The organism is Leifsonia sp. CL147 (assembly GCF_900114565.1).
Classification (GTDB): Bacteria; Actinomycetota; Actinomycetes; order Actinomycetales; family Microbacteriaceae; genus Leifsonia.
On record NZ_FOTM01000005.1, the window covers coordinates 165,928 to 223,598 of the forward strand.

The following is a 57,671-nucleotide window of genomic DNA, read 5'->3' on the forward strand; positions in this document are numbered from 1 at the left end:
GAAGCGGGCGAGCTGCCGAAGCGGGCGAGCTGCCGAAGTGCTCGTTGTTGCAGGCGACACGCCGCCCGGGGGTGCAACTACGAGCACCTCGGCGGAGATGGCGGGAGGCGCAGGGCGCGGGAGGCGCAGGGCGCGGGAGGCGCAGGGCGCGGGAGACACGGGAGACACGGGACGCGGGAGGCACGGGGCGCGGGAGACACGGGCGCGGGAGGCGCGCAGGCGGAACGCCTCAGGCGGGGACGAGGCGTCCGGACTCGAGGCGGAGCACCCGGTCGACGAGGTCGGCGGCCACGTCGGTGTGCGAGATCAGCAGCACGGTACGGCCGTCCGTCGCGGCCGTCTCGAGGATGTCGCGCACGATCGCGTCGGCGGCGGCTGCGTCCACGTTCGCGGTCGGCTCGTCGACGACGAGCACGGGGAAGTCCGCCAGCAGTGCGCGCGCGAGCGCGATCCGCTGCGCCTGCCCGCCGGACACCAGCGCGCCGCGCTCGCCGACCGGCGCCGACAGGCCGCCGCGCTCGACGGCCCACTCCCGGAGTCCCACGCGGCCGAGCACATCGAGCAGCTCGTCGTCCGACGCGGTTTCCCTCGCGAAGAGCAGGTTCTGCCGGAGGTCCGAGTCGAAGAGGTACGGACGCTGCTCCACCAGTCCGACCCGCTCCCGCACCGCATCCTGCTTCAACTCGCGCACCGACTCGTCCCCGAGAAGGTAGTCGCCGGTGTGCTCCAGCAGCCGGGTGAGGACGTGGGCGAGCGCCGTCTTTCCCGCACCGGTCGGCCCGGTCAGCACGACGCGCTCACCGGGACGCAACCGCAGCGTGATGTCGTGCAGCACCGGGAACGGCTCTCCCGGCCAGCGAGCCGAGACACCGTCGAGGCGTACGTCGGGAACTCCCCGGAGGGCGGGAGTGGATGCGGCACCCGGCGCATCCACGGGGATCCCCTCCGGCAGGGTCGCCGGAACGGCCGAGGCGATCCGCTCGGCGCTCGATCGCACGCGTGTCCACGCGACGAAAGCCAGCGGAACCGTCCCGAACACCTCGAAGACAGCCAGTGGGAGCAGCGCGATCACGGTCAGCGTCGGCGCATCCACCTCGCTGGATCCGAATGCCGGGATCCCAGCGGCCAGCCCGAGGAAGACGGCCGCTCCCGCGAGCAGCGAGACCGCGCCCGCGGTGAGCCCGACTCCGGTGGCGCGGGCCCGAAGGGCTGCCGTGAGCCGGTCGCTCGCCTGTCGCACGCGCTCCTGCGCCGCTGCCAGGGCACCGAAAGCGGTCAGGACGTCCAGCTCGCTCACCACGGAGTGCACCGCGTCGTACAGCGCGGACCGCAGTGGTGCGATGCGCCGTTCGGCGGCGCCCGCGGCCCAGGCGTTCACCCGGGCTCCGGCGAGGACCGCCACCGTCAGCGTCAGCAGGAGGATCACTCCGGCGGCCGGCAGCAGCACGAACGCGACGACGACGCTCCCCAGAGCGACGACGCCCGCGCTGACCAGCGGCTGGATGACCCGCAACGGGAGGTCCTGCAACCCGTCGACGTCGTCGGCGAGCCGCGCCAGCAGGTCGCCGGACCGGACGCCGCGCAGACCATCCGGCGCGAGCGGCTCGAGGCGGGCGTAGAGGCGCGAGCGGACCGTCCCGAGCTGGCGGAACGCCGCGTCATGTCCGGCCAGCCGCTCCACGTAGCGGAAGAACGCACGACCCAGGGCGAAAGCGCGGACGCCGACCACGGCCGCCGAGAGGTACATCATGGCGGGCTGCTCGGACGCGCGCGTGATCAGCCACGCCGACACGCCGAGCAGCGCGACAGCGCTTCCGCCGCTCAACGCGCCGAGGGCGATGGCCGCCCACAGTCCCTTCGCCTGCGGGATCGCCAGACGCAGGATGCGGCGGACCTCTGCCCGATCGTCGGCCGGCTGCACGGTCCCCGCCGGTCCGACGCCACGCATCGCCTCAACCGACACGGGCGACCTCCCGTCGGTCCGCCAGGATCGCATCCGACGTCTCTGCGGCTGCGGCCGGGAGCGTGAGGACGACGTCCGCCCACTCCGCCACGGCCGTCCGGTGGCTGACCACCAGCACCGCCACCCCTTCGGCCGCGACGCTGCGGAGCGATTCCAGCAGCCTCCGCTCGGTCGCCGCATCCAGCGCCGAGGTGGGCTCGTCCAGGATGAGCACCGAGCAGTGGCGGGACCGCAGCCGGTACAGCGCCCGTGCGACTGCCACGCGTTGCGCCTGCCCGCCCGACAGCCCCGATCCCCCAGGCCCAACCGACCCCTTCGAGTCGAGCTCGCCCGCAGCCGCATCGCGCAGAGCCGCCGCGATCAGCGCCGGGTCCGGTACGGCATCGCCGAGCGCGACGTTCTCGGTGATCGTTCCCGCCACGAGGCCCGGCCGCTGCCCCGCCCAGGCTGTCGCCTCCCGTCTCCCGACCGCGTCCGCGCGACCGCCGACGTGGATGCGACCCGCCACTGGAACGAACCCGAGCACGCCGGCGACCAGGCTCGACTTCCCCGTCCCGCTGGGCGCCTGCAGCACGGCGACCTCACCGGGCCGCACCCGGGCGCTGAACCCGTCGACCACGACGCGTTCGTCGTGGGCGATGCTCACGTCCTCGAACTCCAGCCCGCGATCGGGCTCAGCGCCGGCCGTGTCCCGAACCGGCAGCCGATCGACGCCTCCCGAGGAATCGGCCGCGGCCGGAGACCCGAGCGACGCGTCGGCGCCCTCCGCAGCCTCGATCACCGAGAACGCATTCGACGCGGCCTCGACCCCTTCCGCCGCCGCGTGATAGCTCGCACCCACATTGCGCAGCGGCAGGAACGCCTCCGGCGCGAGCAGCAGCACGAACAGCCCGACGGAGAGGTCCAGCGACCCTCCGAGCAGCCGCAGGCCGATCGTGACCGCGATCACGGCGACCGACAGGCTCGCCACGAGCTCCAGCACGAACCCGGAGAGGAACGACATCCTCAGCACGCGCATGGTGTGCACGCGGTACTGCTCGCTCACCTGCTGGATGCGCGCCTGCTGCCGGTGCTGGCGCCCGAAGAGCTTCAGGGTCGAGAGCCCGGCCACCACATCCAGGAATCCGCTCGACAGCGCCGTGAGCGCCCGCCACTGCCGCTTCTGCGCAGCCTGGGTGGCCCAGCCGACGAGCACCATGAAGACCGGGATGAGCGGCAGCGTGACCACGAGGATGATGCCGCTGGTGAGGTCCCTCCAGCCGATCGTCAGCACGAGGAGCGGGGTCGCGACGGCCGTGCCGATGAGCTGCGGAAGGTACTTCGCGAAGTACGGGTCGAGCGCCTCCATGCCGTGCCCGGCGATCAGCGTGACCTCCGCCGCGTTGCGCCGGGCGACCCACCGCGGTCCCAAGCGTGCGACCGCCGCGACGAGCCGCTCCCGGAGCTGCCCGACCGCGCGCGCACCGCCCCGGGCGGACACCGCGTCCGTCGCCCAGAGCAGGACGGCCCGGACGGCCACGACGACGCCGAGCTGGGCGAACATCCCGGCCAGCGAGGCGAGGGGCGTTCCCGCGATCGCCCGGACGATCAGCTCGGTGATCAGGCCGGCGAACGCGATCGCCGCGAACGTCTGCAGCACCGCCAGGATCGCCCCGGCGGCGAGCGTGCCCCGGGTCGCCGAGGCGTAGCGGAGGAGGCGGGGATCGAGCGGTCGCATCTCAGGCCCTCAGCGCGCGCTCTGCGTCGTCGGCGCCGTCCGCGTCCGGTGCTTCCGCATCCCCCGCATCCCCCGCATCCCCCGCATCCTCCGCATCCTCCGCATCCCCCTGCGGGCTCTGCGGCCCGTGCGGTCCCTGCGGGACGTGGTCGCGCGTGACGCGCTTGCGGAAGATCCAGTACGTCCACGCCTGGTACACGAGGATGAGCGGGATGAAGACGACGCCGACCCACGTCAGGATTCCGAGCGTCATCGCGGAGCTCGACGCGTTCGCGATCGTCAGACTGTTCTGCGGGTCCGGCGACGAGGGCATGACGTCCGGGAACAGCGCAGCGAACAGCGACGCGACGGCCAGTGCGATGGTCGCCGCCATGAAGCCGAAGGACCAGCCCTCGGCTCCCCGGAGGTTGGCGATCCAGGATGCGACCAGCGCGACGGCGGCGGATACCGCGAGCACCAGGAACACCACCGAGAAGTGCGCGATCCCCGTCCACGCGAGGAAGGCAGCGGCCACCGCGATCGTCACGGCTCCCGAACGCGCGGCCAGGCGCCGTGCCCGCAGCCGGAGGTCGCCGTCCGTCTTCAGCGAGACGAAGACCACGCCGTGCGTGAAGAACAGCAGCAGCGTCGTCAGCCCGCCGAGCAGGGAGTACGCGTTGAGCAGGTCGAAGAGCGTCCCTGTGTAGTCATGATGCGCATCCAGAGCGACGCCCTGAACGATGTTGGCGAACGTGACGCCCCAGAGGAATGCGGGCACTGCCGAGCCGATCACGATCATCCGGTCGAAACGCTTCTTCCAGCGCGCGTCGTCGCGCTGGTGACGGTACTCGAACGACACGCCGCGGGCGATCAGCGCGAGCAGGATCGCCAGCAGCACCAGATAGAACCCGCTGAACAGCGTCGCGTACCAGTCCGGGAAGGCCGCGAACAGCACCGCCCCGGCCACGATGACCCACGTCTCGTTCAGGTCCCAGACGGGCCCGATGGTGGTGATCAGCACGCGGCGGTCGACGTCGTCCCGCCCGAGGAACGGCAGCGACATGCCGACGCCGAAGTCGAAGCCGTCGAGCACGAAGTAGCCGACGAAGAAGAACGCGACGATGCCGAACCAGAGAACTGCGAGATCCATTGCCCTGCTCCCCCTAGTAGACCGTCGTGACGGGGATGGGCTCGCCCGCCTCATCGAGGTGCGCACTCGCGGGTTCGGGACCCTTCTGCGCGGCGCGCTTGATGAGCCGGAACTCGACGACCGCGAGAGTCCCGTAGATCGCGGTGAAGGCGAGCAGCGAGATCAGCACGTCGAGGCCGGTCGTGCCGGGCGAGACGGCATCGGCCGTCTTCATCAGGCTGAACACGATCCACGGCTGGCGGCCCATCTCGGTGAAGATCCAGCCGACGATCATCGCCAGAAGCGACAGCGGCATCGCCCAGATCGCGAGCTTCCACTGCCAGGCGCGGGTCGGCATCCGGCCCTTCCGCGTCAGCCACAGGCCGGCCAGCGCGATCAGCACGTGCAGCATCCCGAGCCCGATCATCCAGCGGAAGGCCCAGTAGGTCACCCAGATGACCGGCGTGTAGTCGCCGGGGCCGTACAGATGCGTGTACTGCGCCTGCAGGTCGTTGATGCCCTCGACCGTGCCGTTCAGTGTGTGCGTCGACAGGAACGACAGCAGGTACGGGATGCGGATGGAGAACAGCTCGCTGACACCGTCCGGCGTGCCCAGGGTGAAGATCGAGAACGACGCGTCGGCGCCGGTCGACGTCTTGTAGAGGGCCTCCGCCGCCGCCATCTTCATCGGCTGGGTCTCGACCATTGCGAGCCCCAGCTGGTCTCCGCTGAGGACGGTGCCGATTCCGGCGCCGACCATCAGCCAGAGACCGAACCTGAGCGCCGGTCGCATCGTGTCGAGGTGCCGGTTGCGTGACAGGTGCCAGGCTGCCACGGAGATGATGAGCCCCGCCGAGACCATGAAGCAGCCGAAGATCGTGTGCGGGAACGCGGCCAGCGCGACCTTGTTCGTGAGCACCGCCCAGAGGTCGGTCAGCTCGGCCCGCCCTCTCGCGGGGTCCAGGTGGAACCCGACCGGGTTCTGCATGAACGCATTCCCGGCGAGGATGAAGTACGCCGAGAGGATGCTGCCCACGGACACCACCCAGATCGTGGCCAGATGCACGCCTTTCGGGAGGCGGTCCCAGCCGAAGATCCAGAGCCCGATGAAGGTCGCCTCGAGGAAGAACGCGAGCAGTCCCTCCAGAGCCAGGGGCGCTCCGAAGATGTCGCCGACGAACCGCGAGTAGTTGGACCAGTTCATGCCGAACTGGAACTCCTGCACGATGCCGGTGACCACTCCCATCGCGAAGTTGATCAGGAAGATCTTTCCGAAGAAGTGCGTCAGCTGCAGGTAGTGCGGCTTCGCCGTCCGGTACCAGGCCGTCTGGAAGATGGCGGTGCAGGTGACCAGCCCGATGGTCAGCGGGACGAAGAGGAAGTGGTAGATCGTGGTGAGTCCGAACTGCCAGCGCGCCAGCAGGAGGGGGTCCAGCAGCTCGTGCACGAACATTCCTTTCCGTCTTGCCGTACGAGTTTCCGTCTCTTCTACACAGTGTAGAACTAAACTTCTACGAAGTGTAGAACATTTGGAGCCGAATCGCGCTACCCTGGATCCGTGGCCAATCTCGGAGAACTCGAACGGGCGGTGATGGACGCCCTGTGGGACGGCGACGCCCCCATCACGGCGGGCGAGTTGCGCGACAGACTGACCGCTGCCCGCGCGGGGAAGGCGCCCGCGCTCACCACGATCCTCACCGTCCTCTCCCGGCTGGAGGCGAAGGGATTCGTCGCACGGGACCGCGACGCGCGCCCGCACCTGTACTCCGCAGCCCTCACGCGCGCCGGCCATGTCGCCGACCTCATGCGGGAGGTGCTCGAGTCGTCCTCCGACCGCACGGAGGCGCTCGCCTACTTCGTCGGGTCCGTGGACGAGTCCGAGGCCGAGGTGCTGCGCCGCCTGCTCGACGCGCGCAGCGTGTGAGCAGCGATCCCGGCGCGGGGCTCGCCGGAGCGATCTTCCTCGGCGCCCTCGCGGTCGCCCTCGCGTGGCCCGTCCCCCTGTTGCTCGCCCGGGCCAAGTGGCCCTCGGCCGCGCCCGTGCTCGCCGTTGCCCTCTGGCAGTCCATCGCTCTCGCCGGAGGGATCTCGATGATCGGCTCGCTGCTGCTCGCCGGGCTCCAGCCGTTCGGGGACGACCTGTGGAACCGGATCGGCCGAGCCGTCTCGTCCCTCTTCCAGGGACCGCTGCCGGCCGACGCGAGCCTGCTGAACGCGTTCCTGCTGAGCGCCGCCATCCTGCTCACTGCCCACCTGCTGCTCAACCTGGCGCTCACCTCGGTGCGCAGTCGCAATCAGCGTCATCGGCACATGGAGCTGCTGCGGCTGCTGTCCTCCCCGCTGCCCGACGCGCCCAGCACGCGGGTGATCGACCATCCTGCCCCGGCCGCCTACTGCCTCCCCGGCGCGCGCAGCGTCACCGTGCTGTCCGAAGGGATGATCGCGCTGCTCTCGCCCGCCCAGCTGGATGCGGTGGTCGCCCACGAGCGCGCGCACCTGCGGCAGAAGCATCACCTGCTGCTGGACGCGTTCCGGTCGTGGAAGCGCTCGCTCCCCTGGTTCCCCATCGCCACCCGGGCGCAGGATGCTGTGGCCCTGTTGCTCGAGATGCTCGCCGACGACACGGCGAGGCGCGCATCCGGGGATGCCGTGCTCGCTGAGGCGATCCGGCTGGTCGATGAGACGGGACCTGCCGGGGCCGCCCTCGGGGCGTCCAAGGACCGGCGGACGCCGGAGCAGCGCCGCGCCGCCCTGCTCGCCCGCGAGGAACGGCTCACCGACCGCCACCGCACGGTTGGCCCGGCGCTTCGCACGATGGTCGGGCTCGCGACCGCGCTGCTCGTCATCGTTCCGCCGGTGGTCGTGCTCGTCAGCTGACCCGGCCCGGACAGCGAAGCGGCGGCCCGGGATGCCGAGCCGCCGCTTCCTGGAACCGGGTAGTCGCCTACCCGGCCATCGTCACTTGATCGGGTGGTCCTGCAGCCACTTCTTGGCGACCGCATCCGGCTGCGTCTTGCTCGCGCCCTGGTTCTCACCGTTCATCTCGATGAGGTCGGTCGTGGTGAGCTCCTTCGAGACCTTGTTCAGGATGTCCTTGACCTTCGCCGAGGCCTTCGACGTGTTGATCAGCGGCGCGATGTTCTGTGCTGCGATCAGGTTCTTCGGGTCCTTCAGCGTGACGAAGTCGTTGTCCTTGATCGCCGGGGTCGTCGTGTAGATGTCCGCCAGCTGCACGTCCCCGTTCTTCAGCGCTGCGACCGTCAGCGGGCCGCCCGAGTCGCTGATCGGCTTCAGCGTCGCGGTCACGCCGTAGGCCGACTTGAGGCCCGGGATGCCGTAGGGCCGGGTCTGGAACTCCGGATTGGCGCCCACCGTCAGCGGCTCGGTGACCTTCTTGAGGTCATCGAGGCTGGTGACCTTCCACTTCTCGGAGAACGCCTTGGTCACGTTGTACGAGTCGGCGTCCTGCGCCTGGGACTGATCGAGCACCTCGTAACCCTTCGGCAGCGCCGTGCCGAGACCGGCGTAGACGTCGTCGCTGGAGGTCGCGGTGCTGTTCTTGTCGTAGAACTGGAGCAGGTTGCCGGTGTACTCGGGGATCAGGTCGATGGACCCGTCCTGGAGCGCCTTCAGGTAGACGTCGCGCTGGCCGATGCTCGGCTTGTAGTCGACCTTCACGCCGTTCGCCGCGAGGGCCTGGCCGTAGATCTGCATGAGGATCTCGGACTCGCCGAACGCGGCCGAGCCGACGATGACCGAGTCGCTGGAGGACGATGCCGAGCTGGTGCTGAAAGCGCCGCCCCCGGACGAGCAGGCGCTGAGGGCGAGCAGCGCCCCGGCGGCCAGGACGCCGGCCGCGAGGCGGCTCTTCTTCGATGCGAACATGATCTCTCTTCTCTTCGATCTCTCGATGTGCATGGGTTGAGGTGGAACTGCTGTGGAAAATGGGACAGGTCAGGTGGTGGGAGCGCCCTCGGGCGCGGAGGCGCGCCCGGAACGCCGGGACTCCCCCTCGGTCGTGACGCGCACCCGGCCGGCCGTGACGCCGCGCGGCACGACGAGCTTCTGGGCCAGGGCGAACAGCCCGTCGGACACCAGGGCGAGCACGATGACGATGATCGAGCCGCCGAGGATCTCCGGGTAGTTCTGGACGGCGATCCCGTCGAATAGGAACCGCCCGAGACCGCCGACGGGAAGGATCGCCGCGACCGTCCAGGTGGCGATCACCTGGAGCGCTCCCGACCGGATCCCGCCGATCACCAGCGGCAGCGCCAGGGGCAGCTCCACCTTGGTGAAGACCTGCCAGCCGGTCATGCCGATCGCGCGAGCGGCGTCGATCGGTGCACGGTCGACCGATTCCAGCCCGGAGTAGGCGCCGGCGAGGATCGGCGGAATCGCCAGGATGGTCAGCGCGATCAGCGGAGGGCCGATGGACAGGTTCGTCGTGATGAGAGCGAGATAGACGACGAGTCCGAGGGTCGGGAGCGCACGAAGGGCCCCGGACAGCCCCACGGCGAGACCCCGGAGCCGGCCGCTGTGCCCGATGGCGAAACCGATCGGCAGAGCGATCGCGCAGGCGAGCAGCAGCGTCAGCAGCGAGTACACGACGTGTTCGCCGATCCGCGCGGGGATACCGCTGGCTCCCGGCCAATTCACCGGGTCGAAGATCCAGCCGAAGGCGGCGAGGACGTCGGTCATGCGCCGGTCACCGCCCTCATCGCGGCACGGCGACTGAGCCGGCGGGCACGGCGATCGGCACTCGTCCACGGCATCAGCAGGCGTCCGAGCCCCACGAGGATCAGGTCGAACACGAGGGCCAGCAGCATGATCATCACGATGCCGACCGCGACCTCTTCCGGATAGTACCCATTGAGTCCGCGCGTGAACAGCTGCCCGAGATTCGGCACGCCGAGCAGCGCTCCGACGCTCACGAGGCTCACGGTGCTGACCGAGACCACGCGCAACCCGGCGAGCAGGACCGGACCCGCCAGCGGGAGCTCGACCGTCCAGAACCGACGCCAGGCCGAGAAGCCGACGGCGGTCGCTGACTGCAGCACGTCACCCGGTACGGACGCCAGCGCATCCGCCGTCGTCCGGACCATGAGCGCCAGCGCGTAGATGCTCAGCGCCACGACGACGTTGAGAGGCGACAGGATCTGGGTGCCGATCAGTGCGGGCATCGCGAAGAACAGCGGGAGCGACGGGATCGCGTACAGGATGCCGCCGATCGTGAGGAGCGCCGCGCGCGTCAGCCGGTAGCGGTTGGCGACCCACCCGATGGGCAGCGAGACGACGAAACCGATGACGATCGGGAGCGCGCTGAGCCACACGTGCGAGAGCGTGAGATTCCAGACCAGGCCGAAGTTCGACCACAGAAAGCTCACGGCGCGTCCTCACCCTGCGCCGGAGCACCCGCGACCGAGACGGTCGCGGCCTTTGCCTCGGAGGATCCGGCGCCACGCGGCGAGCCGGAGAGGACGCCCGCGGGGCGGCCGTCGCTGTCGACGAGCACCGATCCGGTCGGCGTCTCCTCGACGTGCAACGCCCGCCGGCCCCGATCGGCGCCGATGAACGATGCGACGAAGTCGTCGGCCGGGTCGGCCAGGATTTCGGACGGCGTGCCCTTCTGGGCGACGATGCCGCCCTTTCGGAAGATCACCACCTGGTCGCCGAGCTTGAACGCCTCGTCGATGTCGTGGGTGACGAAGACGACCGTCTTCCCCAGGTCGCGCTGCAGCCGGAGCAGCTCCTGCTGGAGGTCTTCGCGCACGATCGGGTCGACGGCACCGAACGGCTCGTCCATCAGGAGGATGTTGGGGTCGACGGCGAGACCGCGCGCCACGCCGACGCGCTGCTGCTGACCGCCGGAGAGCTGGCTCGGGTAGCGGTCGGCCAGCGACCGCTCCAAGCCCACCGTGTCCATCAGGTCGAGTGCGCGCCCCCGCGCATCCTTCTTCGACACGCCTTTCAGCAGAGGCACGGTCGCGATGTTGTCCACGACCTTGCGGTGCGGCAGGAGCCCCGAGTTCTGCATGACGTAGCCGATCGAGCGCCGCAGGGCGACGGGCTTGAGGGAGAGCACGTCCTCGCCGTCGATCTCGATCCGGCCGGAGGTCGGGTCGACCATGCGGTTGATCATCCGCAGGATGGTCGTCTTGCCGCTGCCCGAGGAGCCCACCAGCACGGTGATCCGCCGCGACGGCACGACCAGCGAGAAGTCGTCGACAGCCAGCGTCCCGTCGGGGAAGCGCTTGGTCACGTCCCGGAACTCGATCACGTCAGCGCCCATTCGTTTGAGGCGGCGGCGCTCTGGGAACGGCGCGCACGATCAAGGCTCGTGCGGCCTGTCGTCGTGGGGATCATCGATCCCAGCCAAACAGCGTCGGCCGCTTTCCGCAATGAAATCCGACGTTTTATCTGGCGCAGGGTCGGTCGCATTCCGGCCCCCTTTCCGATCCGTGGCGGGTCCGTGCTGACAACAACCTGCCACACGCCACCGACATTCCCCCCGGAACCGGATTCGCCGGGACCCGGCGCCGAGGTCAGACCTTCGGCCCGAACCGCCGCTCCAGATACTCCCGGGCGACGGTCCGCGCTTCTGCGATATACCGCTCATCGCCGTGCGGATCCTCCACGAACGCGCGGTTGATCAGGGAATCCATGATCTCGACCACGACCTGGAGGCGGAAGGCGAGGTCCTGCCCCGCCGGAAGCCCGTACTCGTCGGAGAGGATCTGCGCGAACTGGGTCGCGAATCCCGAGGTCGCCACCACCTCGTCCTCGGGAACCCCCGAGCGCTCGGCGTCGGAGAACCGGATGATGCGGAAGCCCGGCTCTGTGCGGAACATGTCGACGAAGGCGTCGATGGCGCACTCCACCGCGTTCCACCAGTGCTCCGGCGACTGGGCGTCGATGGCCTCGACCACCGAGTGGCGGTAGCGGAGCAGGGCGCGGTCGCGCAGCGCTTGGAGGAGCACGATGCGATCCGGGAAATAGCGGTACACGGTTCCGATGGATGCTCCGGCGCGCTCGGCCACCATCGCAGTGGTGAGCCGATCGAAGCCGATCTCGTCGACCACTTCGGCGGCGGCGTCGAGCAGGGCATCGATCCGGGCGGCGCTGCGCTCCTGGATCGGTTCCGTGCGCACGAGCGGCGCTCCGACGGTGTTCTGACCGGTGACCAGATCATTGATGGGCACGAGGGATGCTCCTTCTTTCTCGAACAAGGCGATGTTGCGGGTCCCCAGCCCGGCGATGGGATCACCATCGCACTAACGGAGATCATATTCGTGGAAACCTCACTTCCGCTGGGCATTGCTTTCGACGCGCCGCAGAAACGGGCCCCCAGATCTGGGGGATGCATTCGTGCGCACGTTCACTCCATGAGAAAATGAGGTCAATGCTCTCTCCCGAATCGCGCCCCGAGCCCGTCTCCGGCGACCCCGTCGCCCGGCGCGCTGCAGGGGTCGAGCCGATCATGCACCGGGCGGCACGCCTGGAGGACGCCTTCCACGAGTTCCGCGCCCGGCGGGCACGGAAGCGCGGATTCCTCGCCACGGTCGTCCCGTACACCGGCTACGGTTCGCCGAGCTGGGTGCGGATCCTCGGCCGCGTCGTGCTCGCGAAGGACCCGCGCCCGGGCAGCCGGGCGGAGCGACTCCACCGCAAACGCGAGGAGTCCGTCCGCGGCTGGCGGTCGTTCGTCAGCGTGCCGCTCGCGCAGACGACCGTGACCGTGGAGGTCGAAGGCGACCGGCACGAGGTGGTGACCGACCGGGGCGGTGTGATCGACACCGTCATCCCGGTGCAGCTCACTCCGGGCTGGCACACGATCAGGCTGTCCACCTCGGACTCGTCCCGGGTCTTCGAGGCGCCCGTGTACATCGTCGACCCCAAGGCGACGTTCGGCATCATCTCCGATGTGGACGACACCGTCATGGTCACCGCGCTTCCCCGGCCGCTCCTCGCCGCGTGGAACACGTTCGTCCTCGACGAGCACGCCCGCGTGCCGACGCCCGGCATGTCGGTACTGCTCGAGCGGCTGGCGTCCGCCCATCCCGGCGCCCCCGTCATCTACCTGTCGACCGGCGCCTGGAACGTCGCACCGACGCTGTCGCGCTTCCTCTCGCGGAACCTCTTCCCCGCCGGCCCGCTGCTGCTCACCGACTGGGGGCCGACGCACGACCGCTGGTTCCGCAGCGGGACCGAGCACAAGCGCACCAGCCTGGCCCGGCTCGCGGAGGAGTTCCCCGGCCTCCGGTGGCTGCTCATCGGCGACGACGGGCAGCACGACGAAGACCTGTACGGCGAGTTCACGATGGAGCACCCGGAGAATGTGGCGGCCGTCGCCATCCGTCAGCTCTCCAGCGGCGAGGCGGTGCTGGCCGGTGGCCGGTCGAAGGCCGACAAGCACCGCGAGCTCTCCGGGAGGCCGTGGGTGTACGCCCCGGACGGCGCGGGCCTCAGCGAGCAGCTCACCGAGCTCGAACTGTTCTAGCCGCCGCCTCTGGTGACCGCCGGATGTCGGAGGTTGCTGGCAGGCTGGTGCCATGCCCGCCAGCCGATCCGACCTGCTCCGCCTGCGGCGCCTCGCCCACGCGATCGACGGCCCTCGGGAGCCGGACGCGGCGTCCGCTGTGCGCCGGATGCTGGCGGTCCAGGGCCAGGACTTCGCCGCGGGATGCTGGGCTCTCGCCCTGCGGACGACCGGGGCGACGCACGCCGATGTCCTGGCCGACCTCGACGCGGGCCGGGTGATCCGCTCCTGGCCGATGCGCGGCACCCTGCACTTCGTCCCGCCGGAGGATCTGAGGTGGATGCTGTCGGTCACCATGGAGCGCCTCGTGGCCGGGCTCGGGCGACGCCAGGAGCAGCTCGGCCTCGCGGCCGCGGACTTCGCCCATGCCGCGGAGGTCGTCACGGCCGCGCTCGCGGGCGGCAGCAGCATCGGCCGCGCGGAGCTGATGCGGCTGTGGGAGGAGGCCGGCATCGTCACCGCCGGACAGCGCGGCTACCACCTGATCTACTACCTCGCGCAGACCGGCCTGCTGTGCTGGGGCCCGGTGGTCCGGGTCGGCAACGGCAACGCGACGCAGGCACTCGTGCTGCTCGACGAATGGGCGCCTCCTCCGCCTCCGCTGGAGCCCGACGAAGCGATCGCCCGGTTCCTCCTGCGGTATCTGCAGGGGCACGGGCCGGCGACCCTGCGAGATTTCGTCTGGTGGATCAAGGGCACGGTCTCCGCGGCGAAGACGGCACGCGCGGTGCTCTCAGACGCGCTGACCACGATGGAGGTGGACGGCGTGGAGTACATCCTGACCGCCGAACTCGCGGATCGCGCTGCGGGGATGCCCGCCTCCCGAAGCGAGAAGGATGCCGTGCACCTGCTGCCGGCGTTCGACGAGTACCTGCTCGGGTACCAGGTCCGCTCCCCCATCCTCGACGACGAGCACGCCGAGCTGATCGTCCCCGGCGGCAACGGCGTCTTCCAGCCGGTCATCGTCGCCGGTGGGCGGGTCGTCGGAACCTGGCGCCGAGACGGCTCCCGGGTGGTGCCGCAGCCGTTCGAGCCGCTGAGCGCGGCGCGGACCGCGCGCCTGGAACGATCGGCACGCGAATACGCCCGCTACGCCGGGGGGAAATCCTCACGGACGTAGCCGGGTAGCGTTGAGGGGTGGCACGCACCCGCTCGTCCAGACGTCGACTCTCCGCCGGCATCGCCATTCCCGCCACCATCCGGACGAGCACCCGCGCTCCGCTCCTCCAGGTGGTGAAGACCGCCGCGGCGATGATCCTGGCGTGGACGGTCGCCACGATCTTCGTGCACGGCGAGCTCCCGATCTTCGCCACCATCGCCGCGCTGCTCGTCGTACAGCCGAGTGTCAATCAGTCGGTGGGACGTGCGGTGGAGCGGTCGCTCGGCGTCATCGTCGGCGTCGTCATCGCATACCTGATCGGCGCGGCCTTCGGAACGAACAGCTGGATCGTGCTCCTCGCCGTCGTGGTCTCCGTGCTCCTCGCATGGGCGCTGAAGCTGACGCCGGGCACCGCCAACCAGGTGCCCATCACGGCGATGCTGGTGCTCGCGATCGGCGCGTCGGACCCGCAGTACGCGGTCGCGCGCATCGTCGAGACGGTGATCGGCGCCGCCATCGGGGTGGTGATCAATGTGGCCGTCGTGCCGCCCGTGCTCACCGCACCCGCACGCCAGGCCGTTCTCGCTCTGGGGCTCGAGATCTCGTCCACCCTGGACCGGCTGGCGAACGCCCTCATGACCGGGCACACGCGAGCGGAACTGGATGCGCTCCTCATCGAGGCGCGCCTGCTGCGGCCGATGGAGGTCAAGGCCCAGACCGCTCTGACTGCGGCGAACGAGAGCCTGTCACTGAACCCGCGGCAGCGGCGGCACCGTGCTTTCCTCGAGCACGACCAGGAGCTCTTCGAGAGCCTGCGCCCCCTGATCAACCGCACGCTCGGGATGACACGGGCGTATCACGACCACTACGACGACAGCCTCGCCGGCGAGCCGACCATCCGCGCCATCGCCGACGAGCTGCACCGCGCCGCCCACGACCTGCGGCTCCTCGCCCGCGACCCGGGCGAAGCCGTCGCCGAACCGGGCACCGAGACGGCCGGGCTGCCGGTGCTCACCGCCCCGCTGACCGTCGTGACGCCGGATCCGCGCCACTGGGTGCTCATCGGTTCCCTCGTCGAGGACCTCCGCCGCATCCACGTGGAGATCGCCGGCGACGACGCCGCCGCTGCCTGACCCGGCCGGCCGCAGCCAGCCGCTGCCTCAGGCGGTGAGCTCGGCGACCGCCTCCGCCACAGGCAGGGTGCGCCGGTCGCCCGTGCGCCGGTTCCACAGCTCGACCTCGCCCTGCGCCGCCCCGCGCCCGACCACGAGCACCCGCGGCACGCCGATCAGCTCGGCGTCGCCGAACTTCACTCCCGGTGAGACCTTGGGGCGGTCGTCGTAGAGCACGTCGAGGCGTGCGTCCTCCAGCTGCCCGACGACGTCCTCGGCGACCTCGTAGGCCAGCTCATCCCTGCCGGCCGCGACCACGTGCACGTCGAACGGAGCGACGGATTCGGGCCAGATGAGGCCCCGATCGTCGTTGTTCTCCTCGGCGATGATCGCGAGGATGCGCGTCACGCCGATACCGTACGAGCCCATGGTGACCGTGACGAGCTTGCCGTTCTCGTCGAGCACCTTCAGTCCCAGCGCCTCTGCGTACTTGCGGCCCAGCTGGAAGACGTGGCCGATCTCCATGCCGCGGGCCAGCTCGACCGGCCCGGAGCCGTCGGGGGCGGCGTCGCCGGGCTTGACGTCGGCGACCTCCACCACGCCGTCCCAGGCGAAGTCGCGCCCGGCGACCAGACCGAAGACGTGCTTGCCTTCGACGTTCGCGCCGGTGATCCATCCCGAGCCGTCCACCACCCGGGGGTCGACCACGTACCGGATGCCGGTGGCCGACTCCTCCCCGAGCACCGCGCCCAAGGGCGACCAGGGGCCGATGTAGCCCTTGACGAGCCCCGGATGGGCCGTGAAGTCCTCCTCGGTGGCCGCGTCGATCTGGGCGGGCGCGAACGCCACCTCGGCGCGCTTGAGGTCGACCTCGCGGTCTCCGGGCAGCCCGACGACGATCAGCTCGCGCCTGCCGTCGAGGTGGGTCAACGCGAGCACGACGTTCTTCAGCGTGTGCGCCGCCGTCCAGGGGCGACCGTCCGGACGCGGGTGCTTCTCGTTGGCGAGGTCCACCAGCGTCTGGATCGTCGGCGTGTTCGGGGTGTCGAGCACCTCCTGCGGCGTGAGCTTCTCGTACGTGCGCGTGGGCGGCGCGATGGTCGTGAACGCCTCGACGTTCGCCGCGTAGCCTCCTGCGGACCGCACGAACGTGTCCTCGCCGACAGGAGTCGGGTGCAGGAACTCCTCCGAGCGCGAACCGCCCATCGCTCCGGCGTCGGCCTGCACGATCACGTACGACAGCCCGAGCCGGGTGAAGATGCGCTCGTAGGCGTCGCGCTGCGCCAGGTAGCTCGCATCCAGGCCCTCATCGGTGTAGTCGAAGGAGTACGCATCCTTCATCGTGAACTCCCGGCCGCGCAGCAGGCCCGCCCGCGGCCGGGCCTCGTCACGGTACTTGTCCTGGATCTGGAAGATCGTCAGCGGCAGGTCTTTGTAGGACGAGTAGAGGTCCTTCACCAGGAGCGTGAAGACCTCCTCGTGCGTCGGCGCGAGCAGGTAGTCGCCGTCCTTGCGGTCCTTCAGACGGAAGATGCCGTCGCCGTACTCCTCCCATCGCCCGGTCGCCTCGTAGGGCTCCCGTGGCAGCAGAGCCGGGAAGTGCACCTCGTGCGCGCCCGCGGCGGCCATCTCCTCGCGGATGATCCGTTCGATCTTCTCCTTCACCCGCAGGCCCAGCGGCAGCCACGCGAAGATCCCCGGCGCCTGGCGGCGGATGTAGCCGGCGCGGACGAGCAGGCGGTGGCTGGTCACCTCTGCGTCGGAGGGGTCTTCACGGAGGGTGCGGAGGAAGTAGTTGCTGAGGCGTGTTGGCACCGTTCCATGTTAGAGGGCAGCCGGGAAGGCCACCGTCCGCCCGTCGGAGGCGGCGGCTAGGGTGGCGGCATGTCCGACCGCCGGACCCGCGTCGCCCCCTCGGCGTCCGCCGCGCCGCTCGCCGCGTCCCTCGCCGCCTTCCGGCGCGAACTCGGACTGCCCGACGCCTTTCCCCCGGAGGTCGAGGCGGAGGCGCAGGCAGTGGCGGCCGCGCATCCCCTGCCCGGCGCCGACCTCACGGACGTTCCCTTCCTCACCATCGATCCAGCGGGCGCCACCGACCTGGACCAGGCGCTGCACCTCTCCCGGGATGGCGACGGCTTCCGCGTCCGCTATGCGATCGCCGACGTCCCAGCCCTCGTGATTGCGGGCGGCCGGGTGGATGCGGAGGCCCGGCGCCGCGGCCAGACGCTCTACGCCCCCGACGGCCGCGTGCCGCTGCATCCCTCCGCCATCGGTGAGGACGCCGGGTCTCTCTTGCCGGGCGTCGTGCGGGGCGCGTTCGTCTGGGACATCGTCCTCGACCCCGACGGGCACGAGAGGTCCGTGCAGGTCGCGCGGGCGCGTATCCGCTCCCGGCGGCAATGGTCCTACGACGAGGCCCAGACGGCGATCGACGACGGGACCGCTCCGCCGGAGCTGGCGCTCCTCCGAGAGATCGGCGCACTGCGCATCGCGTGCGAACGGGAACGCGGCGGCGCCAGCCTGAACACCCCCGACGAGGAGGTCGTCGTCCGCGACGGCACCTACGTCCTCCAGCGCCGCGCATCGCTGCCTGTCGAGGAGTGGAACGCCCAGCTCTCGCTGCTGACCGGGATGGCGGCTGCGCGCTTGATGCTGGAGGCGCGGGTCGGCATCCTGCGCACCATGCCTCCACCCAGCGCCGACGCGTTCACGGCCTTCCGGGCGGCGACCGTGGCCCTCGGCCGCGGCTGGCCCGAGGGCATGCCGTACGGCGAGTACCTGCGGACGCTCGACCGCGCCGACCCGAAGGCAGCCGCCGTCCTGCAGGCGGCCACCAGTCTGTTCCGTGGCGCCGGCTACGTCGCACTCGATGGTGCAGCACCGGCCGACCCTCAACAGGCCGCCATCGCTGCGCCGTACGCCCACGTCACGGCGCCGCTCCGGCGGCTGGTCGATCGCTGGGGGCTGGTCATCTGCGAGGCCATCTGCGCCGGTACGCCCGTGCCGGCCTGGGCCCGGAGCTCCCTGGCGGCGCTGCCCTCGATCATGGGCGCGTCCTCCCGGCTGGCGGCACAGGTGGATGCCGGCGCAGTGGATCGGGTGGAGGCCGCCCTGCTCAGCTCACGCGTCGGGTCCGAACTGGATGCGACAGTGCTCGCGGTGCGCAACGGCACCGTCCTCGTCCAGTTGGACGATCCGCTGGTGTCGGCCTCGGCCCCGCGGCCGGACGGGGTCCTACCGGGCGACCGGGTCCGTCTCCGGGTTCAGGCGGCCGACATCGCCACGGGCACGGTCGCATTCGAGCCTGTCACCTGAGGAAAGGGAGGACTTCCGCGCCCGCGCGCGGCGTGTCGTACGGAAACGGAGGAGGTCCGGCTGCCTGAGCAGACGGACCTCCTCCGTTTTCGACGGCCCGGTCAGTGTGCGCCGACGGAGACCGTCGGCTCGCCCGAGGCCTGGTCGCCCATCTCGTCGGCGAGGCGGTTCGCCTCGGCGATGAGGGTCGCCACGATCTCCGACTCGGGCACCGTCTTGATCACTTCGCCCTTGACGAAGATCTGGCCCTTGCCGTTTCCGCTCGCAACGCCGAGGTCGGCCTCACGGGCTTCGCCCGGGCCGTTCACCACGCAGCCCATGACGGCCACGCGCAGCGGCACGCTCATGCCCTGCAGGCCTTCGGTGACGCTGTCGGCGAGCGAGTACACATCCACCTGAGCCCGGCCGCAGCTGGGGCACGAGACGATCTCGAGCTTGCGCTCGCGGAGGTTCAGAGACTGCAGGATCTGCAGGCCCACCTTCACCTCTTCTGCCGGGGGCGCGGACAGCGAGACCCGGATGGTGTCTCCGATGCCCTCCCCGAGCAGGATGCCGAACGCGGTCGCCGACTTGATGGTGCCCTGGAACGCGGGCCCCGCCTCGGTCACCCCGAGGTGGAGCGGCCAGTCGCCGCGCTCGGCGAGGAGCCGGTACGCCTTCACCATCACGATGGGATCGTTGTGCTTGACGGAGATCTTGAAGTCGTGGAAGTCGTGCTCCTCGAACAGGCTCGCCTCCCAGACCGCCGACTCGACGAGGGCCTCCGCGGTCGCCTTGCCGTACTTCTCCAGCAGCCGCGGGTCGAGCGAACCGGCGTTCACACCGATCCTCAGCGAGACATCCGCCGCCTTCGCACGCTTGGCGATCTCGGCGATCTGGTCGTCGAACTTGCGGATGTTGCCCGGGTTCACCCGGACCCCCGCGCAGCCGGCATCGATCGCGGCGTACACGTAGTTCGGCTGGAAGTGGATGTCGGCGATGACCGGGATCTGGCTCTTCTTGGCGATGATCGGCAGCGCCTCCGCGTCGTCCCGGCTGGGCACGGCGACGCGGACGATGTCGCAGCCGGAGGCCGTGAGCTCGGCGATCTGCTGCAGCGTGGCGTTGATGTTGGTCGTCGGCGTCGTGGTCATCGACTGGACGCTGATGGGCGCATCCCCTCCGACCAGGACTTTGCCCACCCGGATCTGGCGGGACGTGCGACGAGGTGCGAGGGTTTCGGGGACTTTGGGCATCCCCAGATTGATTGCTGCCACGCGCTCAATCCTACGCGGCAGGGTGGGAGGCGGCTGGACATCCGCCGAGCGCCTGGCACCCGCGGAACAGCCCGGAACAGCCGGGAACTACCCCCGACGCTCAGCCGAAGAGGTTGACCGGCTTCACGATGTCGGCGTACATCAGCAGCACGCTCATCCCGCCGAGGACGACGACGACGGCGAACGTGAGGGGCATCAGCTTGGCCATATCGACCGGCCCCGGGTCGCGGCGGCGGAACAGCTTCGCGACCGAGCGGCGCAGCCCTTCCCACAGCGCCCCGGCGATGTGCCCGCCGTCGAGCGGGAGCAGCGGGACCAGGTTGAAGACGAACAGGGCGATGTTGAGCGAGGCCAGCATCCCGATCATCGTGTAGACCTTGTCCACCACCGGTACCCCGTCCAGAGCGGTCAGCTCGCCGGCGGCACGGCCGATGCCGACGACGCTGATGGGCCCGTTCGGGTCGCGCTGGCCGGAACCGAACGCGGCGTTCCAGACATCCACCATGCGCTGCGGGAGGTGCACGAACACGTTGACGACCGCTCCGGTCTGCGCTCCCACGGCCGGAAGCACCGACGTCACCGGCTGCGGGACGAGCTTGGCCACCGGCCCGATGCCGACGAAGCCGACCGTGAGGGTCTCGATCCCCCCGGACGCGTTCTTCACGACGGCGCCGTTCGCGTCGGTCTTGGCCACCTCGTTGACCACGGGGGTCATCTGAACGGTACGCTCCTGACCGCCGCGGCTCAGCACGATGGTGAGGGTGCGGCCGGCCGAATCCCGGATGATCGAGGTGGACTGGTCCCAGCTCGTGATCTTCGTTCCGTCGATGCTGACGATCGTGTCGCCGGGCTTGAGCCCGGCAGCGGCGGCCGGCCCCTGGGCGGCACCGGCCGGGCACGTCTGGCTCGTGCTGCCCGCCGGCAGCACGCACTGGCTGACGGTCGCCACCGTGGTCGAGCTCTGCGGCACACCGAACCCCATCAGGAGCACGCCGAACAGGGCGACGGCGATCACCAGGTTCATGAACGGCCCGCCGAACATGATGACGATCCGCTTCCAGACCGGGAGGCGGTAGAAGGTGCGCTCCTCCTCGCCGACGGCGACGGTCTCCGAGCTGGCCGTCCGCGCATCCTGCGCCATCTGCTGCATGAAGCCGGTGGTCGCATTGCGGCCGCGACCGCCGTCCTTGCCGGGAGGGAACATCCCGATCATCGAGATGTAGCCGCCGAGCGGGATGGCCTTCACGCCGTACTCCGTCTCGCCGCGACGGAACGAGAACAGCGTCTTTCCGAAGCCGATCATGTACTGCGTGACTTTGACGCCGAATAGCTTCGCGGGAACGAGGTGGCCGATCTCGTGCAGAGCGATCGACACGGCGACGCCGATCAGGATGATGACGACGCCGAGGACGAACAGGAGCACGGATTCCACGGCTCCAGGCTAGCGCCGGACGCCTTGGAAGAGGCCGCGAGCCGCCTCGGTACGCGCTATGCGGCCGCTCTGCGGCCGCTCTGCAGCTCGTCCGCTTCTCACGCAGCGATCACGCAGCGATCAGGCGGCGATCAGCGCGTCCGCCTTCGCCCGCGCCCAGCGCTCTGCTTCGGCGAGCGAATCCCGCGTGAGCACCCCGGCCGGGACGTGCGCATCGACCACACGCTCCACCGTCTCGAGGATGTCGAGGTAGCCGATCGCGCCCGCGTGGAACGCAGCCACCGCCTGCTCGTTGGCCGCATTGAAGACCGCCGGATAGGTCCCTCCCATCAGGCCGACGCGTTTGGCGAGGGCGACGGCCGGGAAGGCGTCTCCGTCCAGCGGCTCGAAGGTCCAGGTGTGGGCCCTCGTCCAGTCCAGCGGCGTGCCGACGTCCGGAACGCGATCGGGCCAGCCGAGTCCCAGCGAGATCGGCAGCCGCATGTCGGGCGGGGACGCCTGCGCGATCGTCGAGCCGTCGACGAACTCGACCATCGAGTGGATGACGGACTGCGGATGCACGGTGACCTCGATCCGGTCGTACGGCACGTCGAACAGGAGGTGCGCCTCGATGACCTCCAGGCCCTTGTTCACGAGCGTCGAGGAGTTCGTGGTCACGACGAGCCCCATGTCCCAGGTGGGATGCGCCAGCGCCTCCTTCGGCGTCACCTCCCGGAGCGCCTCCCGCGACCGTCCGCGGAAAGGTCCGCCGGACGCGGTGAGGACCAGTCGCCGCACTTCGGAGGCCGCTCCGGCCCGCAGGGCTTGGGCGATCGCCGAGTGCTCGGAGTCGACGGGGACGATCTGGCCGGGCGCGGCGGCCTGCTTCACGAGGCCGCCGCCGACGATCAGCGACTCCTTGTTCGCCAGCGCCAGCAGCGCGCCCGCCTCCAGCGCTGCCAGGGTCGGACCGAGACCGACGGAACCGGTGATCCCGTTGAGCACCACATCCGCTTCGACCGACCGCACCAGCAGTTCCGAATCGTCCGCGCCGAGGGCCGTGTCCACTACGCCGAAGCGTTCGGCCTGCGCCGCGAGCTCGTCCGCCTTGCGCCCGGCGCTCAGGCCGACGACGCGGAACAGATCCGGATTGGCCGCCACGACCTCCAGCGCCTGCGTTCCGATGGAACCGGTGGACCCGAGGATGATGACTCTGCGCACGAAGGCCATGGTACGCATGGCGCCCCGGCCCGGGCAGCCGAGGCAGCGGAACCGTCGCCTCCTCCACGCTGGCAGAAACGGAGGATTCTGCGTACCTTCAGCCCTGCATCGCCTCCGTTTCCCGCGTTCGTCGGGCGCGTCGCGCGCATCCACCTCCCTTTCCGACGGCGATGACTCGGAATGCGACACTCCGACGAAGGGTCGGGAAGGGAGGAATCCGTGAAGGACACGCCCGCTGAACGCGACAAAGGGAGGCGATTCCGGTCGAGCCGCACGATTCCTCCTCCGATTGCCGGAGGCATGAGGCCCGGCTCCGGCTCGGGAGGCACGAGGCCTGGCTGCGATTGCCGGAGGCAGAGCTGGCTCCGATTGCCGGAGGCATGAGGCCCGCCTCCGGCTCGGCGCCAGAGTGGCCGGCTCAGCCGGCTCAGCCGGCTCAGCCGGCTCAGCCGGCTCAGCCGAGACGGCCGAGCGCCTCCTCGAGCACGGTCGCGGCGTCGTCGATCAGCTCGTCGCTGATGACGACCGACGGCAGCAGACGCAGCACGCTGTCCCAGCTGCCCGCATCGAGCGGGATGACGCCGTTGCGGGTCGCGTGGGCGAGCACCGCCTTCAGCGCCTCCGGGTTGGGCGTCTTCGTGCCGGGGACGACCAGCTCGACGCCGAACATCGCGCCCTTTCCACGCACCTCCCCGACGACCGGGAACCGCTCGGCCCAATCGCCGATGCGCGCCCACAGCGCCTGCTCGACGCGGCGGGCCTGGGCCAGCAGGTCCTCCTTCTCGAACACCTCGAACACCGCGAGGGCCGCAGCAGTCGACACGGGGTTGCCACCGAAGGTGCCGCCGATTCCGCCGGGCTGGACGGCATCCATGATCTCGGCGCGTCCGGTGACCGCGGCCAGCGGGAAGCCGCCCGCGATGCCCTTGGCGCTCGTGACGAGGTCGGGGACGACGCCGTGGTGCTCGATCGAGTACCACGTACCGGTGCGGCCGATCCCGGCCTGGATCTCGTCGGCGACGAACACGATGCCGTTCTCGGCGCAGAACTCGGCGAGACGCGCGAAGTACCCGGGCGCCGGGATGATTATCCCGCCGTCGCCCTGGATGGGCTCGACGAAGAGCGCGGCCAGCTCGGTCGCGCCGATGTGGGTGCGGATGTAGTCGATCGTCCGCTCCGCAGCCTCTTCGCCGGTCATGCCCTCCGGGTCGCGGAAGGGGTAGCTGATCGGGAGGCTGTAGATCTCGCCCGGGAAGGGACCCATGCCCGCGCGCTCCGGCCAGGGCCGGTACGTCATCGCCATCGTGAGGTTGGTGCGCCCGTGGAAGGCGTGGTCGAGCGTCGCGATCGCCCGGCGACCGGTGTACTTGCGGGCGATCTTGACCGCGTTCTCCACGGCTTCCGCACCGGAGTTGACAAGGATGCTGTGCTTCTCGAAGTCGCCCGGCGTGATCTCTGCGAGCTTCTCGGCGACCGCGATGTAGTTCTCGTACGGCGTCACGGTGAACAGCGTGTGCGTGAGCTTCGCGGCCTGCTCCGCCGCCGCTGCCGCCACCGCCGGATGCGCGTGCCCGATCGTGGTGACACCGATCCCGCAGCCGAGATCGATCAGGCGGTTGCCGTCCACATCCACGAGGATGGCGCCGGATCCCGACTCCATGTAGATGTTCGCGAGCGTGCCCGCTCCCCGGCTCACAGCGGCCACGCGGCGCTGCTGCAGCTCGACCGAGCGCGGACCGGGCAGTTCGGTGACGAGATGACGGGACTGGGGCACGGAGAATTCGCGGGACATGCCCTCCATCGTAAGTGGACCATCCAGCGCTCCCAGGCGCGGCTGTCAGCCGGGACGAAGACTGATAGGGCAGGATGGTCGACCGTGCGTACCTCTCTCAAGGCTCTGACCGCGACCGCGGCGGCCGCCCTCCTCGTCGGAGGCCTTGCGGCCTGCAGCTCCTCGTCGCCCACCAGCGGCTCCACCGCGACGCCCGCCGGCGCGGCGTGCCAGAACGTGAAGCCGGGTGACACGTCGAAGTCGATCAAGGTGACCGGCGCGTTCGGGAGCGACCCGACCGTGACCTTCTCGACGCCGCTCAAGGTGACCGGCACCGAGCGCACCGTCCTCATCACGGGGAAGGGTGCCAAGACCACCAGCGGCCAGACTCTGGGCCTCGGCCTCGCCGCCTACAACGGCACCACCGGGAAGGCGATCGCCCCGTCGGAGGGCTTCGGCGCGAATGCACCGGTCACGGCCAAAATCGACCCCAAATCGTTCCTGCCTGGCTTCGTCAGCGCAGCGGACTGCCTGCCCGTCGGGTCGCGCGCCGTTGTGACGACGACGGCCGAGGGCGCCTTCGGCTCCGGATACGCCCAGCTCGGCGTCAAGCAGACGGACCCCATCGTCATCGTCACCGACGTGCGCAGTGTCCCGGTGATGCGGGCGACGGGCAAGGCGGTCACCCCGCCTGCCGGGTTCCCCGCGGTGAAGCTCAACGCCAAGACGGGCGAGCCGACCATCACCATCCCGAAGTCCGCCGCGCCGACGGAGACGAAGATCGGTCTCCTGAAGCAGGGAACCGGCGAGACGGTCCAGGCGAACGATACGGTGACGATCCAATATAAGGGCGTGCTCTGGCGCAACGGTCAGACCTTCGACGCCACGTGGACTCGCGGAACACCGTATACGAACACCGCATCAGGATTCGTCCCTGGTTTCACCAAAGCCCTCGTCGGCCAAAAGGTCGGCTCGCAGGTCATCGCAATCATCCCCCCTGCGGACGGCTACGGAAGCGCCGGAAATGGTGACATCAAGGCTACTGACACGATGGTCTTCGTGGTCGACATCCTGCGAGCGGCCAATTAGGTCATCACCACGTTGTAGTATTCAAATATCGGTTTCTATGCTAGGTAGTGCCTGTTAGTGGGCGCCGAATGAAAGGAAACCGATGAAGAAGAAGATTCTCGCCGCCGTGGCCCTCGCCGCAACGCTGTCTCTCTCTGCCCCGGCCGGAGCCCAAGCTGCGGTCACCTGGACTGCACCCGGATGCACGACAACGGGCGTCTGCATGAAGCGGGGGGACGGCACGCCCGTGGGGTACGACGGGACAGGATCCGCGTCAATCAGTCAGGGAAACATCCGATCTGTGGCCGCGGGCAACCGCACGACCACTATCCGTCTTGCGACAGGCACGACGTATGTGATCCAGGCGACAAAGATGATCACCTTCCCGAACGCCCTGCAGACGGTGGTGTCCATCTCGCGCTGATCCACGTGGCGCGCCCGGACCTGCTGGGCGCGCCACCTCGGCTGGAGGGGCCTGTCGCGGAAGCTTCAAGAGTCCGAAGCGCGAGACCGGATGTCCAGGTACGCACGGTATGGTCCTTCCGGTGCGCCCTACGCGACCCGAGTCCATCCCGATGTTCCCGCGCCTGCGCCCGCTCGCGGCGGCGTTCGCCGTCACGGCGGCGCTCGTCCTGGTTCCGGCCGCCGCGGTGGCGGAGCCGCCCACGCCGTTCGAGCCGGGCGACATCATCAGCGACGACAGCTTCTTCAACCCGGATGCGATGACGGCCGGGCAGATCCAGCACTTCCTCGAGGGACGCTCGTGCCATCCCCGAGACGCGTCGCCGTGCCTCGCCGACTTCCGGATGGACTCCCCGGCCCAGGCCGCCTCGAAGGACCGCTGCGCAGCGATGCCCGGGCGCGACCACGAGCGGGCAAGCAGCATCATCGCGCGGGTGGCAGCCGCCTGCACGATCAGTCCGCGGGTGCTGCTCGTCCTGCTGCAGAAGGAGCAGTCGCTGCTCACCGCACCGAGTGCCGCCGGCTACCAGAGGGCGACCGGCTACGCCTGCCCGGACACCGCGGCCTGCGACGCGCGCTACTTCGGCTTCTTCAACCAGGTGTACCGGGCGGCGTGGCAGTTCCGGGAGTACACCGTCCATCCGCAGGACTGGCGCTATCGCATCGGCGGAAACAGCATCCAGTACCACCCGGATGCCGCGTGCGGCGCGAGCACAGTGAGGATCGTCAACCAGGCGACGGCCAACCTCTACAACTACACGCCGTACCAGCCGAACGACGAGACGCTCAGTGCGCCTGCGGGCGAGGGCGGCGCCTGCTCGGCGTACGGCAACCTCAACTTCTCGCGGCTGTACGCCGAGTGGTTCGGGTCGCCGCTGGCGGTGCGCTACGCGGGATTCGTCGAATCCTGTCTCGTGTACGAAGGCGGCTTCGGCTGTCCGCAGCGTTCGCCGCTGCAGCCGTGACAGGGAGAGGCGCCGGACGGTCCGCCATCGTGCATGCCCCGGAGGGCATACGGGCGCGCTACCCTCGAAGGGTGAGCATCGACGAGCCCGACGATGGTGCCGCCGAGGTGAAGAGGCCCGGCGCGCTGTACTTCCTCGGCCGCGTCCTGATGGCCCCGCTGCTCAAGCTGATCTACCGCCCGCGCGTGATCGGCAAGCGCAACGTCCCCAAGCAGGGCAAGGTCATCCTCGCCAGCAATCACCTGTCGTTCATCGACTCGATCGTCATCCCGATGACGGCCCCGCGGCGGGTGCAGTTCCTGGCGAAGTCCAGCTACTTCGAGGGCAGCGGGCTGAAGGGACGCGTCTCCCGCAGCTTCTTCACGGCGATCGGCGCGGTCGGCGTCAAGCGCGGAGCGGGGGCCGCCGCCCAGGAGGCGCTGGACCAGTCCCGCCGGATCATCGAGACGGGATCCGCTTTCGCCCTCTACCCCGAGGGGACGCGTTCGCTCGACGGACGCCTCTACAAGGGGCGGACCGGGATCGGCTGGCTGGCGCTGACCACCGGTGCCGTCGTCGTCCCGGTCGGTCTCGTCGGCACCGACCAGATGCAGCCGGTCGGAGCGCGCTTCCCCCGGCCTCACCGGATCACGGTCACCTTCGGTCAGCCGATCGACGTGTCGCGCTTCGGGCCGCCCGAGTCCGGACGGGCTCGGCGTCAGGCGACGGATGCCATCATGGCGGCCATCCACGAGCTCACCGGTCAGGAACTGGCCGGGGTCTACAACGAATCCCCCCCGGCGAACGCCGTCGAGCGCGTCAAGCGCGCCCTGCGCCCCGAGCGTCTCTGACGCCGCCCCCGCCCCCCGCGTCTCCCCCGCCTCACCTCCCACCGTCGAGTCCGCAGAGACTGCACGGCCGCACGGCGTGTCGCGTGCAGTCTCTGCGGACTCGATGGCGGGGCGGACTCGATGGCGGGGCGGACTCGACGGCGGGGCGGACTCGACGGTGGGGCTGGAGTCAGGCGAGGGTGAGGGTCGAGGGGGTGTGGTGGACCGGGAAGTTCACGCTCGCGGCGATGAAGCACTTCTCGGCGGCCGGTTCGTGGAGGCTCGCGGCGAGCTCCGCCTGGGCGGGGTCGGCGATGGTCACCCGCGGGCGCAGGTTCGCCTCGGTGAAGTGGCCGCCGCCGTTGCCGGTCTGCTCCATCGTGCCGGTGGCCGCGTCCGTGTAGCCGACGACGACGACTCCCGCCCGTGCCGCTTCGGCGAGGTAGCTGAGCATATGGCACTGCGCCAGGGCGGCGAGCAGCAGCTCCTCCGGGTTCCAGCGGTCGGTGTCGCCGAAGAACGTGCGGTCGGCAGAACCCTCGATCGAGTGCTTGCCGGCGGCGCTCACGACGTGATCGCGCCCGTACTCTTTGTAGCCGCTGGTCCCGCTCCCCCTGTTGCCCGTCCACTGCAGGTCGATCGCGTATCCATGCTCCAGCTTCATGCTCCGATTCTCGCACCCGGGACCGGACGGCCGTGCCCACCAGCGACCATCGCTCGTCCACACGGACGGTGCTCGCCCCATCGCCTGGAGCCCTCCGGGATAGACTCGACGGCATCATGACCGACACCGTCAGCACCCCCGCGCCCGTCTACTCCGTTCCACAAGAACGCCGTATCGTCACGGCCATCCCCGGCCCGAAATCGCAGGAACTGCACGAGCGCCGCCTGGCCGTCGTGCCGACCGGCGTCTCCTCCGCGCTGCCCATCTACATCGCGCGCGCCAACGGCGCCGTCCTCGTGGATGTGGACGGCAACCAGTTCGTCGACTTCGGCGCGGGCATCGGCGTCACCACGGTCGGCCACACCGAGACGGCGGTCGTCGAGGCCGCCGCGGGTCAGCTGCAGGACGTCATCCACACCCTCTTCACCATCACGCCCTACGAGGAGTACGTGCGGGTCGCCGAGCTGCTCGCCCAGTACACGCCCGGCGATCACGCCAAGAAGTCGGTGCTCGTCAACTCCGGCGCGGAGGCCGTCGAGAACGGCGTGAAGATCGCGCGCAAGTTCACCGGTCGCCGCGCTGTCGCGGTCCTCGATCACGCCTACCACGGCCGCACCAACCTCACGATGGCGATGAACTACAAGGCGATGCCCTACGCGACCGGGTTCGGCCCTTTCGCCGGCGACGTCTACCATGTGCCCAACTCCTACCCGTACCGCGACGGGCTCAGCGGTCCGGAAGCGGCCGCGCGCACCATCGCCTATCTGGAGAAGGTCATCGGCGCCTCCGATCTCGCGTGCCTCGTCGCCGAGCCGATCCAGGGCGAGGGCGGCTTCATCGTCCCCGCGGAGGGCTACCTCGCAGCGCTCCAGGACTGGTGCACGGCGAACGGCGTCGTCTTCATCGCGGATGAGATCCAGAGCGGGATGGCGCGCACCGGCGCCTTCTACGCGAGCGAGCACTTCGGCCTCGTCCCCGATCTGGTGCTCAGCGCCAAGGGCATCGCCGGCGGGCTCCCCCTCGCCGCCGTCACCGGCCGCGCCGAGATCATGGACTCCGCGCAGCCGGGCGGCCTCGGCGGCACGTTCGGGGGCAACCCCGTGGCGGCCGCGGCCGCAGTCGCCGTCTTCGAGACGATCGAGCGAAACGATCTTCTCGCGGAGGCCGAGCGCATCGAGAGGGCGCTGAAGCCGGCACTGCTTGAACTGCAGGAGAAGTACGACATCATCGGCGACGTGCGCGGCATCGGCGCCATGATCGCGATCGAGCTCGTGAAGCCGGGAACCGCTCAGACGACCAAAGAGCCCAACCCCGACGCCGTCAACCGGATCATCGCGTCGGCCGCCCAGCAGGGCATCCTCTTCCTCAATGCGGGGACCTGGGGCAACGTGCTCCGGTTCCTCCCGAGCCTCGCCGTGTCCGACGAGCTGATCGCCGACGCCGTGTCGGTGATCGACGACGCCATCGCAGCGCTGTGAGCACGGAACGCGTCGGCTCGGTGACGAGCTCGTCCGGGACGGCTTCCGGACCCGCGGTGTTCGGGGTGGAGGAGGCGGTGGAGCTGGCGGCGGTCGAGCGCAGTGGCTTCGTGGAGTCGCGGCACTCGGGATCCGCTGTCGTGCTGGGTCCGGACGGCGCCGTGGTCCGCAGCCTCGGCGCTCCGGAACGCCCGGTGTTCCCGCGATCGAGCATGAAGCCGTTCCAGGCAGTCGCGGTGATGGGCGCGGGAGTTCCACTGGAGGGTGCGAGCGCTGTCCTCGCCACGGCCAGCCACGCGGGAACGCCCGCGCACCTCTCCGTCGTGCGGACGCTCCTCGCCCAGGCGCAGCTGACGGAGGACGCCCTCCGCTGCCCGCCGGACTGGCCGCTGGACACCGCAGCACGCGACGAACTCGTCCGAGCGGGCGAGCACAAGCACCCGGTTTACATGAACTGCTCCGGCAAGCACGCCGCCATGCTGTGGGCCTGCCGGATCAACGGATGGCCGACCGAGAGCTACCTCGATCCGCAGCATCCACTGCAGCAGCACATCCGCGACACCGTGGAGCGGCTGACCGGCGAGAAGGTCGTGGCGACCGGCATCGACGGCTGCGGTGCGCCGGTGCACGCCATGTCGCTGCTCGCGCTCGCCCGCGGCATCCAGCGCATCGCCACCGCCTCCACGGGCTCGCCGTTCGCGCTGTTCCGTAACGCCGCGATCCTCACCAACGCGGTTCTCGCCGACGGGTGGGCAATCGACGGTCCCGGACGCGCCAACACCGTCGTCATCGACGAGCTCGGCGTCTTCGCCAAGGGGGGCGCCGAGGGCGTCATGGTCATGACCGCGCCCGACGGCACCACGGTGACGCTCAAGATGCTCGACGGGAGTCCGCGGGCCGCATCCATCGTCGCCCTCCGCCTGCTGGCCGACGCCGGCGCGCTCACGCACGAGGACGTCGACCGCGTCGTCCCCGGCCTCGACCTGGCGGTCCTCGGCCGCGGCGCCCCCGTCGGCGCCATCCGCGCCTCCTACGCCCCGTCCGCCTGAGCTCGCGCCCCACCATCGAGCCCACGCCCCGTCCGCCTGCGCCCAGCCCCACCGTCGAGTACACGAAGACTGCACGTTTTGCGCTCAGAAACGTGCAATCTTCGTGTACTCGAGGGTGGGACGGAATCGTGGGCGGGGCGGTGCGCGGGGCGGGGGGCGCAACGGAATCGTCTGCGCAGGCGGCGTGGGGACGCGAAATCAGTACCGGGTTCCGTGGTTTTCAGTCGAAATCCTCCGTGAAGACGGCTATGGTGAGAGCGAACCATCACGTCGAGTGCCGAAGGAGCCCCATGAAGGTCGCGATCCCCCGTGAGATCAAGAACAACGAGTTCCGGGTGGCGATCACCCCCTCCGGCGTGCACGACCTGGTCGGCGCGGGTCACGAGGTCTTCGTCGAGTCGAGTGCGGGCGTCGGATCGTCGATCCCGGATGAGCTGTACGCCGGTGCGGGCGCGACCATCCTCCCGGACGCGGCGTCCACGTGGGCGGCCGGCGACCTCATCCTCAAGGTGAAGGAGCCCATCGAGAGCGAGTACGGCTATTTCCGGCGCGGGCTCGTCCTGTTCACCTACCTGCACCTCGCCGCCGACGAGGCGCTCACCCGTGCGCTGATGGACGGCGGCGTGACGGCCATCGCCTATGAGACCGTGCAGCTGCCGACCCGCGCACTGCCTCTCCTCGCCCCGATGAGCGAGGTCGCCGGACGCCTGGCACCGATCGTCGGCGCCAACACGATGCTGAAGCCGAACGGCGGACCGGGGCTCCTCGTCCCCGGTGTGCCCGGGACGCATCCGGCCGTCGTCACGGTCCTCGGCGGCGGCGTCGCCGGCACGAACGCGATCTCGGTCGCTGTCGGCCTCGGCGCCGAGGTCACGGTACTCGACACCAACATCCAGCGCCTCCGCGAGCTCGACGCCCTCTACGCCGGGCGCATCAAGACGATCGCGTCGAACAGCTTCGAGATCGACAAGGCCGTCGTCGTCTCCGACCTGGTGATCGGCTCCGTCCTGGTGCCCGGGGCGAAGGCGCCGAAGCTGGTCACCAATGAGATGGTGTCGCGGATGAAGGCGGGCAGCGTCCTCGTCGACATCGCCGTCGACCAGGGCGGATGCTTCGAGGACTCCCACCCGACCACGCACGCCGACCCCACCTTCACGGTCCACCAGTCACTGTTCTACTGCGTCGCGAACATGCCGGGCGCCGTCCCGCACACGTCCACCTACGCGCTGACCAACGCGACCCTGCCGTACGCACGCGCCATCGCGAACCGCGGCTGGCAGGAGGCGCTCCGTGCCGACGCATCCCTCGCCCTCGGTCTGAACGTGCACGACGGCCACGTCACCAACGCGGGCGTGGCCTCCGCGCACGGCCTGGACGCCATCCCCGTCTCCGACGCCCTCGCCTGACGTCCTCGCGACCCCTTCGCTGACATCCTCGTAAAGCAGTGCCGGTCAGGAGACGTCGAACCAGTGGTCGCCGATCTCGACGCGGGTGCCGCGGGTGACCCGGTAGCGCCGCCCGGCCTCGCACTGTCGGGCGACACCGCCGAGGGGATGCGCGACCGTTCCGTTGCCGGAGTAGCGGTCGCAGATCCACAGCTCGTCGCCCTCCAGACCGAATTCGAGGTGCGTCTTGGACACGCTGCGGCCGGGGTCGGAGACCACGACCACCTGGTCGACGTGCTCTCCGGGCTGCGTGATCGGCCGGCGACCGATGAGCCCCGATCCGGACACCTCGACCACATCCCCGGTCGAGAAGCTCAGCGTGTAGGAGCGGTGGAGCGGTGGATGCGCGCGCGGCGCCTCCTCCATCGGCACGATGGTCATGGCCTGCGTGGGCGGCAGGCCGTCCTCATCCAGTTCGACACCGTCCGGGAAGCGCCCCGCGATCGCAGGGGCCGGCGGCCGTTCGGCGAGCCGGTCGCCCAGGATCGAGCGGTCGGTGAGGATGGAGGTGTCGGACGGGCGCGGGTCGGCCAGCTCGGGCGCGCGCACCCGGGAGGCCGTGACGGAGCTCCCGCAGAGCGGGCAGAAGAGGGTACCGTCCGCCAGCTCCGAACCGCACACGCGACAGCTCATCGTTCCCGTCCCCTTCATCGTCCGCCCTGCTTTCCACGGTAACCGAGCGATCGCAGCGAGACGGCAGCCAGCAGTCTCTTCCACCGCGTGTCGCGCTTGGCGAGCTGGGCCCGGAGCTCGTCGACCGCCTTCCACACCGTCACGGCCTCGTCCGGCGTCGGTGCGATGCCGCTGAACGTCGCCCGGTCCGCGACCTTCGCGAGAGCCTGCGCGCGCGAACCTCCGATGGTGTCGGCGAACTCCACCCGGGTTGCTGCCGGAGGCGGTTCGTAGCCGTGATCGACCGCCGCGTCCGCGAACTCCCGCCAGCCTCCGACGATCCGCTCGCGCGCGGTCGCCGCGGATCGTCGCAGCACGCGTCGCCGCCATTTGGCGGCGAGCACGGCCAGGAACGGGGAGGCGACGATGGCGAGGACGAGCAGCGACCACCCCGCGATGACGAGCACGGCGAGGAGGGTCTCCAGCACCGGGTTCGGCTGCGGTTGGTTCGACGGGTCGACCTGCGCCTGGGGCGGCTCGTCGTTGCGCTGAGGGTTCTCGTCGACCGGCGGCTGCACGTTCGTCTGCGGCCGCGAGATCTCCGTGGGCTGGTCGGGCTGCTTCGGCGGGACCGGGCGGAGGGGCGGGGTCGGATCGACGGTCACCCATCCGGAGGTCGTCTGCACCTCGATCCAGGCGGAGATGTCCGCGCCGACCAGGGTCACGGCGCGCCCCGTGGCATCCTTCGGGGCCACGAACCCCACCACGACCCGCGCCGGGAAGCCCAGCTGGCGCGCCATGAGCGCGGCGGTGACGGAGTACTGCTCCTGGTCGCCGAGCATCGGCACCGACGTGAGCAGTTCGGTGATGCGGTCCGCACCGTGACCGGAGCGGCTGGGCGGCTCGTCCGGTCCGATCCCGTGGCTGATGTAGCCGTTCTCGGCGAGACCTCGCAGGGCGGCGGCCAGCTTCGCACCCGCCCCGGACGCGCCGGCCGTGTACTTCTGCAGGACGGACTGCAGTTCGTCGGGGATGACGGTCGGACGCGGCACGGTATCGCTTCCCGGCTGCACCTTCTCCAGCTGTGCGGCGGTCAGCAACGGCTTCACCACCGACTCCGCGGTATACGCGTCGCCCGCGTGCAGGGCCGTCGTGACCGCGCCTGTCCCGGTCACGTCGTTGTAGTAGAAGGCGCCGGCGAGCCGGCTTCCGTCCTGACCGGCGAACGCCACCTGCTCGAGCTGGCCGTTCCCCGGGAGCCAGGGGCCGCGGTAGTCGCCCACGACGACGGTCGTGGTGGTCTGCGTGCCTCGCGTCCCGGTCTGATCCATGCGATACGGGACGCGGGTGAAGGAGCCGGATGCGCTGGTCGTGTCTCCGCTGCCGACGGCGTAGGTGATGCCGTCGTAGGTGTCGAGGGTCGCGATCCTGAGCCGGCGGTCGGCCGGAAGCCCCGAGACGCTGAGCATCGGCTCGTCCGCCTTCCCCGGCTCCAGGTAGGAGCGGAACGCGCTCAGCGGGCTCGGGTAGTCTCGCGGATCGAACGGCTGCTCGACCGCCGTCCGCACCACCTGGCGCTGCCCTTGCGGCGGGAGGATGGCGGCAGCCGCGATCCCGGCGACCGCAGCGGTGACCAGCATGACCGTCGCCCCCGCCGTGGTCAGCAGCGCCGTCGAGCGCCGCTCGCTCCGGGATTCGACCAGCAGTCCGCTCTGTTCGCGCAGCGACCGGATGGATGCGGCCCTGCGCAGCAGCCGGAAGCGGATCAGCCAGGCGAGCAGCACCGCGAAGAGGGCGAACAGCAGCGCCAGCGGAACGGAGTCGGAGGACGGACCGAGCAGGATGCCCGCGACCAGGAGCAGGACCGGGGGGACGGCTGCCAGCTCCGGACGCGACGATCGCAGGGCGATGGTCACCGTGAGCGTCGTGGCCAGCAGGGTGAGCAGGAAGGCGGGGACCAGCAACGCCTGGTACGACCCGACCGGCACGCTGATGGTGACGAGCTGCTTCCAGCTCAGCCAGGTGCCCTGCACGAGGTCGAGGAAGCCGGGACCCGTCGGCAGCAGGCCGCCGCCGGCGGCCTCCGAGGGCACAGCGAGCGGAACCCCCAGAGCGAGGTAGGCGAGCACGATGAGCGCCGCGATGAGGATGCTCGGGAGGCGGAACGCCCATCCCACGACGCCGATGGCCGCGCCGGTCAGCAGCGTCACGACGAGCATCGCGACGAAAGCGCTCGACTGGTAGACCGGCCAGAACGACCAGGCGCCGAGAGCGACGGCGGCCAGGGCGAAGAGGGCATCGACGAGGCTGCGGAAGGAGCGCCGGGCGGGCATCAGGTCGCCAGCCGTTTCGCCAGGCTCTGCTGGAGGTCGTCCAGGTAGCCGATGGTCAGCACGCTGAGGTCCGAGACGCGCCGGAGGGTCGGGATGGCGCCCTCGTCGCACACGATGGCGACGACATCCACTCCGAGGGGGAAGTGCGCGGCCGCCGCACGGAGCTGGGAGGCCGTCGGCGTCGAGCCGCAGACGAGGAACGCGATGGACACGCCGGCCGAGTCGTCGGAGGCGACCCGCGCCAGCTCGGTGAGACGGAGCGCGGCGTCGGCGGTCTCGACCCCGGCCAGGTCGTCCAGGAGCCGGCCGCGATTGACGGTGCTGAGCCTCCGGGCGCTGAACACCATCCGCTTGGCGAAGTCGGGCGTCTCGGCACTCGCGACCACCGAGACCGTCCGCGAGTCGAGCATCGCCCGGACGCCGAGGGAGCCGGTGACGCTCACGGCCAGCTCGAACTCCTCCTCGGTGGCGTAGTCGGCTGCCGACAGGCTCAGTGCGACCAGGAGATGGCTCCGGCGCGTCTCTTCGAACTGGCGCACCATGTAGCTGCCGGTCTTCGCCGTCGACTTCCAGTGGATGTAGCGGCGCTCATCGCCGGGGACGTACTCCCGCAGCGCGTGGAAGGCGATGTCGCTCGCCGTGAGGTCGCGGGTCGGCGAGCCCTCGAGGTCGCGCACGAAGCCCGTGCTCATGCTCGGGACGGCGATGGTTCGCGGATGGACGAACAGGTCCAGCGACTCGGCCCAGACGACCTCGCGGCGCAGCAGCCCGATGGGATCGGCTCGGACGGTGCGCACGGGCCCGATCGGCACGATGCCGCGCCGGGAGGTCGGCACGACGAACACGTCGGAGTGCTCCTCCCCCGCGGCGAGCGAGGGAGCCGCGAACTCCGCCAGGCCGTGACCGACCGGGACCTCCACCCGGACTCCGGCGAGCCTCCGCCGCAGCGGGTTGCGGATCGAGACCTCACCGGGTGCGCGGTCGCCGATGACCACCCGGTTCGCGGGGAGGGACAGCCCGACGTCGTACGCCGTGCGGCCGATCAGGTAGCCGGATCCGACGACCAGGAGGACGAGCGCCGTCCATCCCGTGACCACCGCCTCGATCCAGCTCCACACGTACCCCGCCGTCAAAGCCAGAACGGTGAGGGCCAGCAGCGACCAGCCGAGGGAGGTCACCACGGCGCCTACCCGCCGTGCGACCGTGGCGATGGCACGACCGGCGGTCGCGGACATCCGGACGACCCACACGATCGCATCCGCGAGGAAACCGTCGCGCTCGCCGACGATGCGAGCGCGTACGTTGGTCAGCTCGGTCTGCGCACGGGTGACGGTGGTCACACAGCGACCCGATCACTCGGCGGCGGGGTCTCGATCAGCAGCTGGCCGACCAGGCTCGACGCGCTGACGCCCTCGAACTCGGCCTCCGGGTCGAGCACCAGCCGATGGGCGAGCACCGGCTCGGCCAGAGCCTTCACGTCGTCCGGCGTCACATAGTAGCGGCCGGAGGCGGCTGCGAGCGTCTTCGCGGCGCGCAGCAGCGCCAGCGCGCCGCGCACGCTGACCCCGAGACGGATCTCGTCCGCGCCGCGGCTCGCCTCGACCAACCGCGAGATGTAGTCGTTGATGGTCGCATCGACGTGCACGCTCCGTGCCATCGTCGCCATCTCGACCACGGTCCCGGCCGAGATGACCTCCGGTACGACGACCTCGTGCGCCCGGCGCTCGGAGCCCTCCAGGATGCGCAGCGTCGCCTCGTGGTCCGGGTAGCCGATCGACGCCTTCATCAGGAACCGGTCCAGCTGCGCCTCCGGAAGCCGGTAGGTGCCGGCCTGCTCGATGGGGTTCTGGGTCGCGATGACCATGAACGGGGCGCCGACCGAGTGCCGGACGCCGTCGACGGTGACCTGCTGCTCCTCCATCACCTCGAGCAGAGCGGATTGCGTCTTCGGGCTCGCCCGGTTGATCTCGTCGGCGAGGACGATGTTGGCGAAGACCGGTCCGCGATGGAACTCGAACGCGCCGGTCCGCTGGTCGTAGATGTTGACGCCGGTGATGTCGCCCGGCAGCAGATCGGGGGTGAACTGGACGCGGTTGGTCGACCCCCGGACGCTCTCGGCGATGGCGCGGGCGAGCGAGGTCTTGCCGGTGCCCGGGAAGTCCTCCAGCAGCAAGTGGCCCTCGCTGAACAAGGCGGTCAGGGCGAGCCGGATCACGTGGGTCTTGCCGAGGAGCACCTGGTCGATGTTGCCGACGAGGCGCTCGAACACTCCGGAGAACCAGCCGGCCTGCTCGGGGGTCATCGTCATGATCCGGCCTCTTTCGATTCGGGGCGCGGCCACAAGGTCCGCGGAGGAAGGGATGGGCGCCGCGGGATGCGGCTCACCTCAGTATGCCGTCGCGCGGTCATTGCAGTGCCGATCCCGGGTAGTCCACGGCGTACGTGTCGGGCTTCGACACGACGCGGACCGTCAAGGTGGGTGACGGATCGTTCGCCGGCGCCGTGCAGGAGGCGGTCTGGCCGGCCGCCGGCATCGGCAGCTGGGTCGCGCCGTCGCAGCTGTACGTCACGGCGTCGTAGGCCCCCGTGGGCCAGCTGGTCCAGGTGAAGATATGGGTGGCGGCGTCGTAGCGCGCGCCGCCGATCGAGAGGTCCACCGCGACGCCGAGATCCTGCGTCGCGCTCTGGTCGGTGCACAGGGACGAGCCGTCCGGGTAGCCCTCGCAGACCCGCGTGATCTTGACGGTCAGCGGCATGCCGTAGTGGTTTCCGCCCGAGCCGGACAGGATGCCCGTGGTGCCCTTCAGTGTTCCGCTGTCGACCACGGCCGCGCCGTCGAGCAGCTGGTAGTCGAACGTGGGATTCGCGCCGCCCCCGGACCGGTAGGAGACGGTGACCTCGAAGTCGACCGTCGTGCCGTTCTGCACGCGCCGGTTGACGGCGATCCCGGTCACGCTGCCGGGCGACTGCCGCGGAGTCGCACTGACGACGGCGGCAGGAGTGCAGCCCTGGCCGTTGTAGGCGTAGACGATGAAGTTGTACGTCTGATTCGGGCTGAGTCCGGTGAACGTCACGCTGCCGCCCTGCACATCCTGCAGGCCCGGATCCGGGTGAACCACCGGGTTGTCCGTCCCGACACCGCTGACCGAGCAGCCCGGCGCGCCCGGCCCCCGGAAGACCCCCGCGTAGTAGTCGGTGATCGCCTTGCCGTTGTCTCCGAAGACGTTCGGCCAGCTCAGCGTCGCACTGGTGCCGTCCGTCGTGTCCGGAGTGGCGACCGGCGCGATGCCCGTGGTCGTCGGTGCGCCCGCGGGCACGCCACTGCCCTGGCTCTGGTTCCACGTCGTCCGGCCCTGATAGAAGTCGTTGCGGGATGCCACCGTGAACCCGATCGCGACGCCGTTGGCGATGCCGTCCGCGGTCACGTTCAGCGAGTACGTCGTACCCACCGGATCGGATGCCAGCGCCTGCACGGAGTTCGCGATCCCTCCGACGGAGACCAGATAGGACGTGATCGGGCTCGCCCCGGGTGCATCCGCCGGCTTCGACCACGAGATCCGCAGACCGTGATCGAGCGGCAGCGACGACAACCCGGCGGGCGCGTTCGGGATGACGTCGGACCACACCGGCTCGGCGTACGCCGTCGGATCGGACAGGCCGAGCGCGTTCCGCGCGCGCACGCTCAGTGTGACGGCATCGGAGGGGCCGTTGCCGGGCGTCGTGATCGCGCAGGTCGTCGTCGCGCACTGCGTCGTCGACAGCACGGCTCCGCTCGCCGCCGAGGACATCGTCACGTCGAATCCGGTGATCGGCGAGTTGTTGAAGGCGCCGGGGATCCAGCTCACCGTCAGGCTGCGGTCGCCGATGGCGGCGATCTGCACGTTCGACACGGGCGCCGGACGGTCCTGCACGGAGATCGTGACCGTTCCCCAGGTGTAGCGGTCGGGGTCGCCCGTGGCGTCGGCCACCTCGTATTGCAGGGTCGCATCCGCGGGCGCCGCCGTCGCCGAGACGGCGACCTGCAGCTGCGAGTCGTCGGCGTTGGGCGTGATGCTCACGCCGTCCGGCAGACCGGTGCCGAGGCCGCGGACCGCGAGGACACGGAGCGGCGTGCCCGGGAACGGGTTCGTGGCGCCGTCGTTGGCCAGCACATCCACGGTCGTCGTCTGGCCGCGAGGCGCGATCACCCGGTCGGGCTGGGGGCTCGCCAGCGGCCGGGTCGAGGGCACCACCTGGATGTCGATCCGGCCGGCCTGACCGGTGTTGACCGCATCCTTCACCCCGATCGAGAGGGAGGGGGTCGATCCCTTCGCCGTCCCGGATGCGACCGTGATGGTCAGCTTCTGACCGTCGAGCGAGGTGCTCACCCCGGCGGGCCGCGGATCCTGGACGGTGTAGACGAGCTCGCCCTGGTCCTTGACGTAGGGATACGTCGTCACCTTCGTGAGGTCGACCGTCTTGGTCTGGCCCGGCTCGAAGTCGATCAGGGCTCCGGTGAACACCGGCGGCTGGTTCTCGCGCGGAGTGACGTCGATGGGGAGCACGATCGTGGCCACGTTGCCGTTCGGATCCGTCGCGCTCGACCCGTCGGTCACCTGGAACGAGATGGAGGCCGGCCCGAAGTACCGCGGCGAGGACGTGAACTGGAGGGTGTCGCTTCCGGCGACCAGGTCGTCGCCGTTGGCGTGCGTCGCCCGGACGGTCGCCGCGTCCGTGAGGCGCACCTTCCGGCCTCCCACCGCCACGATGTAGTCGTTGAGGTGGATGGTGAGCGTCTTCTCGCTCACCACCGTCAGCTTGGGAATGCCTCGCTTGAGCTGCGGCAACGCGTCGTCATACCCGGGGACATGCACGAACCCGTAAGCCATGACGGACGGATCCTCGGGATTCGCGACCCGGAACGGCACGATCTGGCTCTTCGACCCGATCGCGATCCGGAGTCGCTTCGCTGCGGTCACCTGTGCGTCGTTCGTGTAGCCCGGAACCAGCGAGAGCTTGAGCGTGGAGACCGGCCCGTCGGCGAAGAAGACGTTGGCCAGGACATTCACGTCGACGCGATCCTTGCCGAGGATGTCCGAGAGCCCCAGAGTCGTGTCGGAGACGATGGGACGCGCCGGCGGCGCCTTCGCATCCACGGTGAGCCGGAGGAACGCCTGGCTGGTCCCGCCCCGCTCGTTCTGGATGGTGTAGAGGAACCCGTAGGCGCCCTCGGTCTTCGGCGCGGTCACCGTCACCAGGTTCCCGGTGATCTTCGCCCTGGCCTTGCCGTCGAGCGACGTGACGGCCGTCACGCTGAGCGGGCTGCCGTCCGGGTCGCTGTCGTTCGCCAGCACCTGTACCAGCAGGGTCCGGCCGGGACGCGCCGTCACGTCGTCCTCGACAGCGACGGGATTGCGGGCGCCCTCCACGCGGGCCGCGATGCCGACCCGCACGGTGCCCGTCGCCCGTGCGCCGAGCGCATCCACCACGGCGTAGGTGAACGTGTCGGTGCCTGCGGCGTAGTCGCCCGCCTGGAAGTCCATCCAGTCGGGGCCGGAGGCGACCACCGCACCCTTCTGCGGGTTGGTCTCCTGCCCGATGAACTGGACGGAGTCGCCGTCCGGGTCGATGCCGGAGAGAGGGATGGTGATCCGCACCGTGTCGCCGGCGAGCACGCGGGCCGTCACGGTCTTCGGGACGGGCGGGTTGTTCGTGGCCGCATCCCGCTCGCGCACGGCGATGGAGACCTCGGCCGTCGCCCACTGGCCGTCGGCGCCGTACACCTTGTATGCGGCCGTGTAGTTTCCGGGTTTGGCGGGCGCGAGGTAGCGCAGATGATCCCCGCTGGCGAAGAGCAGGCCGGCGCCGCTGGGCAGTGGCGTGGCGAGTGCCGGGTCGAGCGTGAGCTTGTCGCCGTCCGGCTGCACGTCGTTGGCGAGCACCGGGATGTCGACCACGTCGTCGACGCGGACGGAGACCGAGTCGGGGGCGGCGATCGGCGGCTGGTGCACGGTCAGCGGCGGCAGCTGGACGATGGTGACGGTGCCGACCGTGTCGGCGAGGCCATTGCTGAGCCGGTAGTGGAAGTCGACCGGGCCCTCCAGCGGCCGGCTGAGCGTGACGCGGAGCGTGCGCTGCTGGAGCACCTGGACGCGGACGCCGGCCGCCGGCCCCGGCTCCGTCGCACCGGTGACCAGCAGCACTCCGCCGGACGGGTCGATGTCGGTCGACAGGACGTCCACATCCTGGGTCGACTGTTCCCGGATGAAGGCCGTATGCGGCACGGCGATCGGGGTGGTCTTCGCACCCGGCGGCGCCTTGACCTCGACGCGGACCACTCCTGTCGCCGTGATGACGCCGTCGGTCACCGAGTACTCGATGTTGTGCGTCCCGGCCTGATCCGACGTGAAGCGGAAGGTCCCGCCCTGGTAGTCGGGGGTGATGGTCGCGTCGGCCTTGGTCGGCACCGTGCTCAGCCGGACGGTGCCGTTGCCCCCGCGGACATGGTCGAGCGGCGCGACGGTCACCTCTTGCCCCTGATACGCGACCACCGCGAACGGGTCGGCGATGATCGGGACCTGCCCGGGCGGCCGGACGGTGACGGCGAGGAGTCCCGCAGAATCGGCCCGGCCGTCGGACAGCGAGAGCGCCACATCCTTCACCCCGGCTCCGTCGCCGTGATCGGAGTAGGCGATCTGGCCCTGCGGGGTGAAGGTGACCTGGTCGGGCGCCGGGACGGAGGCGCCCGCAAGATAGAAGGAGTCGCCGTCGGGGTCGTAGCAATCGCCCAGGACCGGCGCGGTGACCCTCCCACCGGTCTGCACGACCGCCTTGGCGGTCCGGACGCAGACCGGCGGGCTGTTCTCCACGGGTGTCCGCACGCTCACGACGACATGCGCGGTCGCCGTTCCACCGCGTCCATCGGAGATCGTGTAGTCGAACCCGATCGTGCCGGTCGCGGTTGCGGGCAGGGAGATCTGCAACTGCTGGTCCGCGTTGGTCAGCTCGATCGAGCCTTGCGCCGCGGGCACCGCGGTGAACGAGTCGATGGTCAGGACGTCGCCGTTCGGATCGTAGTCGTTGAGGAGGACCGGCAGCGGGGTGACTCTGCCCGGCCGGGCTCCGAAGGCGTCGTCCACCGCGACGGGAGGCTGTTCCTGCTTCTCGAACTGCGGCGCGGTGTCCTGCTTGGTCTGGTCGACCAGCTCTTTGGTGGACTTCTTGGAGACCAGCTCATCCCAGTTGTCGATGCGCGCATTGCCGCTCTGCACCGCCCAGGAGACGCCGGAGCGCCCGTCGTTGAGCACCACCCGGTCGCCGTTCGTGCGGAACGCCAGGGTGGCGCCGGACGGGACGTCCCTCAGCGTCGACCGGTCCCCCGCTCCCGCTGCGGAGCACGACCGCCAGGCGGTGCCGTCGTTCCAGGCCGCATAGGTGCACCCGGCGACGGTCACCGGCGCCGCCGGAGCGCCGCTCGGACGGGAGCCGCTCTGCGTCACCGCGCGGGTCGGCTTCCCGCCGTCGAGCGGGACGCGCACCAATCCCGTCGAGGTGGCGATCCAGACCGCGTTCCCTGCCGCCGACGGCTGCTGGAGCACCGCATCCGAACCGGCCGGGAGGACGGGAGCCAGGTCGATGGCGCGACCGTCCACCCAGACCGTGCGCTCGTCCGGATCGAGCAGCGCCCAGTGCCCGCCGACCGTGGTGAGCGCGACGTTCGCGCCGTCGCCGCGGGTCGCGACCGTCTGGGTGGTCGTCGACGGCGCCGCAGCCTCGAGGTCGACCCGCACGAGCGACCTGCTCGCGGGCTGATAGGCGAACAGCACCCCGGAGGGGTCCATCGCCGCCACCGCCCGGCCCCCCAGATCGATCGTGGGGGCGGAGCCGGAGTTGAATTCGTCGAGCTGGCCGACGCTGGTGAGCCACACCTGGCCGGTCACCTGCGACAGGAGGGCGACATGGCCGCCCGCCAGCGAGACCTGCGGCGATCGCGGCGGCAGGGCCACCGACTTGCCCGCCTCCGCCTTGGCCGGGTCGACGACCGCGATCGTGTTCGCCTCGCGGTCGACCAGCAGTACGTCGGTGCCGTCCTGGACGACGTCGAGCGCCTCCCCGGTGCCGGCCACCACGGTGTTCAGCTTGTCGATCTCGGTGTTCGCCCGCCCGAGCGACTTCTTCGCATCGCTCGACACCCACACCGCGGCGTCGTTCAGCTGCAGGTGCTGCGCGCTGTAGCCCCCGGAGACGACGGCGAGCGTGGCCACCAGGGTGGCCACCGCCGTTCCGCTCACGGCCGTGGCCGCGAGGGACTTGTGCGCGGCGAGCCACGAGCCGATGACGCCGAGGCGGCTCACGTCCCGCCTGCCCTCTCGACGCACTTCTGACCGCTCGGCGTCCCGCTCTTGCCGCTGCGGTTCACCGTGACCGTGACGCACACGGTCTCGCCGGGCTTCGCATCCACCCGGAACTCGGTCGCGTGCTGCAGGCTCGGCGGCTGGTCGTCCACCGTCACCTGGTAGCTGTCGCCCTGATGGAGGCCCGGATCGCTCCAGGTGAACACGATCGTGCTTCCGGTGATACGGCCGCTGAGGTCGCGGACGGTCGGGATGTCGTCGCTCGCGCCGGCGCGCACGAGCACCACCGTCGCGGTGACGGCGAGCACCACCACGAGCGCAGCGCACGCGATCAAGGACAGCACGAGCGCCCGCGACACGCGCGACGGCGGGGGCTGCTGCTGCGGTGTCTGAGCGCTGCCGCTCTCGCGGATGACGGTCCGGGTCGGCGCCCGCGTGACGGTCGACGCGACAGCTGCCGGCCTGCGCCGGCGGCGCTTTCCGCCCGGGTCGATGGCGACGACGCCCTTCACGCGCGTCCGGTCCTCCGGGTCGGCCGCCGTGGCCAGCGCCCAGTCGTCCATCGCGACCTCGATCGGCGTCTGCGGCAGGGCCAGCTCGGTCTCCACCGCCTGGAGTTCACGGATGAAGTCGAGGGCGCTCCGCTGCCGCTGCGAGGGGCGCCGGGACAGCGAGCGCAGCAGCACCTGCTCCAGCCGCGGCGGGACATCGGGCCGCCCGATCGGCAGCGGCCGGCCCTTCGTGATGCGCTGGATGAGCTCGGCCGACGTGTTCTCCTTGTCGGGCACCTCGAACGGGGACCGCCCGGCCAGCAGCGAGTACATCGTCGCACCCAGCGACCACACCTCGCTCGCGATGGTCCCGCTGGTCTCGTCGAGCAGGACCTCCGGCGCCGACCACGGGATGGAGAGCCCGATCGCCTCCGTCACATCCGCCTCGCTGAGCGTCGCCGCGATGCCGAAGTCGCTCAGCACGGGATGCCCGTAGGCGGTGCTCAGGATGTTGGACGGCTTGATGTCGCGGTGCAGAACCCCGGTCCGGTGGGCGGTCTCGACCGCACTGGCGATCCGCACCCCGGTGCTGAGCACCTCCGGCACCGACATGGGCTCTGTGCGGTAGCGCTGCCCGATCGCCGCGGAGCACAGCTCCATCACCAGGTACGGCCGGCCGTCGGAGGACACGCTCGCCTGGTACACGGTGAGGATCGAGGGATGCGTGCTCAGCTGGGCCATGAGGTTCGCCTCGGCCTGGAACATCTGCTTCACCTGGCTGGTGACGACCTCGGCGAGCATCACCTTCACGGCGACCTGGCGTCGCGGAAGGTTCTGCTCATACAGGAAGACGTCGGCGAAGCCACCCGAACCGAGTACGCGGACATACGAGAAGCCGGGAAGGTTGGGGGGCTGGGACGGCAAGCGCCGGGCCATCTGCTCCTCCCGTTCGTCGGCGGAACGCGTCGCAGGTGCAAAGCGTCGGATAAAAGAGTGTCTGGCAATTGTAGGCAGCCGCTTCGCGCCGTCGGCGGGGTCGAACCCGCACTGGGGACAACTCCTTCACCCCCAAGTCGGGGGACAGGATCAGTGCCGGGGAGCGGCCCGGTGGGATGCGCCCTCGCGATGTGCGCCGGACTCCGGAGTGGCCAGCACATCGACGACCACGACGGTCACGTTGTCGCGTCCGCCGTTGCCGAGGGCCGCATCCATCAGCTGCTGTGCGGCGTCGAGCGGCGACGATCCCTCCGCCAGGAAGTAGCGGATGCCGTGCTCGGTGAGCTCCTTGGTCAGCCCGTCCGAGCAGACCAGCAGCCGGGACCCCGCCACGATCGGGAGCAGGAAGTAGTCGGGGACGGGGTCTTCGTTGAACCCCACGGCCCGCGTGATGACGTTGCTGTGCGGGTGCACCTCCGCCTCGGCCGGCGAGATGGCGCCGGCGTCGAGCAGCTCCTGCACGATGGAGTGGTCGACCGTGAGCTGCTCGAGCAGCCCGTCCCGGTAGCTGTAGACGCGCGAGTCGCCGATGTTGAACACCAGCCAGTACGGCGAGCCGTCGACCAGGGTGAGGGCGATCCCCGTGACCGTCGTCCCGGTGCCGAGGTCCGTGTGGCCGACGCCGCGACCCATGTCGTCGACTGCCGAGCGCAGGGCCTCGGTGAGCGCCACCTCTCCGACGAAGTCCGCCTTCACCTTCTCGGCCAGGCGCGTGACGACCGCCGTGCTGGCGAAGTCTCCGGCGGTGTGGCCGCCCATCCCGTCCGCGACCGCGAAGATCGGCGACCGGGCCAGGAGGCTGTCCTCGTTGACGCTGCGCCGGTAGCCCGTGTCGCTGAGCGCCGCCCAGGAGAGGCTGATGCGCGCGTCGGTGTCGCCGGGGACGGCCACTGTGTGGCGTCTGCTGCTGCGACCGATCTGCGTCACTCGCGTCCTTCTTCTGGGGCTTCGGTGATCTCGATGATATTACCGTCGCCGATCTCGACCCTCGCTCCTGCGAGCACCACGGCGGACTCCCCCGGCCGCAGCCGCCGCGCTCCGCCGGGACCGGTCACAACGGTGCCGTTGGTCGAGCGGAGGTCGGTGACGACGACCGCGTCCCCCGACTGCTCGATCCGGACATGCGTGGAGGAGACCTCCTGCGTGGGCGACGGGACCGTGACCAGTCGCGGCCCCGCGCCGGATGCGACGCGCTGCGGCGCCGGACGGCGGCCGATGACCAGCGGGACGTCGAGGGCCACGCTGTCCCCCGACGGCAGCCGCGCCGCGAACGTCGCAGGAGCCGCCGGCGGGACGAGGGGCTGCGTCGACGGGAGCAGATCTCCGGTGTCGATCAGCAGCCGGCCGGCGGAGACGCTCGGCGTGTCGCCGGCGGGAACCGCTGAACCGGAGCGAGCGACCGGCGGCTCCTCGATGTCGACGGCCCCGGCGAGCTCGTGGGGAGCGGGATGCGCAGCAGGCCGGACATCCTCCTCGCCCTCGGCCGTCGCCCGGCCACCGAAGAGGCTCGAGCTCGGATTGCGGCCACGGATGATGGTCTCGTCGACGGCAGCGTCGGCCTCCGCAGCCCCACCCTCCGCAGTCCCGCCCGCAGCGGCCGGCTGCGCCGCCGGCGACCCGCCACGCGCCGCGCGCTCGATCGGCTTCAGCGTCCAGGTCAGGAGCTCACCGTCGGCCACGCCCACCCGCAACGGAAGCGAGTCCACGGCGAGCCGCGCGACGGGCCCGGTCGCCGCGTCGTCTCCCTGCAGCACCAGTCCGTTCACCGCCCGGAACTCCGCCAGCACCCAGGGCTGGACGCCTCCCGCCGAGAATCGCCGGGAGCCCCCGACGGAGAAGACGTCGATCGCGGCCCCGCCGCGCACGACGGCCGTCACGGTGACCTCGCCCGCCGCGTTCGGCTCGCCGATCTCCGCGACCGCGAACGAGCGCACGCTGTCCGGGCCGGCGAGCGGAAACGCCCCGACGACGGACTCGATGGTCGCGAGGTCCGAGTCCGCGAGCCAGTACACCGCGTCGACGATCTGGTCGGAGGCCGTGCTCTCGACAGCGGCGACGAATCGCCGGCCGGCGACCAGCAGCCAGCGGGAGGGACCGGCGGTGGGCGCATACCGGACGAAGCCGCCAGTCATCGTCGGCTCCTCCTGATCGCTGCGTACGGGATTCCCGCCCCGCACGCTTGTGCCCGTGGTCGATGCAAGCGTAGCCCGCCGGACGGGCGCCGCGCCGGAGCACGGTGCGCCCCGAGCGCGACTTCTAACGATTTCGTCACCCAAAACGCCGAAGAGATGCGGAATCGCTTGCCAGGCACCCCATCCGCTGACAGAATCGCTCCATGAGCACCCCTCGGGTAACAAGCGGCCAGAAGGCTGCGGTCATCGACGACGTGTCCAAAGCGATCATCGAGCAACTGCAGGTGGACGGGCGCAAGTCCTACGCCGAGATCGGCAAAGCCGTCGGTCTCAGTGAGGCAGCTGTGCGCCAGCGCGTCCAGAAGCTGACCGAGTCGGGCGTGATGCAGATCGTAGCGGTCACGGACCCCATGCAGCTCGGGTTCTACCGGCAGGCCATGATCGGCGTTCGCTGCACGGGCGACACGCGCACGATCGCCGACAAGCTGGCGGCCATGCCGGCGGTGGACTACGTGGTGCTGACAGCCGGCACCTTCGACATCCTGGCCGAAGTGGTGTGCGAGAACGACCTCGACCTCATCACGATGCTCAACTCCGAGATCCGGACGCTGGAGGGCGTGCTCTCCACCGAGACGTTCGTGTATCTGAAACTCCACAAACAGTTCTACAACTGGGGAACGCGATAACCATGACGACAACCGTAGACACGTTCGGCGAGCCCATCACGGCCGATGAGGCGACCCTGCAGGCGAAAGCGCGCGATCACCTCTGGATGCACTTCGCCCGTCAGTCCGTGATGGAGGAGGGCCACGGCGTCCCCATCATCACCCGCGGCGAGGGGCACCACATCTGGGACTCGCACGGCAAGCGGTACATCGACGGGCTCTCCGGGCTCTTCGTCGTGAACGCCGGCCACGGCCGCAAGCGCCTCGCCGAGACCGCGGCGAAGCAGGCCGAACAGCTCGCGTTCTTCCCGATCTGGTCCTATGCCCACCCCAACGCGATCGAGCTGGCCGACCGTCTGGCCTCCTACGCCCCGGGCGACCTCAACCGCGTCTTCTTCTCCACCGGCGGCGGCGAGGCCGTCGAGACCGCGTTCAAGCTCGCCAAGTACTACTGGAAGCTGCAGGGCCGGCCGACCAAGCACAAGGTCCTCTCCCGCGCGGTGGCCTATCACGGCACCCCGCAGGGCGCGCTGGCCATCACGGGCATCCCGGCCATGAAGGAGATGTTCGAGCCGCTCACGCCGGGCGGATTCCGCGTGCCGAACACCAACTTCTACCGGGCGGCCGAGATGGGCGCACCGGCCGACGACCTGGAGGCCTTCGGCGTCTGGGCGGCGAACCGCATCGAGGAGATGATCCAGTTCGAGGGCCCGGAGACGGTCGCCGCGATCTTCCTCGAGCCGGTGCAGAACTCGGGTGGATGCTTCCCTCCTCCCCCCGGGTACTTCCAGCGGGTGCGCGAGATCTGCGACAAGTACGACGTGCTCATGGTCAGCGACGAGGTCATCTGCGCCTTCGGCCGCATCGGCCACATGTTCGCGTGCGACGAGTACGGCTACGTGCCGGACATGATCACCTGCGCCAAGGGGATGACCAGCGGGTACTCCCCCATCGGCGCGACGATCATCAGCGACCGCCTGTACGAGCCGTTCAAGCACGGCAACACGTCGTTCTACCACGGCTACACCTTCGGCGGTCACCCGGTCTCCGCGGCGGTCGCGCTCGACAACCTCGACATCTTCGAGGAGGAGCGGCTCAACGAGCGCGTGCGCGAGAACTCGCCCCTCTTCCGCGCGGAGCTCGAGAAGCTGCTCGCCCTGCCGATCGTCGGAGACGTGCGCGGCGACGGCTACTTCTTCGGCATCGAGCTGGTGAAGGACAAGGCCACCAAGGAGACCTTCGACGACGACGAGTCGGAGCGCCTGCTTCGCGGCTTCCTGTCGAAGGCCCTCTTCGACGCCGGCCTGTACTGCCGTGCCGACGACCGGGGCGACCCCGTCGTGCAGCTCGCTCCGCCGCTCACCGTCGGGCCGGACGAGTTCGTCGAGATCCGGCAGATCCTCGAATCGGTGCTGACGGAGGCGTCGAACCACCTCTAGACCTCAGAACACAGGGAAGGGAGGATGCTCGCGCCGAATCGGCGGGAGCATCCTCCCTTTCTGTGCGGGGGTGGTACGGGGGTGGTTCGGGGTGGAGCAGGTCAGGCGGCTAGCACGGCCTGGAGCTCGAGCGTGATGGTGACTTCCTCGCCGAGGAGCACGCCACCGGTCTCGAGCGCGGCGTTGTAGCTGAGGCCGAAGTCCTCGCGGTTGATCTTGGTCTTGGCGGTGGCGCCGGCCTTGTAGTTGCCGTACGGGTCCTGGCCGAAGCCGCCGAAGTCGAACTCGAAGGTCACCGGCTTGGTGACGCCCTTGATGGTGAGCTCGCCGTCGACGAGGAAGTCGCCGTCCTCGTGGCGCACGCCGGTCGAGACGAAGTCGATCGTCGGGTGCTCGTCGGCGAGGAAGAAGTCGCCGGTGCGCAGGTGCGCATCCCGGTTCTTGTCCTTGGTGTTGATGGAGGCGACGTCGGCCTTGGCCGTGACCGTCGACTCGAGGGGGTTCTCGGCTGTCACGAAGGTGGCGTCGAAGTTCTCGAACACGCCCTTCACCTTGCTGATCATCAGGTGGCGGATGCTGAACCCGACCTCGCTGTGCACGGGGTCGATGGTCCAGGTGCCAGCCTTGTAGCCGGGGATCTCGATGGTCACGGTGTCTCCTTCAGGAAGTCGCGCGCCGGGCGGCCGGTCCACCCGCGTCGATACATGCAAGCGCATGGATCGCGTGGCTATTCCGGAATTCGCGAAAAAAGTTGACGCGTCACTCTTCGGCGGCGAGCGAATGCCGCAGCCGAAGCAGTTTCAGGGCATCCGCATCGACCTGAGCGAGCGGGATGCGGCCCTGCTGCACAGCGGCGACCACCGCGTCGATGAGCGCTTCCGGGTCCGTGCCGGAGGATTGCACCTCGAGCACCATGGTGTTGCCCGCCGCGATGGCCTGCACCGCGTTCTCCCCCGGATCCTGGTACTGCGGGAGCCCGGTGTCCTGCAGCATCCGCAGATCGTCGGTGATGCTCACCCCGCGGAATCCGAGCTCGTCGGTGAGGATGCGGTGCCAGGCGGGCGAGAGCGACGCGGGCGCCGCATCCACCTGGGTGTAGGCGAGGTGACCGAACATGACAAGTTCCGCACCCGCGTCGATGCCCGCCCGGAAGGGCGGCGCGTCACGGACCGACCAGTCCTGTTTCGACAGGCTGGTCGCCGGGACGGAGTGGTGGGAGTCGGCCTCGGTCTCCCCATGCCCGGGGAAATGCTTCAGGGTGCTGAGGACACTTCCCCGCTCGCCCGTCACCGAGGCGGCGACATGGGCCGCAGCGCCGGCCGGGTCGGTGCCGAGCACCCGGTCCGCGATGAAGGATGCGGGGTCGGCTGTCACATCGGCGACCGTCCCGAAGTTGACGCTGATCCCCGCCTGGTGCAGCAACTCGGCGCGCCGGGCGAACGCCGCCCGGGTGGCGGCGGGATCCAGCCGTCGGAGGGTCTCGGCGCCGGGCTGGTCGTCCCACCCCAGCCGCGTGACGTCTCCGCCCTCCTCGTCCACGCCGATCAGGGGCGGCAGGTCGGGGTCCGACGCCTTCATCATCGCTGTCTGCGCTGCGAGCTCCGCCGGGGTGGCCGGGATGTTGTCGCCCATCAGGATCATTCCGCCGAGCCCGTAGCGATCGACGAACCCGCGCAGCGCTGCCGCATCCGTGCCGGGAGCGTGCAGCATGAACAGCCCGGCGACCTTCTGGCGCAGCGTCAGGTTCGAGAGCCGCTGCCGTGCGTAGGCCTCGACGGGGTCCGTGGTCGGAGTCGGCGACGCGGTCGGAACGGTCGGCGAAGCCGGCCGCGCGGTCGGAACGGTCGGCGAAGCCGTCCGCGCGGTCACGGCCGGACCGGTCGCCGTGCCCGCTGCGCTCCTCGAGTGGCCGCCCGCTCCCCCGGCGCACCCGGCGAGGACGACGGACGCCAGCGTCGCCGAGAGCACCACGGCGGCGGCCGCGGTGGTCCTGCGTCGGGCTGCCCGCATGGATCGATGCTAACGGACCGCCCCGCCGGGCGCCCGGGCGTCCCGCTCCGCCCGCCCCGCTACGATGGCGGGCATGGCGAAGAAGGTGGTCTCCCTCCTCCTCGCCAGTCATCCCGGCCCCACGCTCGTCGTCACCCTGATCACGACCCTCCTCGGCGTCGGCCTCGGCTACGAGCCCGGACGTCTCGCGGTGCTCGCGGCGGCCATCCTGTGCGGGCAGCTGTCGATCGGCTGGAGCAACGACTGGCTGGATGCGGCCCGCGACCGCGCCGTGGAGCGCCCCGACAAGCCGGCGGCGCGCGGCGATGTCTCCGTCGCCGCCGTGCGGGCGGCCGCCTTCGTCGCGCTCGCCGCCGCCGTCCTGGTCACGATCGTCCTCGGGCCCGGCGCGCTCGCCGCTCACCTCGTCGTGATCGCCGGTGGCTGGGCGTACAACCTCGGGCTGAAGTCCTCGCTCTTCTCCTTCGTGCCCTTCGCCGTGGCGTTCGGCCTCCTCCCTGCCGTCGCCACCCTCGGTCAGCAGCATCCGGCACTCCCCCAGTGGTGGGTCTACGCCGCGGGAGCCCTGCTCGGCGTGGCAGCGCACGTCACCAATGTGCTGCCGGACCTGGAGGATGACGCGCGCACCGGCGTCCGCGGCCTCCCGCACCGTCTCGGCGCCCGGCCCAGCGGCCTGCTGGCGTTCGGCGCACTGGCCGTCGGGACGCTGCTCATCACCTTCGGTCCCGGCCTGCCGGTTCGCCCGCTGCTCCTCGCGGGACTGGTGATCGGGCTCGCCGCTGCCGTCACGGGAGTGGTGCTGCTGCTGCGGCGCAGTCCGACCCGGCTGCTCATGCAGCTGATCATGACCTGCGCGATCGTGGATGTCGCGATGCTCGCCTTGGCGGGTCAGTCCGTGACGGTCTGAATCTTCGGGGCGACGCGCGCCCGGTTCTGGATGCCGAACGCCGAGACCACGCCTCCCACGAGCAGCAGGACGGCTGCGCCGATCATGGCGCGGTGGAGGCCCTCCGTATCCAGCTTCCCGCCGATGATCATGCCCGCCGCCGCCACCGCCAGCAGGCCGGCGATGCGCGCCACGGCGTTGTTCACGGCGGAGGCGATTCCCGCCTGCTCCGGATGGATCGCCCCGAGGATCGCGCTGGTCAGCGGCGCGACGGTGATCGACAGACCGACGCCGAAGAGCAGCACGGCCGGAAGCAATCCCGTCCAGTAGTTCACGTCCGTCCCCATCAGCAGCAGCCAGAGGAAGCCGAGAGCCGCGATCATCGGTCCGATCGACATGAAGAGACGCGGGCCGTACCGTCCCGCCAGTCCGCCGAAGAACCCCGAGAGCAGGAGCATGCAGAGCGTCGACGGGATGAAGACGAACCCGGCGGCGATGGCGGAGTATCCCGCCACCTGCTGCAGGAACAGCGTGACCATCAGCGGCCCGAACGAGAGTGCGCCGTAGACGAAGAAGGTGGAGATGTTGCCCACCCAGAAGTTGTGGACGCTGAACAGCCCGAGCGGGAGCATCGGCTGCTTCACGCGCGTCTCGGCGACGAAGAAGGCGACCAGGCTGAGCACGCCGATCAGCAGCGGGATCCAGACGCGGGGACTGGTCCAGCCGTACGCCCCCTGCTCGATGAGGGCGAAGACCGTCCCCGCGAGGCCCACGGATCCCAGAATCGCGCCGAGCACATCCACTCGGCCGCCCATCCCGGTGTCCGCCGTCGAGTCGCGGAGCGTCATCAGCAGGAACACGGTCACAGCGATCGGGATCACGTTGATGACGAAGACCCACCGCCACGACAGCGTGTCCACGAAGATGCCGCCGATGACCGGGCCTGCGATCATCGCGATGCCGGTCCACGCCGTCCATCGACCGATCGCCTTGGCCTGCGCCGGTCCGTCGAAGCGGGAGATGATGATGGCGAGCGAACTCGGCACGAGCAGTGCGCCGGCCACGCCCTGCAACGCCCGCGCGACGACCAGGAAGACGCCGTCGGGCGCGAACGCGCACAGCAAGGACGTCACGCCGAAGCCGATCAGGCCCGCGTACAGCACTCGCTTGCGGCCGAACACGTCCGAGAGCGATCCGGCGATCAGGATCAGAGAGCCCAGCGTGACGAGGTAGCCGTCCACCACCCACTGCTGCAGCGGCAGGCCGCCACCGAGCTCGCGGTCGATCGCCGGAAGCGCCACGTTGATGACGGCGCCGTCGAGGAAGGCGACGAAGCTCGCCAGGATGGCGATGAGCAGCACCCTCAACTGGAGCGACGACATCCGCTCGATCTTCACGTTGGTCATGCTCTCATTCAAGGGCCTGGCATGGCCGCTGGCAACATCGCGGTGCGGGCGACCGGAATCGTGCGCGTCCGGCGTAGAGTGCGGCCATGTCCGAGCGTGAGGATGCGGCAGAGAACCCGGCGGAGGGGCGGCCCGGCCGCGGAGCTCATCCCGAGCCGGCTCAGGACGACGCGACGGCGCGACCCGATCGGGTCGTGGTCCTGACCCGGTTGTGCTGGGTGGGCATCCTGCTCCTCACCGCGCTCTTCCACGTCATCCGCGGTGCGCCGGTCGACGCCTGGATCTACGGGCTCGGCGCCGGCGTGCTCGTCCTGGACCAGCTCGGGTGGCTGCGCATCCCGCTGCGACTCACCAGCGACCGGGACACCCTGCCGCAGCGGATCGTGGCCGGCGTGCTCATCGTCGCCGCCGCGCTCGCCTTCGGCGTGAGCCCGCTCTACGGGACGGTGGACACCGCGGTCGTCATCGGCATCGGCGTGCTGTTGCTCCCGGTCGCCTGGGCCGACCGCCGGCGGCCCACCGGCAGCCGAGAGCGCCCGGGCGCCGAGCGCCGCGCCCTCCGCCGGGCCGCGTACCTGTGGTCGGCCGTCATCGCCGCCGGCTGTCTGTGGGAGATCGGGGCGTTCTTCCTGGGCCGCTCGATGCCGGGCGGGACGCAGGACTTCCCCGCCCTCTCCGACCTGATGGATCCGGTCCTCGCCTGGCCGCCGGCGCGCGCAGTGCTCGCAGCCTTCTGGCTGCTCGGCGGCTACGTCCTGGTGCGGAGGGGGTGGCGCCGATGAGGGAGATCACGGTCGCCGGTTTCGTGCTGTGCGGCATCCTGCTGGCTGCGCTCGTCGTCCAGGCACGCATCAGCCCGCTGCGTGTCGCCCGGCTGAGCAGCCTGCTCGACCTCGTCATGGCGGACCGTGCGGCGCGCCTCACGGTGATGCTGTTCTGGTGGTGGCTCGGCTGGCATTTCCTGGCGGTGCCGCCGCAGCCCTGATGCTGCGCTAGTTGTTGCCCTTGGTGCAGGTCTGCTGCGCGGCGGTCTGACCGGTGATCGTCGACGGCAGGTCGACGGGGCCGCCGGTGCCCGTCGGAGTCGGCGTCGCTCCGGTGCCCGTCGCCGTGCCGGTGCCAGTGCCGGTGCCCGCGCTCGGGCTCGCCGGAGTGGCGGGCGACGGCTCCCCGCCTGGGGACGGCGCCGGCGACGAGGTCGCGGTCGGATCCTCGGCTGCGCGGCCGGTCGAGCCGGTGAGCTTGACCGGCTGGTCGTTGACCAGCGCCTCGTCGAGCGCGTCGGCCGCGGATTCCTGCGGGACCACGCGGTTCGGGTTGTCGGGGTCGCTCACGGCCGGGTACTGGACGAACACCATGTTCTGGAGGCCCGTGTCCTTCAGCGCCAGCGCGATCTGCACGAGGGTCGTCGGGTTCGTGAGCGACTCCGACGGCGTGATGTTGTTCACGGCGGCCTTGGCGAGCGAGTAGAGCTGCACCGGATTGGACAGCACGCCGCCGCTGACGATCTTCCGCGCAAGGGCGGAGAGGAACACCTGCTGGTTCGAGATGCGGCCGAGGTCGCTGCCGTCGCCGACGCCGTGCCGGCTGCGCAGGAACGAGAGCGCGACATCCCCGACGATCGTGTTCTCGCCGGCCGGCAGGTCGAGCGGTGGGTTCGTGTAGTCGTCCTTCACGGGAGTCGCCAGGCAGACGCTCACACCGCCCACCGCATCCGACATGGCGCTGACACCGTTGAAGTTGATGAGAGCGGCGAACGGGATGTCGACCCCGGTCATCTTGGAGACCGTCGCGACCACGCAGTTCAGCCCGCCGCGCGAGAGCGCCGTGTTGAACTGCGCGTACGACGTGCCGCTGATCGTGCCGCCCTTCGGGTCCGGGCAGTCCGGGATGGGGACCATCAGGTCGCGCGGGAAGCTGACCACCACCATGCTCTTGTGGTCCTGCGCGATGTGCAGCAGCATCGTCACGTCGTTGTTGCCTGCTCCACTCGAGGCATCCTGCTCGTCGGCGCTGCTGTAGACGCCCCCGAGGTCGCTGCGGCTGTCCGTCCCCGCCAGCAGCAGGTTGACGCCGCCCGGGATCGCGGCGACATTGGGGATGTCCGCGGGGATGGCCGTGTGGCCGGGAAGCGCCTGGAGGTGCACGCCGGTCTTGATGGACCGCGCCACATCCCACACCGCGTAGGCCGCGACAGAGCCGACGCTCACGAACACGATGGCGACGGCCGCGGCGAGCAGCTTCAGCGCGGCCACGCTCCCCCGGCGCCGCGGCAGGCGGCCGTGACGCACGCCCTCCGGTCCGCGGGCGCGCTGACGGCGTCGCGGCAGATCGGTCATCGGCACCCCTCGATTCGGCGAACGTTGCTGAAATCCTAGCGACCCTCCCTTTCTGGCGGCTGCGAACGGCGCCCGGCTGCTGCGGGCGCTCTCAGCCGCCGAAGTGCTCGTTGTTGCGCATCCACGCGCGTTTCGGGCGCAACAACGAGCACTTCGGCGAGGAGCGGGCCGACGAACCCCTCCGTGTTCTGCCGGGTCACCAGCGTGGCCGGATCCTCCTTCGGAGAAGGAACGACCCTCCAGCGGCCACGATCACGGCGATTGCGGATCCGACCCCCCAGAGCCAGCCGGACGGCGCGTTCGTGACGAGGTATCCGCCGGTCGCAGCCGACGGTCCCAGAGCACCGGGACCAGGATTGCCCGGGATGGCCGGAGGGGTGCCCTCGGCCGGGTTGACCGGGGTGGAGACGGTGTCACTGGCCGGCACGATCGGTGGGACCCCCACGGGTGGGGTTCCGGTGGCCGTTGCGACATTCACCACGTTCCCCGCGGCGATATCCGAATCAGTCACCGTGTACGGGCTGTCTGCCGTGCAGGTGATCGTCGCGGCGGGCGCGAGCGTCAGCTGCGGGCAGGTCACGCTGCCGGCTTTCGGGTCGTCGACCGTGAGCGCGGACAGGGTGATGTTCCCGGTGTTGGTGAGATCGAAGGTGTAGTCGATCGTCTCGCCCAGATCAGCCAGCCCGTTCCCGTTCGCGTCGTTGAGGTGCGCCCTCTTCACCAGGGTCAGCGACCCGACAGGAATCGCGGCCGGGATGGTGACCGTGTCCACCGGCGGGACGATCGGGTTCACTCCGGCCGGCGGCGTAGCGGCGCCGGTCGCCGTGTTCACGACGTTGCCGGCCACGATGTCAGCCTCCGTGACCGTGTACGCAGCGTCTGCCGTGCAGGTCTCCGATGCGCCCGGTGCCAGAGTTCCGCTGGGGCAGGTGACGGCGCCCGCCTTCGGGTCGGACACCCCGGCAGCGGCGAGGGTCGTGTTACCGGTGTTGGTCAGCTCGAAGCTGAAGTCGATCGTCTCGCCAGGGTCCGCCACCCCGTTCCCGTTCGCGTCGTTCAGGTGCCCGGACTTCACGAGCGCCAGACCGGCTGCTGCGGCGGGAGTCGGAGTCGTCAGCGTGTCCGTCGGCGGGATCAGGCCCACGTTCAGCGGCGGTGTGGCACTGCCCGTGGCGGTGTTCACCACACCTCCGGCGACAAGATCCGCTTCCGTGACCGTGTACACGTCGTCTGCCGTGCAACTCGTCGCCGCACCGGGTGCCAGGGTCGTGGCCTGGCAGGTGACCGGGCCCGCCTTGGGGTCGGAAACCGTGACGGAATTCAGCGTGACGTTGCCCGTGTTCGTCAACACGAAAGAGTACTGGATGGTCTCGCCCACGTCCGCCAGGCCGTCACCGTTCGTGTCGTTCAGCTGCGCCGACTTCACCAGCGACAGCCCGGCCCCGGCGATCGGAGACGGTACGACGATCGTGTCCGTCGGGGGTGCGATCGGGCTGACCCCGGGCGGAGTCGTTCCGTGACCGGTGGCCGTGTTCTGCACACCGCCAGCGACCACGTCGGCCTCCACCACCGTATACAAG

General features: G+C 70.1%; 46 protein-coding genes (1 of these 46 running past the window's edge). 18 read left to right on the forward strand and 28 right to left on the reverse strand.

Annotated elements, in window-relative coordinates:
• Window positions 1–229: 229 nt before the first annotated feature.
• Genes cydC through BM287_RS06745 form a run of 4 tightly spaced genes read right to left on the reverse strand, consistent with a single transcriptional unit; the run spans window position 230 to window position 6,235 of the window.
• A complete protein-coding gene (cydC, locus tag BM287_RS06730; protein ID WP_090037209.1) occupies window positions 230–1,948 on the reverse strand; it encodes a thiol reductant ABC exporter subunit CydC in 1,719 nt (572 codons plus the stop codon).
• A 4-nt stretch (window positions 1,949–1,952) separates the two neighbouring features.
• On the reverse strand, window positions 1,953–3,680 hold the full coding sequence (cydD, locus tag BM287_RS06735; protein WP_090037212.1) for a thiol reductant ABC exporter subunit CydD: 1,728 nt from the start codon (window positions 3,678–3,680) through the stop codon (window positions 1,953–1,955).
• A gap of 1 nt (window position 3,681) precedes the next feature.
• Window positions 3,682–4,809 carry a cytochrome d ubiquinol oxidase subunit II gene (gene cydB, locus BM287_RS06740; RefSeq protein WP_139230626.1) on the reverse strand — a complete coding sequence of 376 codons (1,128 nt, stop codon included), beginning with the start codon at window positions 4,807–4,809 and terminating at the stop codon, window positions 3,682–3,684.
• A 13-nt stretch (window positions 4,810–4,822) separates the two neighbouring features.
• A complete protein-coding gene (locus BM287_RS06745; protein ID WP_090037322.1) occupies window positions 4,823–6,235 on the reverse strand; it encodes a cytochrome ubiquinol oxidase subunit I in 1,413 nt (470 codons plus the stop codon).
• 111 nt (window positions 6,236–6,346) lie between these two features.
• Here BM287_RS06745 and BM287_RS06750 point away from each other — a divergent pair, with 111 nt between their 5' ends.
• Window positions 6,347–6,712 carry a BlaI/MecI/CopY family transcriptional regulator gene (locus tag BM287_RS06750; protein ID WP_090037213.1) on the forward strand — a complete coding sequence of 122 codons (366 nt, stop codon included), beginning with the start codon at window positions 6,347–6,349 and terminating at the stop codon, window positions 6,710–6,712.
• Window positions 6,709–7,665, forward strand: coding sequence for a M56 family metallopeptidase (locus tag BM287_RS06755; protein WP_090037215.1), 957 nt, complete (start codon window positions 6,709–6,711; stop codon window positions 7,663–7,665). Before BM287_RS06750 ends, BM287_RS06755 begins: the two co-directional genes overlap by 4 nt.
• 81 nt (window positions 7,666–7,746) lie before the next feature.
• Here BM287_RS06755 and BM287_RS06760 read toward each other — a convergent pair whose 3' ends face one another.
• From BM287_RS06760 to BM287_RS06780, 5 genes are all read right to left on the reverse strand, one after another.
• Window positions 7,747–8,673, reverse strand: a complete 927-nt coding sequence (locus BM287_RS06760) for an ABC transporter substrate-binding protein (protein WP_090037217.1) — start codon at window positions 8,671–8,673, stop codon at window positions 7,747–7,749.
• 69 nt (window positions 8,674–8,742) lie between these two features.
• Window positions 8,743–9,486, reverse strand: coding sequence for an ABC transporter permease (locus BM287_RS06765; RefSeq protein WP_090037219.1), 744 nt, complete (start codon window positions 9,484–9,486; stop codon window positions 8,743–8,745).
• Window positions 9,483–10,172, reverse strand: a complete 690-nt coding sequence (locus BM287_RS06770; RefSeq protein ID WP_090037221.1) for an ABC transporter permease — start codon at window positions 10,170–10,172, stop codon at window positions 9,483–9,485. The genes BM287_RS06765 and BM287_RS06770 overlap by 4 nt, the downstream gene beginning before the upstream one ends.
• Complete coding sequence (locus tag BM287_RS06775) at window positions 10,169–11,065, reverse strand: ABC transporter ATP-binding protein (protein ID WP_090037223.1); 897 nt, start codon at window positions 11,063–11,065, stop codon at window positions 10,169–10,171. The genes BM287_RS06770 and BM287_RS06775 overlap by 4 nt, the downstream gene beginning before the upstream one ends.
• 265 nt (window positions 11,066–11,330) lie before the next feature.
• Window positions 11,331–11,987, reverse strand: coding sequence for a TetR/AcrR family transcriptional regulator (locus BM287_RS06780; protein ID WP_090037225.1), 657 nt, complete (start codon window positions 11,985–11,987; stop codon window positions 11,331–11,333).
• Between the two features lie 200 nt (window positions 11,988–12,187).
• Between BM287_RS06780 and BM287_RS06785 the strand changes: the two genes are divergently transcribed.
• The 3 genes from BM287_RS06785 to BM287_RS06795 are packed head-to-tail and all read left to right on the forward strand — an operon-like array spanning window position 12,188 to window position 15,556.
• Complete coding sequence (locus BM287_RS06785; protein WP_090037227.1) at window positions 12,188–13,285, forward strand: App1 family protein; 1,098 nt, start codon at window positions 12,188–12,190, stop codon at window positions 13,283–13,285.
• A 52-nt stretch (window positions 13,286–13,337) separates the two neighbouring features.
• A complete protein-coding gene (locus BM287_RS06790; protein WP_090037230.1) occupies window positions 13,338–14,444 on the forward strand; it encodes a winged helix DNA-binding domain-containing protein in 1,107 nt (368 codons plus the stop codon).
• Between the two features lie 17 nt (window positions 14,445–14,461).
• Window positions 14,462–15,556, forward strand: coding sequence for an FUSC family protein (locus BM287_RS06795; RefSeq protein WP_090037231.1), 1,095 nt, complete (start codon window positions 14,462–14,464; stop codon window positions 15,554–15,556).
• A 27-nt stretch (window positions 15,557–15,583) separates the two neighbouring features.
• Here the strand turns inward: BM287_RS06795 and BM287_RS06800 are convergent, their stop codons facing one another.
• On the reverse strand, window positions 15,584–17,350 hold the full coding sequence (locus BM287_RS06800; RefSeq protein WP_090037233.1) for a proline--tRNA ligase: 1,767 nt from the start codon (window positions 17,348–17,350) through the stop codon (window positions 15,584–15,586).
• A 69-nt stretch (window positions 17,351–17,419) separates the two neighbouring features.
• Between BM287_RS06800 and BM287_RS06805 the strand changes: the two genes are divergently transcribed.
• Window positions 17,420–18,850, forward strand: coding sequence for an RNB domain-containing ribonuclease (locus tag BM287_RS06805; protein ID WP_090037235.1), 1,431 nt, complete (start codon window positions 17,420–17,422; stop codon window positions 18,848–18,850).
• A gap of 101 nt (window positions 18,851–18,951) precedes the next feature.
• On the opposite strand, the gene ispG is transcribed toward BM287_RS06805, so the two are convergent.
• The 4 genes from ispG to BM287_RS06825 all read right to left on the reverse strand — a co-directional run bounded on the left by ispG (window position 18,952) and on the right by BM287_RS06825 (window position 24,539).
• Window positions 18,952–20,085: a flavodoxin-dependent (E)-4-hydroxy-3-methylbut-2-enyl-diphosphate synthase gene (ispG, locus tag BM287_RS06810; RefSeq protein ID WP_090037238.1), complete on the reverse strand. Its 1,134-nt coding sequence runs from the start codon at window positions 20,083–20,085 to the stop codon at window positions 18,952–18,954.
• 121 nt (window positions 20,086–20,206) lie between these two features.
• Window positions 20,207–21,529, reverse strand: coding sequence for a M50 family metallopeptidase (locus BM287_RS06815; RefSeq protein WP_090037324.1), 1,323 nt, complete (start codon window positions 21,527–21,529; stop codon window positions 20,207–20,209).
• A 129-nt stretch (window positions 21,530–21,658) separates the two neighbouring features.
• Window positions 21,659–22,747: a 1-deoxy-D-xylulose-5-phosphate reductoisomerase gene (locus BM287_RS06820; RefSeq protein WP_090037241.1), complete on the reverse strand. Its 1,089-nt coding sequence runs from the start codon at window positions 22,745–22,747 to the stop codon at window positions 21,659–21,661.
• A 445-nt stretch (window positions 22,748–23,192) separates the two neighbouring features.
• Entirely contained in the window at window positions 23,193–24,539 is a 1,347-nt protein-coding gene (locus BM287_RS06825; RefSeq protein WP_090037243.1) for an aminotransferase class III-fold pyridoxal phosphate-dependent enzyme, read from the reverse strand.
• A gap of 75 nt (window positions 24,540–24,614) precedes the next feature.
• Between BM287_RS06825 and BM287_RS06830 the strand changes: the two genes are divergently transcribed.
• From BM287_RS06830 to BM287_RS06840, 4 genes are all read left to right on the forward strand, one after another.
• Window positions 24,615–25,598 (forward strand): FKBP-type peptidyl-prolyl cis-trans isomerase, encoded by a 984-nt coding sequence (locus BM287_RS06830; protein WP_090037246.1) that lies wholly within the window; start codon window positions 24,615–24,617, stop codon window positions 25,596–25,598.
• Window positions 25,599–25,680: 82 nt separating this feature from the next.
• Window positions 25,681–26,001 (forward strand): hypothetical protein, encoded by a 321-nt coding sequence (locus BM287_RS17490; RefSeq protein ID WP_090037248.1) that lies wholly within the window; start codon window positions 25,681–25,683, stop codon window positions 25,999–26,001.
• Between the two features lie 121 nt (window positions 26,002–26,122).
• Window positions 26,123–27,004 carry a hypothetical protein gene (locus tag BM287_RS06835; protein ID WP_244527977.1) on the forward strand — a complete coding sequence of 294 codons (882 nt, stop codon included), beginning with the start codon at window positions 26,123–26,125 and terminating at the stop codon, window positions 27,002–27,004.
• Window positions 27,005–27,075: 71 nt separating this feature from the next.
• Window positions 27,076–27,834, forward strand: a complete 759-nt coding sequence (locus BM287_RS06840; protein ID WP_090037252.1) for a lysophospholipid acyltransferase family protein — start codon at window positions 27,076–27,078, stop codon at window positions 27,832–27,834.
• 169 nt (window positions 27,835–28,003) lie between these two features.
• On the opposite strand, the gene BM287_RS06845 is transcribed toward BM287_RS06840, so the two are convergent.
• Window positions 28,004–28,477 carry an OsmC family protein gene (locus tag BM287_RS06845; protein ID WP_090037254.1) on the reverse strand — a complete coding sequence of 158 codons (474 nt, stop codon included), beginning with the start codon at window positions 28,475–28,477 and terminating at the stop codon, window positions 28,004–28,006.
• A gap of 116 nt (window positions 28,478–28,593) precedes the next feature.
• Between BM287_RS06845 and gabT the strand changes: the two genes are divergently transcribed.
• From gabT to ald, 3 genes are all read left to right on the forward strand, one after another.
• Window positions 28,594–29,955 carry a 4-aminobutyrate--2-oxoglutarate transaminase gene (gabT, locus tag BM287_RS06850; RefSeq protein ID WP_090037256.1) on the forward strand — a complete coding sequence of 454 codons (1,362 nt, stop codon included), beginning with the start codon at window positions 28,594–28,596 and terminating at the stop codon, window positions 29,953–29,955.
• 20 nt (window positions 29,956–29,975) lie between these two features.
• The gene (locus BM287_RS06855) at window positions 29,976–31,004 is read left to right on the forward strand and encodes an asparaginase (protein WP_090037326.1); all 1,029 of its coding nucleotides are present in this window, start codon (window positions 29,976–29,978) and stop codon (window positions 31,002–31,004) included.
• A gap of 290 nt (window positions 31,005–31,294) precedes the next feature.
• The gene (ald, locus tag BM287_RS06860; RefSeq protein ID WP_090037258.1) at window positions 31,295–32,410 is read left to right on the forward strand and encodes an alanine dehydrogenase; all 1,116 of its coding nucleotides are present in this window, start codon (window positions 31,295–31,297) and stop codon (window positions 32,408–32,410) included.
• Between the two features lie 45 nt (window positions 32,411–32,455).
• On the opposite strand, the gene BM287_RS06865 is transcribed toward ald, so the two are convergent.
• The 8 genes from BM287_RS06865 to BM287_RS06900 form a co-directional block, all read right to left on the reverse strand.
• The gene (locus BM287_RS06865) at window positions 32,456–33,082 is read right to left on the reverse strand and encodes a zinc-ribbon domain-containing protein (protein WP_170857459.1); all 627 of its coding nucleotides are present in this window, start codon (window positions 33,080–33,082) and stop codon (window positions 32,456–32,458) included.
• A gap of 14 nt (window positions 33,083–33,096) precedes the next feature.
• Window positions 33,097–35,394, reverse strand: coding sequence for a transglutaminase-like domain-containing protein (locus tag BM287_RS06870; RefSeq protein WP_090037262.1), 2,298 nt, complete (start codon window positions 35,392–35,394; stop codon window positions 33,097–33,099).
• Window positions 35,394–36,734 carry a DUF58 domain-containing protein gene (locus BM287_RS06875; protein WP_090037264.1) on the reverse strand — a complete coding sequence of 447 codons (1,341 nt, stop codon included), beginning with the start codon at window positions 36,732–36,734 and terminating at the stop codon, window positions 35,394–35,396. The genes BM287_RS06870 and BM287_RS06875 overlap by 1 nt, the downstream gene beginning before the upstream one ends.
• Entirely contained in the window at window positions 36,731–37,702 is a 972-nt protein-coding gene (locus BM287_RS06880; protein ID WP_090037266.1) for an AAA family ATPase, read from the reverse strand. Before BM287_RS06880 ends, BM287_RS06875 begins: the two co-directional genes overlap by 4 nt.
• 97 nt (window positions 37,703–37,799) lie before the next feature.
• Window positions 37,800–43,727 carry an Ig-like domain-containing protein gene (locus BM287_RS06885; protein WP_090037269.1) on the reverse strand — a complete coding sequence of 1,976 codons (5,928 nt, stop codon included), beginning with the start codon at window positions 43,725–43,727 and terminating at the stop codon, window positions 37,800–37,802.
• Complete coding sequence (locus tag BM287_RS06890) at window positions 43,724–45,154, reverse strand: serine/threonine-protein kinase (RefSeq protein WP_090037271.1); 1,431 nt, start codon at window positions 45,152–45,154, stop codon at window positions 43,724–43,726. Before BM287_RS06890 ends, BM287_RS06885 begins: the two co-directional genes overlap by 4 nt.
• A 150-nt stretch (window positions 45,155–45,304) precedes the next feature.
• Window positions 45,305–46,141 (reverse strand): PP2C family protein-serine/threonine phosphatase, encoded by an 837-nt coding sequence (locus tag BM287_RS06895; protein ID WP_090037273.1) that lies wholly within the window; start codon window positions 46,139–46,141, stop codon window positions 45,305–45,307.
• Window positions 46,138–47,346 (reverse strand): FHA domain-containing protein, encoded by a 1,209-nt coding sequence (locus BM287_RS06900; protein ID WP_090037274.1) that lies wholly within the window; start codon window positions 47,344–47,346, stop codon window positions 46,138–46,140. Before BM287_RS06900 ends, BM287_RS06895 begins: the two co-directional genes overlap by 4 nt.
• 203 nt (window positions 47,347–47,549) lie before the next feature.
• On the opposite strand from BM287_RS06900, the gene BM287_RS06905 reads away from it, so the two are divergent.
• Window positions 47,550–48,032 (forward strand): Lrp/AsnC family transcriptional regulator, encoded by a 483-nt coding sequence (locus BM287_RS06905; protein WP_090037276.1) that lies wholly within the window; start codon window positions 47,550–47,552, stop codon window positions 48,030–48,032.
• Window positions 48,033–48,034: 2 nt separating this feature from the next.
• Window positions 48,035–49,450, forward strand: coding sequence for an aspartate aminotransferase family protein (locus BM287_RS06910; RefSeq protein ID WP_090037278.1), 1,416 nt, complete (start codon window positions 48,035–48,037; stop codon window positions 49,448–49,450).
• A gap of 101 nt (window positions 49,451–49,551) precedes the next feature.
• Here BM287_RS06910 and BM287_RS06915 read toward each other — a convergent pair whose 3' ends face one another.
• Window positions 49,552–50,100, reverse strand: a complete 549-nt coding sequence (locus BM287_RS06915; RefSeq protein WP_090037280.1) for a YceI family protein — start codon at window positions 50,098–50,100, stop codon at window positions 49,552–49,554.
• Window positions 50,101–50,209: 109 nt separating this feature from the next.
• Window positions 50,210–51,460 (reverse strand): glycoside hydrolase family 3 N-terminal domain-containing protein, encoded by a 1,251-nt coding sequence (locus BM287_RS06920; protein ID WP_090037282.1) that lies wholly within the window; start codon window positions 51,458–51,460, stop codon window positions 50,210–50,212.
• A gap of 73 nt (window positions 51,461–51,533) precedes the next feature.
• On the opposite strand from BM287_RS06920, the gene BM287_RS06925 reads away from it, so the two are divergent.
• The gene (locus BM287_RS06925; protein ID WP_090037284.1) at window positions 51,534–52,367 is read left to right on the forward strand and encodes a UbiA family prenyltransferase; all 834 of its coding nucleotides are present in this window, start codon (window positions 51,534–51,536) and stop codon (window positions 52,365–52,367) included.
• Here the strand turns inward: BM287_RS06925 and BM287_RS06930 are convergent.
• Window positions 52,349–53,752: an MFS transporter gene (locus tag BM287_RS06930; protein ID WP_090037286.1), complete on the reverse strand. Its 1,404-nt coding sequence runs from the start codon at window positions 53,750–53,752 to the stop codon at window positions 52,349–52,351. The two genes, BM287_RS06925 and BM287_RS06930, sit on opposite strands and share 19 nt — an antisense overlap.
• A gap of 86 nt (window positions 53,753–53,838) precedes the next feature.
• Between BM287_RS06930 and BM287_RS06935 the strand changes: the two genes are divergently transcribed.
• Together BM287_RS06935 and BM287_RS06940 are read left to right on the forward strand one after the other, a co-directional pair.
• Window positions 53,839–54,534: a hypothetical protein gene (locus tag BM287_RS06935; RefSeq protein ID WP_090037288.1), complete on the forward strand. Its 696-nt coding sequence runs from the start codon at window positions 53,839–53,841 to the stop codon at window positions 54,532–54,534.
• On the forward strand, window positions 54,531–54,737 hold the full coding sequence (locus BM287_RS06940) for a DUF6186 family protein (protein WP_139230627.1): 207 nt from the start codon (window positions 54,531–54,533) through the stop codon (window positions 54,735–54,737). Before BM287_RS06935 ends, BM287_RS06940 begins: the two co-directional genes overlap by 4 nt.
• A gap of 7 nt (window positions 54,738–54,744) precedes the next feature.
• Here BM287_RS06940 and BM287_RS06945 read toward each other — a convergent pair whose 3' ends face one another.
• Both BM287_RS06945 and BM287_RS06950 read right to left on the reverse strand, forming a co-directional pair.
• Complete coding sequence (locus BM287_RS06945; protein ID WP_244527979.1) at window positions 54,745–56,091, reverse strand: LCP family protein; 1,347 nt, start codon at window positions 56,089–56,091, stop codon at window positions 54,745–54,747.
• A 196-nt stretch (window positions 56,092–56,287) separates the two neighbouring features.
• Window positions 56,288–57,671 carry the 3' end of a DUF7507 domain-containing protein gene (locus BM287_RS06950; RefSeq protein ID WP_139230628.1) on the reverse strand. It continues 1,607 nt past the right edge of the window, so 1,384 of the gene's 2,991 nt are visible here — the last part of the coding sequence; its start codon lies off the right edge, out of view; it ends in the stop codon at window positions 56,288–56,290.

What these genes read in the sequence shown, in the direction of transcription:
- ald (WP_090037258.1), top strand. Translation starts at nt 31,295, where the DNA reads ATGAAGGTCGCGATCCCCCGTGAGATCAAGAACAACGAGTTCCGGGTG.
- BM287_RS06820 (WP_090037241.1), bottom strand. Translation starts at nt 22,747, where the DNA reads ATGGCCTTCGTGCGCAGAGTCATCATCCTCGGGTCCACCGGTTCCATC.
- BM287_RS06760 (WP_090037217.1), bottom strand. Translation starts at nt 8,673, where the DNA reads ATGTTCGCATCGAAGAAGAGCCGCCTCGCGGCCGGCGTCCTGGCCGCC.
- BM287_RS06925 (WP_090037284.1), top strand. Translation starts at nt 51,534, where the DNA reads ATGGCGAAGAAGGTGGTCTCCCTCCTCCTCGCCAGTCATCCCGGCCCC.
- BM287_RS06910 (WP_090037278.1), top strand. Translation starts at nt 48,035, where the DNA reads ATGACGACAACCGTAGACACGTTCGGCGAGCCCATCACGGCCGATGAG.
- BM287_RS06880 (WP_090037266.1), bottom strand. Translation starts at nt 37,702, where the DNA reads ATGACGATGACCCCCGAGCAGGCCGGCTGGTTCTCCGGAGTGTTCGAG.
- BM287_RS06940 (WP_139230627.1), top strand. Translation starts at nt 54,531, where the DNA reads ATGAGGGAGATCACGGTCGCCGGTTTCGTGCTGTGCGGCATCCTGCTG.
- cydD (WP_090037212.1), bottom strand. Translation starts at nt 3,680, where the DNA reads ATGCGACCGCTCGATCCCCGCCTCCTCCGCTACGCCTCGGCGACCCGG.
- BM287_RS06900 (WP_090037274.1), bottom strand. Translation starts at nt 47,346, where the DNA reads ATGACTGGCGGCTTCGTCCGGTATGCGCCCACCGCCGGTCCCTCCCGC.
- BM287_RS06870 (WP_090037262.1), bottom strand. Translation starts at nt 35,394, where the DNA reads ATGCCCGCCCGGCGCTCCTTCCGCAGCCTCGTCGATGCCCTCTTCGCC.
- BM287_RS17490 (WP_090037248.1), top strand. Translation starts at nt 25,681, where the DNA reads ATGAAGAAGAAGATTCTCGCCGCCGTGGCCCTCGCCGCAACGCTGTCT.
- BM287_RS06945 (WP_244527979.1), bottom strand. Translation starts at nt 56,091, where the DNA reads ATGACCGATCTGCCGCGACGCCGTCAGCGCGCCCGCGGACCGGAGGGC.
- BM287_RS06845 (WP_090037254.1), bottom strand. Translation starts at nt 28,477, where the DNA reads ATGAAGCTGGAGCATGGATACGCGATCGACCTGCAGTGGACGGGCAAC.
- BM287_RS06765 (WP_090037219.1), bottom strand. Translation starts at nt 9,486, where the DNA reads ATGACCGACGTCCTCGCCGCCTTCGGCTGGATCTTCGACCCGGTGAAT.
- BM287_RS06865 (WP_170857459.1), bottom strand. Translation starts at nt 33,082, where the DNA reads ATGAGCTGTCGCGTGTGCGGTTCGGAGCTGGCGGACGGTACCCTCTTC.
- BM287_RS06825 (WP_090037243.1), bottom strand. Translation starts at nt 24,539, where the DNA reads ATGGAGGGCATGTCCCGCGAATTCTCCGTGCCCCAGTCCCGTCATCTC.
- BM287_RS06930 (WP_090037286.1), bottom strand. Translation starts at nt 53,752, where the DNA reads ATGACCAACGTGAAGATCGAGCGGATGTCGTCGCTCCAGTTGAGGGTG.
- BM287_RS06790 (WP_090037230.1), top strand. Translation starts at nt 13,338, where the DNA reads ATGCCCGCCAGCCGATCCGACCTGCTCCGCCTGCGGCGCCTCGCCCAC.
- cydB (WP_139230626.1), bottom strand. Translation starts at nt 4,809, where the DNA reads ATGGATCTCGCAGTTCTCTGGTTCGGCATCGTCGCGTTCTTCTTCGTC.
- BM287_RS06935 (WP_090037288.1), top strand. Translation starts at nt 53,839, where the DNA reads ATGTCCGAGCGTGAGGATGCGGCAGAGAACCCGGCGGAGGGGCGGCCC.
- BM287_RS06920 (WP_090037282.1), bottom strand. Translation starts at nt 51,460, where the DNA reads ATGCGGGCAGCCCGACGCAGGACCACCGCGGCCGCCGCCGTGGTGCTC.
- BM287_RS06805 (WP_090037235.1), top strand. Translation starts at nt 17,420, where the DNA reads ATGTCCGACCGCCGGACCCGCGTCGCCCCCTCGGCGTCCGCCGCGCCG.
- ispG (WP_090037238.1), bottom strand. Translation starts at nt 20,085, where the DNA reads ATGCCCAAAGTCCCCGAAACCCTCGCACCTCGTCGCACGTCCCGCCAG.
- gabT (WP_090037256.1), top strand. Translation starts at nt 28,594, where the DNA reads ATGACCGACACCGTCAGCACCCCCGCGCCCGTCTACTCCGTTCCACAA.
- BM287_RS06890 (WP_090037271.1), bottom strand. Translation starts at nt 45,154, where the DNA reads ATGGCCCGGCGCTTGCCGTCCCAGCCCCCCAACCTTCCCGGCTTCTCG.
- BM287_RS06785 (WP_090037227.1), top strand. Translation starts at nt 12,188, where the DNA reads ATGCTCTCTCCCGAATCGCGCCCCGAGCCCGTCTCCGGCGACCCCGTC.
- cydC (WP_090037209.1), bottom strand. Translation starts at nt 1,948, where the DNA reads ATGCGTGGCGTCGGACCGGCGGGGACCGTGCAGCCGGCCGACGATCGG.
- BM287_RS06905 (WP_090037276.1), top strand. Translation starts at nt 47,550, where the DNA reads ATGAGCACCCCTCGGGTAACAAGCGGCCAGAAGGCTGCGGTCATCGAC.